Here is a 57,671-nt window from a genome sequence, read left to right as displayed (position 1 = left end):
ACGAAAAGGTCACTGCCCTGCGGGAGAAGCTGTAAAAGGCCCCTCCTGGTTTTCGTCAAGTCGACGAAAACCAGGAGGGATTTGTCAATTATTTAACAAAAATCTGGAAACAGGCCAATCCCCTCTTGACGGATGGGGGATTCTTCTGTATAATAACGACTGTCAGAGTTTGACAATAATTTAACAAAAGTAAACGTATACCTAAAGGAAAACCGCAAGAAACAGCATGAAATTCCCGTCAGACGGTTTGAAACGACACGGCAACTGTGATAAACTGGCTCTAATAGCATGGTACGCTTTGATACCGAATTTTTGAAAATGGAGGACAATCATGAAAGATCTGTATGTTGTCAACTGCTGCAGAACCGCAATTGGTTCCTTTGGCGGCGCATTGAAGAACACCCCTGCCGCCGACCTGGGCGCCATTGTGGTGAAGGAAGCCCTGAACCGCGCCGGCGTCAGCCCCGAGCAGGTGGACGAGGTGATGTTCGGCTGCATCCTGACTGCCGCCCAGGGACAGAACGTGGCCCGTCAGGTGGCCATCAAGGCCGGCGTCCCCTACAGCGTTCCCGCCTACACGGTGGGCATGGTCTGCGGCTCCGGCATGAAGTCCGTCATCGAGGGTGCCCGCTCCATCCTGGCCGGCGACTCCGACGTGGTGGTCTGCGGCGGTACCGAGAACATGAGCGCCGCTCCCTTTGCCTCCATGGACGCCCGCTGGGGCGCCCGCATGGGTGACAAGAAGCTGGTGGACACCATGATCAAGGACGGCCTGTGGGACGCTTACAACAACTATCACATGGGCACCACCGCTGAGAACATCTGCGACATTTGGGGCATCACCCGCCAGGAGCTGGACGAGTTTGCCGCCTCCTCCCAGCAGAAGACCGAGGCCGCCCAGAAGTCCGGCCGGTTTGATGATGAGATCGTCCCCGTCCCCGTGAAGGTCAAGAAGGAGATGGTGGACTTCAAGGTGGATGAGTTCCCCCGCGCCGGCGTCACCGCCGAGGGCATTGCCAAGCTGAAGGGCGCTTTCCCCATCGGCCCCGAGTCCCCCAATCCCCAGGTGGTCCACACCTTTGAGCCCACCGGCTTCCAGGAGTCCGGCGACAAGGGAACCCAGCGCGTCACCGCCGCCAACGCCTCCGGCATCAACGACGGCGCCGCCGCCATTGTGCTGGCCTCCGGCGAGGCTGTGAAGAAGTACGGCCTGAAGCCCATGGCCAAGCTGATTGGCTGGGGCCAGGGCGGCGTGGATCCCAAGATCATGGGCGTGGGCCCCGTACCCGCCTCCCGTCAGGCCATGGCCAAGGCCGGCGTGACCATCGAGGACATCGACCTGGTAGAGGCCAACGAGGCCTTTGCGGCCCAGTCCGTTGCCGTGGCCCGCGAGCTGCACTTTGACATGAGCAAGGTCAACGTCAACGGCGGCGCCATCTCCCTGGGCCACCCTGTGGGCGCCTCCGGCGCACGCATCATTGTCACGCTGCTCCACGAGATGCAGAAGCGTCCCGAGGCCAAAAAGGGCCTGGCCACGCTGTGCATCGGCGGCGGCATGGGTGTTGCCACGATTTTTGAGAAGTGCTGATTGATTTCCCTTCAGAAAAGAGGCGTCCGGCTTAAGCCGGACGCCTCTTTTTGCTGTAAGGGCACAGGAACGGTGCGGAGACGGGAAAATGGGGGCGACAATAGGCTGTGCCGCCCGTCCTGTCTTACACCTCAAACCGGCCGCGGATTAAGTGCTGTCCTTTCCAGACGGCCCGCTCTCCCTTGGCCACCACGCTCTCCACGGAGAAATCCTGGCCGTAGATTACGAAATCCGCGTCGGCTCCGGGAGCCACGGCACCTTTGATGCCGGCTTTGTCCAGCACACGCGCGGGGTTTGCGGTTACCAGGGCCAGAGCATCCTCCAGAGGCAGCACCTCCTCCTGTACCAGGGCCTGGATCAGCTGGTGGAGGCCATGGGGGGTGGAGTAGGTCAGGCCGACGCACTCGCCCTTCTCATTGAACCGAGGCTGGCTGCCGTAGCCGTCGCTGGAGACGGTGAGGCCGGAAAGGGGCATGCCCTGCTCCAGGCAGTAGCGGATGTGACCGGCCAGGGTGACGTTTTCCTCCATGGTGCCGCCGGCGGTGAAGTCCATGTTCCCGCCCATCTTTACCAGACGGACGCCGTCGTCCATCAATTCTTTGCCGCGGAAGTTCATGTGGGTGGGCAGGAAGGTCCTGGCGGGCACATCCGAGTGGTCCAGTGCGTAGAACACAGGGTCCAGACGGCCTTTGCCGCTGCCCATGTGCATGGTCAGCAGGCCGCAGCAGGGGGCCAGCAGCCCGGCCCTGCGGACCGCGGTGGCCAGTGCGATCAGGTCCTCGCCCTGGGGATTGGAACTGCGGTGATCGGATACGGCGATCTTGGCGCCGATGATCTCGGGGATGAGCACCATATCCCGCTCCACGCTGCCGGTGAGGGTGGTGGTGGGCCAGCCATAGGAGCCGGTGAGCATATAGCAGCTCAGCCCTTTCTCGGTCAATGCCCGGGTCTTGGCCAACAGGTTTTCCAGACTGCGGGAGACGCCGTCAGTCCCCAAAAGGCCCACCACGGTGGTGACGCCGCAGTCCAGCAAGGTGGCGATGGAGGCCTCCGGCGTCCGGGAGGCCGGGCCCTGCTCACCGCCGCCGCCGGTCACATGGACGTGGAGGTCGATATAGCCGGGCACCAATCGGTTCCCGCCCAGGTCAAAGCGCTCCACATCCGGGACATTGTCATATTCGGTGATGGAGTCGGCGATGCGCACGATGCGGCCGCCCTCCACCAGAATGTCTTTCTTTCCAAGGTGAGAGGGCGCGTAAACATCGGCATTTTGGAACAGTTTCAAGCTTATTTCCTCCTATTCAAATGTGCCTCTGGCCAGAAGCCGTCCTTGATGGAGCATAACGCGCCCGCGGGCGACCACGGTGGAGAGGGTAAGATCGGGATTGAGCAGCAGAAGGTCGGCGTCGGAGCCGGGGCGCAGCGCGCCTTTGGCCGGGTACAGGCCATTGGCCTCAGCCGCATTCCGGGTGCACACGCCAAGGGCCGTCTCCAGAGGGACGGCGTGCTCCGTGACGGCGGCACGCAGCTCCTCCAGCAAAGAGGACTGGGGAACCACCAGCAGCCGCTGGACACGGCCCTCCTCGTCGTGGACCGCCATGGAGCCGTTGCCGTCGGAGCTCATGGTCACATGGTTCATGGGCACGCCGCCTTCCAGGCACAGCCGGATGGCCGCGGCAGGGCCGACGCATCCTTCAAATCCGTCGCACGATCGGATACCGGAGGTCAGGTCGATATAGCCGCCCCGTTTGGCAAAGGCCATGCCCTCCTCCATCAGCCGGGCGGAGCGGTTGATGTGGGTGGGGATCAGGTGGCGGGCCGGGATCTCCGTCTCATCCAGAAGGCGGAAGAGCATGGACAGGCCCGCCTCGCCCACGCCCATGTGGAACTGCACCACGCCGGCCTTGCCGGAGAGCATGCCGCCCAGGCGCGCCTGGGTCACCAGCCGCTTGAGCTCGCTGAGAGTGGGCTGGGAGCTGCGGTGATCCGATAGGGCAATCTCGCCCACGCCTAACACCTTGTCGATGAGGATGATGTCCCGGCGGATGTCGCCGGTCATGGTGTGTACCGGCAGCTCGTAGGAGCCGGTGAGCATATAGGCGCTGATGCCCTCGGTCTCCAGGGCCCGGACCTTGGCCAGCAGGCTTTCGCTGTGGCGGGAGGTGCCGTCGGTGCCCAGTACGCCGATGAGCGTGGTGACACCGGAGCTCACGACGGTGGAAAGCTGCACCTCCGGGGTGCGGCTGTAGGGGCCTGCCTCCCCGCCGCCTCCGATGGCGTGGAGGTGCTGATCCACCAGGCCGGGGCAGGCGATGAGCCCGGAGGCGTCGATCTCCTCCGCCTTCAGGGCGGAGCAGCGGAGGTCAATGTGCTTCTCTATGGCCAAAATGGCGCCTTGGGCAATCAGCAGGTCCCGGACGCCGATGTGCTCAGGCGCATAGACGTCTGCGGAACGGATCAGGAGCATGGATCAGTCCTCCTTTGCCATTTCCTCCGGCGTCAGCTTCTTGATGCCGATGCCGGTGAAGCCGTAAAGGATGGCAAACAGGAATCCGATGTAGCACAGCACGGCCCAGGGCAGATAGTCCAGGGTCTCCACGCCCAAGGTGGCGGTCATATAGGCGCCCGCCGCGGACCAGGGGACAATGGGCACGACCACGGTGCCGGCATCCTCCAGGGTGCGGGAGAGGTTGACCGCGGCCAGGCCCCGCTTCTTGTAGGCGTCGCGGAACATCTCGCCGGGGATCAGGATGGACAGGTAGGAGTTGCCGGTGGTCAGGGCCATGGTCAGGCAGGCCACCACGGTGCTGGCAATCAGGCCGCCGGTGGACTTGACCACGCTCAGCAGGTTCTCCAACACCACATCCAGGCATCCGGCGCAGCTCATGATGCCGGCAAAGCAGAATGCACAGAAGACGAGCAGCGTGGTGGACATGATGCTGGTCATGCCGCCGCCGTTGATGAGGCGGGTGACTTCCCAGATGACGGCGGAGGGATCAAAGCCCTCCGCAGAGACCATGGAGACGTCGAAGCCGCCCACGGTGGAGGCAAGGATATTGGCCAGGGAGATATGCTGGAAGGCGAAGGCCATGACGCCCGCCACGGCGGAGGAGCCCAGCATAACGGGAATGGTGGGCAGCTTCAGCACAGACCCGGCCAGGATGATGACCGCGGGCAGCAGCAGGAGGATGTTCCAGCTGTACATGGTGTCCAGGGTGGTGAGCATGGTTTCCACGGTCTCGGGGTTGGGCACTGCGGCCACACCGGTGCCGGAGCCCACGATGGCGTAGACGAGCAGGGAGACCACGGTGGCGGGGATCGTGGTCCAGAGCATGTGCTTGATGTGGCTGTAGAGCTCACTGCCGGCGGCAATGGGCGCCAAGTTGGTGGTGTCGGAGAGGGGGGAGAGCTTATCGCCGAAGTAGGAGCCGGCGATGACGGCGCCGGCGGTGGCGGGCAGGGACACGTTCAGGCCGGAGGCAATGCCCATCAGGGCCACGCCCATGGTGCCGACAGAGCCCCAGGAGGTTCCGGTGACGATGGAGACCAGGGCGCAGATCAAAAACGCCGTGACCAGCAAAAACTTGGGATTGACGATCTGGATGCCATAGTAGATCATCATGGGGATGGTGCCGGAGGCTTTCCAGGTGCCGATGAGGGCGCCCACGGAAATCAGAATCAAAATGGCGGGCATGCCCTTGGCAATTTTATTGGAAATCTCGTTGAGCATCTCGTCCCAGGTGCAGCCCACCCGGACGGCGACCAGGGCGGCGATGGCTGCTACCACAATCAGCAGGGGCTCGGTTGCCCAGCCCTTCAAACCCTTGCCGTAAAACAGGATCGCCAGCATGGCGATGATGGGAATCAGTGCCTCCAATAAAGTCGGTTTCCGCTTCTGGCGGACTTTTTTCTCTTTCATGGCTAATCTCCTTTTCTCATTGATCTATCATCAGAGCTTGAGGCCGCATGCTCCATGCGGCGCCTTTCCTATTTAGCAAAATGCATGCCAAGTTGCAAATGGCCGAAAATCAGCAAGTTTGCGAAAGATTGTCTTGATTATTTTCGCTGGATATAGACAAACTTAGACAAAAAGTGATACTATCTTCTGGGAGGGATGCAGATGAAACTGCTGACGATTCTGCTGCGGGACCGCGGGACCGCCGTTCACACCGGAAAACAGCTGCGGGAGATGTTCGGCGAGGCAGCCAAAGTGAAGGTGGTGCTGGCAGGGCCCGCAGTAACTGAGGGCTCGGTGGACGGCGACCTGGTGGTGATTTCCCGCCGGATGGAGGAGCTGATCCGGTATGTCCGGCCCGGAACCCGGGTGATCGTGGCGGACCGGGCGGTGAACCCGGACCAGGTGCGGCAGCTGTTCGTGATCCCCGCCAACTCCGACGTGCTGGTGGTGAACACCACCCGGGAGCTGACGGAGGAGGCCATCGAGCAGCTGGAGCTCTACGAGGTGGAGGGGCTGCGTTACCATCCCTACTACCCGGGGATCCGGGATTACCGGAAAAACTGCCCGTACGCGATCACCTTCGGGGAGATGGATGCCGTACCGCCCGGGGAGTACCGCTCTGTGACGGACCTCCACAGCCGGGCGCTCAGCATGGAGGCCTGCGTCCTCATTGCCAAGGAGTTGGGGCTTTATGAGCAGCTGCGGGGAAAACTGGCAGCAGGAAACATCCGCCCGATGGTCCGGCTGACCCAGGATTTGGCGAAACTTCATTTCAAGTATGCCCATACTTCCGAAGATTTACAAAAAATCATCGGCCTGATGGAGGACGGCGTCCTGGTGCTGGACCAGCAGATGCGGCCAATCTTCATCAATCCCATGGCGGAGAAGATGATGGGGGCCGGGGCTGAGCGTCTGTCGGCCCTTGTGGAGCAGCTGCGCGCCCACAGCGCGGAACAGCACTTTTTTTACCGCGCCGGAAGCGACAGCTATTATGTGGAGCGGATCTCCTCCTCCAGCGGCCGGGAGCGGAACACCATCGTCATGCTGCGGGACGTAAGGAAGATTGAGCGCATTGAAAACAGCTATCGGCGGGCCCTGACGGAAAAGGGCCTGGTGGCGAGCTATGAGTTCAAAGACATCATCTATCGCTCGGCGGTCATGGAAGAGCTGATCCTGACCGCCCGGGAATTTGCCCGGGGGGAGTCCACTGTGTTCCTCCATGGGGAGTCGGGCAGCGGAAAAGAGCTGCTGGCCCAGGCCATCCACAACGCTTCCCCCAGGCGCAGCGGTGCGTTTGTGGCGGTGAACTTCGCCTCCATCTCCCTTTCGCTCAGCGAGTCAGAGCTGTTCGGCTACGCCGACGGTGCCTTTACCGGCGCCCGGCGGGGCGGCAGGAAGGGGCTCTTTGAGCTGGCCCACAAGGGCACGATCTTTCTGGATGAGATCGGCGACGCGCCGCTGGAGCTGCAAAAAAAGCTGCTCCGGGTCATTCAGGAGCGGAAGGTGCTCCCGGTGGGAGGGAGCAAGCTGATCCCCGTGGACGTGCGGATCATCGCCGCCAGCAACCAGGATATGGGAAAGCTGGTGGAGCGCCGGGAGTTCCGGGAGGACCTGTACTACAGGCTCAATGTGCTGCCGCTGTATCTGCCGCCCCTGCGGTGCAGGAGAGAGGATATCCTGCCCCTCTTCCGCCGCTTTCTGGAGGAGTTTCACGTGGATAGCCGGGAGCTTTCCAAGCAGGTCCGTTCGGAAATCGAGGGGTACCCCTGGCCGGGAAACGTGCGGGAGCTGCGCAATGTGGCGGAGTATGTCTCCAACTTTGCGCGCTTTGACCCCAATTGGCCGGACCGGCTCCACAGTGTGCTCCATCCGCCTGGCCACTCAGGCGGGGCGCGGGAACTGCAGGAAGAGCAGAGAACGCAGGAGCCGCGGGAGGAGTCGGACGACCCCCGGACCGTCCGGGCGGTGCTGGAGCTGCTGGACCGCCCGCCCTACCGGTTCTCCCGAAAGGAGCTGACCCTGGAGCTGGCTCGGGAGTATGGATTTGCACTCAGCGAGAGCCAGGTCAAGGGCCTGGTGGGCCGGCTGAAGGACCGGGGCCTTGTGAATGCGGTGACCGGCCGGGGCACCTTTTTGCAGACCGCCGGCCAGGAGCTGCTCCGCCGCTGGAGAACCCAGGCGGAATCGTTTTGAGGATCGCAGCGCGCCCTTACCCCTGCCCCTGGCGGCCGTTCCGGTTTGAAAAGGAAAGGCAAAATAGAAAAGGAGCGGCCAGAGGGCCGCTCCTTTTTTTGCATGTCCCGGGGGACAATCCAATATATTATAAGGTATCGCTGTCCCATGGCTCCCCAGAGCCGCCGCCGAGCGGATCGGCCCCGCCGAATCCCCGGCCCACGCCGCTGCTGGCCTTGGCCAGCTCAAAGTAGCCCAGGTTGGTGGTAATCAGGTAGGGGCGGACCCACAGGGCAACCAGTCCGGAGAGCACGCCGCAGATTACCGTCAGCACGGGCAGGGACAGAGGCAGCGCCACATCATTTAAGATCATGCTGTTGACCACGGTATAGGGCAGCGTCATCAAAAAGCCCCAGCCAATGAAGGAAAAATCCAGAGTCAGGAGGGACAGCTTATAGCCCATGGTTTGCCGCTTGCTCATGTTCAGGGCGTCAAAGGCACTGAGGGACGGGTCCTCGCAGAGGTTGTAGAAGGCGAAGCGGTAGCGGTACATGGCCACGATTCCGGGGAAGAAAAACAGCATGGACCACAGTGAAATGAAGACGCCCTCCAAAAGGAACAGCAGGATGATCTTCCCCACAAAGGAGAACCCGTCGAAAAGGGTGGAGAGTTCCATATGCACGCTGTGGCGCACGCCGAGGCAGTAGACGGTCAGCCCCATGCCCAGCACCAGCTCCACAAGATAGACGAAAATGGTGATGAAGGTGGGCAGCATCCCGGCGCCGGAGAGCACCGCCACGGCTCCGCCGGAGACCACGCTGTCCAGTGTGTCCAGCCCCAGGCAGATCGCAAGATACAGCGCCGTGATGGCGATGGGGGAGACGCTGGCTCCCTGCAGGACGGATTTGGCTTCCTCTTTCAGCCGGCGACGATCAATGTACATGAAAACCTCCTGTGCCCTCGGCGGGCAGATTTGTTTTTCGGCGGCGGCACGTTTCCGGCGCCGCGCAAACTGTGTCTGTTTCATGGTAGCGTACCACAGATCGTGGGAAATGGCAAGATGTCTTTCAAAAGGTAAAATTTGAAATCTTACCGGAAAAGTGGAGGAAGAAAACGGTTGTCTCCCTCCAAAAATGTGACAAAAGTTTCACGAATTCGTCAGGAAATCGCCGGAAACGTATGGACAACCACCTGAAATTGGTGTATGATTTAGCACAGTATGGGGCAGCGTGGCTGCCCAGGAGAAAAATGAGGTGAAGACAATGGCACAAGCTTTCTTTGGCGGCGTTCATCCCCACGACATGAAGGCCGCTACCAATGAAAAGGCCATCGAACAGCTGGCGCCGCCGGCAGAAGTGGTGATTCCCATGTCGATGCACTTTGGTGCACCGTGCACGCCGCTTGTCAAGGCTGGAGACCGCGTGAAGGTTGGCCAGAAGATCGGTGAGTTCCACGGTTTGGGCGCCCCGATCCATGCCAGCGTTTCCGGCACGGTCAAGGCTGTGGAGCCCCGTCCCTATTCCATGGGCGGCAACATCACGTCCGTAATCATCGAGAACGATTTCCAGGACGAGCTCAGCGAAGAGGTCCAGGCCCCGGCGGACCCGGAGGCCCTCAGCGTGGACGAGATGGTGGAGATCGTCAAGAACGCGGGCATCGTGGGCATGGGCGGCGCAACCTTCCCCACCCATGTCAAGATTTCCGGCGGCCTGGGCAAGGTGGATACCGTCATCATCAACGGCGCCGAGTGCGAGCCCTACATCACCGGCGACCACCGGGCCATGCTGGAGCGGCCGGAGGAGATCATCGGCGGCGCCACCTATCTGGCCAAGATGTTCGGCGTGGACAAGGTGGTCATCGGCGTGGAGGACAACAAGCAAAACGGCATCGACGCCATGAACAAAGTCATCGCGGAGAAAAAGGCCCCCGTGGTGGTGGAGCCCCTGCGCTGCCGCTATCCCCAGGGCGGTGAAAAACAGCTCTGCCAGGCCATCACCGGCAAGCAGGTGCCCCCTGGAGGGCTGCCCTCCAACATCGGCTGCGCCGTGTTCAACATCAACACCACCTGCGCCATCTACCGGGCCATCACCACCGGCATGCCCGTGGTGAGGAAGGTGGTCACCGTTTCCGGCTCCGGCGTGGTGGAGCCCAAGAACTTAGAGTGCCCCATCGGCACGCCGGTATCCAAGCTCTTTGACGCCTGCGGCGGGCTGAAGGACGGCACCTACAAGATCATCGCCGGCGGCCCCATGATGGGCATGGCCCAGTATACCGCGGACATCTCCGTGGCCAAGGGCACCGGCTCCGTCCTGGCCTTTTGCGAGGACGAGGAGCAGACCGTGGAGAACCCCCAGTGCATCCGCTGCGGCAAGTGCGTGGACGCCTGCCCGGTGCACCTGGAGCCCCTCTTTTTGTATCAGTACGCGGCCAAGGGCATGGTGGATGAGCTGAACGCGGCCAACATCATGGATTGCATGGAGTGCGGCGCCTGCGCCTACGTCTGCCCCGCCCGCATGCACCTGACCCACATGTTCAAAACCGGCAAGCAGCTGGTGAAGAACAAGGCGGCCGCCGAGCGTGCCGCCGCTGAGGCAGCCAAGAAGGCTGCGGAAGAGAAGAAGGAGGCGTAACAAATGACAGACTACAAAAATTTGAAGCTGATTGCGACTTCTTCTCCCCACATCCGCTCCGCTGAGAACACCAAGTCCATCATGCTGGATGTAATCATCGCCATGATCCCCGCCCTGGCCTTTGCCGTCTACAACTTCGGCTGGGGTGCGCTGACGCTGACCGTCATCAGCGTGATCGGCTGCATGTTCTGGGAGTGGGCCTACCGCAAGGTGCTGAAGAAGCCCCAGTCCATCGGCGACCTGTCCGCCGTGGTCACCGGCATGCTGCTGGCCTTCGTGTGCCCCCCCACCACCCCCTATTGGATGATCCTCATTGGGGACTTCTTCTCCATCGTGGTGGTCAAGCAGCTTTTCGGTGGCATCGGCAAAAACTTCATCAACCCCGCCCTGGCCGGCCGCGCCTTTTTGCTGGGCAGTTATGCCAGCGTCATGACCACCTGGATCGCCCCCGGCTCCAAGCTGGGTATTTTGGGCAGCACGGCAGATGCCGTGACCGCCGCCACCCCCATGAAGTATTTACACGGCGGTGATCTGGAGGGCCTGAAGGCCGCCGGGGTCAGCATCAACGACATGTTCATCGGCACCATCGGCGGCTCCCTTGGCGAGGTCTCCGCGCTGATGCTGCTGTTAGGCGGCGTGTACCTGATCATCCGCAAGGTCATCACCTATCACACCCCCGTGGCGTACATCGGCACCGTGGCCGTGCTGACCTATCTCTTCCCCAAGGGCGGCAGCGCCATGGAGTGGATGCTCTACAACATTTTGGGCGGCGGACTGATGTTGGGTGCCTTCTTTATGGCGACCGACTACGCCACCTCCCCTGTCACCCACAAGGGCCAGTTGATCTTCGGCATCGGCTGCGGACTGTTCACCGTGTTTATCCGTTATTTCGGCTCCTACAACGAAGGCGTCTGCTACTCCATTATGGTTATGAACCTGCTGGTGGCCCTGATTGACAAGAACGTCAAGCCCGCTCGTTTCGGCGTCGTAAAATCCGACAAGAAGAAGGAGGCGGCTGCAAAATGAGTGCGCAAGTCAAGGAAAAAGTGGATATGGACCCCAAGTACATCATTAAGCTGACCGTGACGCTTCTGGTCACCTGCATCATCGTGGCGGGCCTTCTGGGCTTGGTCAACAGCGTGACCGAGGGGCCCATCGAGCAGATCAACCTGGCAAAGACCAACGCGGCGCTGTCCTCTGTGTTCCAGAGCGCGTCCGCCCCTGAGTTCCCCAAGGTGGAGCTCACCGACGACATGGCCCAGGCGGTTGCCGCCACCGGCGCCACGCTGAAGGAGGCCTATGAGGCCAAGGACGGCGGCGCGCTGATCGGCCATGCCTTTAAGGTGGTGGCCTCCGGCTCCCAGGGCAACATTGAGATGGTGGTCGGCGTGGATACCGAGGGCGCCGTCACAGGCGTTTCCATTGTGGACCACTCCGAGACCTCCGGCATCGGCAGCAAGGTCATGGACAATGAAAACGGCGTCCTGGATCAGTTCGCCGGGAAAAATGCAGCGGACGGCCAGCTGGAAGTGGGCGTCAACGTGGACGCCATCTCCGGCGCCACCGTGTCCAGCAGGGGCGTCACCACCGGCATCAACGGCGCGCTGGCCGCGGCCGGCCGGATCGGCTGAGAAAGGGGAGTGGAATCATGAATTTTAAAAAGCAGTTCAAAGAGGGTCTGATTACCAACAACCCCGTTCTGGTCCAGGTCCTGGGCATGTGCTCCACCATGGCCATCACCACGTCCTTTATGAACGGCCTGGGCATGGGCGTCAGCGTGCTCATCATCCTGACGCTCTCCAACATCGTCATTTCCGCCATCCGCAAGGTGGTGCCAGACAAAATCCGCATCGCCATGTTCATCGTGGTCATCGCCGGATTCGTCACCTGCGTGGACCTGCTGCTCCAGGCCTTTTTGCCGGATGTGGCAAACTCCCTGGGTGTGTTCATCCCCCTGATCGTGGTGAACTGCATCATCCTGGGCCGCGCGGAGTCCTTTTCCTACAAAAACGGCGTGCTGGCCTCCGCGGTGGACGGCATCTGCCAGGGCATCGGCTACACTGCCGTGCTGATGATTATGAGCGTCGTCCGCGAGCTGTTGGGCGCCGGCACCTTCGGCGCCGGCCTGTTGGGGCCTGAGGCCAAGGGCATTCAAATCCTGCCCGCCCAGTTCCCCGCCGGGATGCTGACCATGCCTGTGGGCGGCTTCCTGGTGCTGGGCTGCCTGATCGCGGCCATGCAGTGGGCGCTTGCCAAGTCCAAAAAGAAGGAGGAAAGCAAGTAATGGAATGGGAAAAACTTCTTTCCATCACACTGGGAGCAATCCTGGTCAATAACTTTATCTTCTCCCAGTTCCTGGGTATCTGCCCGTTTTTGGGCGTGTCTAAGAAAGTGGACACCGCCGTGGGCATGGGCATCGCCGTGACCTTCGTCATGGGCCTTGCATCCGCCATCACCTGGGCGGTGAACCAGTTCATCCTGGTGCGCTTTGACCTGATGTATATGCAGACCGTGGCCTTTATCCTGGTCATTGCCGCCCTGGTGCAGTTCATTGAGATGTTTCTGCAAAAGTCCATGCCCGCGCTGTATACGGCCCTGGGCATCTATCTGCCCCTGATCACCACCAACTGCGCGGTGCTGGGCGTTGCTCTGCTGAACATCCAGAACAACTACACCTTCATTGAATCTGTGGTCTACGGCATCACCGGCGGCCTGGGCTTCCTGCTGGCCATCGTGCTCTTTGCCAGCATCCGGGAGCGGCTGGTGTTCGCAGACTATCCCAAGGCGTTCGAGGGCTTTCCCATCGCCCTGATCACCGCAGGTCTGATGGCCCTGGCATTCATGGGCTTCTCCGGCCTGAAGGTCTGGTAAGGAGGCGCGTGATGAATATTTTAGCTGCAATTTTGGTGCTCGGCATCCTGGGCGCCGTATTTGGCCTGGTTCTGGCCGTGGCCTCCAAGGTGTTTGAGGTGAAAAAGGACCCCCGTCTGGAGGAAATCCTTGGACACCTGGCGGGCGCCAACTGCGGCGGCTGCGGCTACCCCGGCTGTGCCGGCTGTGCCGCCGCCATTCTGGAGGGCAAGGCCCCTGTGACGGCCTGTGCCCCTGCCGGTGCGGATAACGCCGCGGCCATTGCCCAGATCATGGGCCAGGAGGCCCCCTCCGGGGAGCGCCAGGTGGCCTTTGTCCGCTGCAACGGCGGAACCAACGCCAAGAAGCGCTTTGAGTACCGCGGCGTGCAGGACTGCCTCTCCGCCACCAAGGTGGCCGGCGGCCCTCTGGAGTGCAATTTCGGCTGCCTGGGCTTTGGCTCCTGCGTGGCTGCCTGCCAGTTCGACGCCATGCACATCGGCCCGAACGGGGCTGCTGTGGTGGACAGCGACAAGTGCACGGGCTGCATGGCCTGCGCCGCCGCCTGCCCCCGGAAGCTGATCACCTCCGTTCCCGCCTCCAAGAAGGTCCATGTGGCCTGCGCCAACCAGGATAAGGGCAAGGCCGCCATGAGCGTCTGCTCCAACTCCTGCATCGGCTGCGGCCTGTGCCAGAAGGAGTGCAAATTCGGAGCCATCAACGTGGTGAACGGCGTGGCGGTCATCGATTACGACAAGTGCAAGGGCTGCAAGCTCTGCACCAAGGTCTGCCCCCGGGACGCCATACTGCCCATCGCCACTGCGGAGGAGAAGGAAAAGTACAAGGCCATCAAGAAGGCCCAGGCGGAAAAGGCTGCCGCGGCGGCAGCGCCTGCCGCCAAGTCCTGATCGTTTGCCTGAAAAGCACCCGGCTTACTGCCGGGTGCTTTTTTTATGTCCGGGGGGTTGCAATTTGATGGCGCTGAGCTATAATAGACTGCAACAAGGCAGAGTAGGAAAGCATGTGTAAGTCCTCAACAAGGACCAGTGCCGGTGAGACGGGGAGTTGTTCACCGGACGAAAAGACTTGATCTGCAGTATGCTTTCCGCATCCCGCTGCCGCATATGAGAGATGTGGTGGCGCCTTCCTCTGTGCGGTTTTCCGGATTCCGGACTGCCAAATTGACACAGAAGGAAGGTATTTTTATGCTCATTCGCGAAAAACATCTCTTTGCCTCGCCCCTGTCCAAGGGCTATTGGCCGGAGGCCGCTGTCAGCCTGAGGGACCTCAGGTGCATGCTGTTTGCGGCGCTGATGATTGCCGGGTGCATCGTGCTCTCCCGGTTTAAGATCCCCATGGGCGAAAACCTCAGCGTCAGCATCACGTTTTTGGCCCGGGCACTGTGCTCCCTGGTCTACGGGCCGTTGGGCTGCCTCGTGTTTGCCGCCGCCGAGGATACGCTGAGCTTTTTTGTCAGCTCCGGCGGCTACCCCTACTTCCCCGGCTATATGCTCACCACCATGATGGGCTGCTTCATCTACGCCCTGTTTTTCTACCGCGCCAAAATCACTGTGAAGCGCATCATCCTGGCCAAGGTGCTGACCAATATCCAGAACGTGCTGTTGGGCTCGCTCTGGAGCGCCATCCTTTACTCCAAGGGCTACCTCTATTACATGACTGCCAGCCTGGTGAAAAACATCCTGTATCTCCCCGTACAGATTCTCCTGATGGTCATGCTCTTCCAGCTGCTGCTGCCCGCCATGCAGCGCCAGCACCTGATCCCCACTCAGATGGAGGGGGACCGCATCCCCTGGTAAGCTGTAAGGCGCGCTGCCGCGATGAGCGGCAGCGCGCTTTTTCCCTTCGACCGAATCCGGCAAAAAGGGATCCGGGGGAAGAAGAGGAAAAGCGGTATTTTTTTGCCGAAAGAGCAGTTTACATAATGGTGTGGAAAACCATGTGGAAAATGTGCATAACTCCTGCTTGCAAAGTGTTACAAGAAATTACAGCTTGTTTATGTCACCTGTTTCTTCCTGCCGGTTCGGCACGAAAAGTGAAAAATCGGGAGGAAAGGCACAAAGGCAACCCTTGCCAGAGGGGGAAAAATACGTTATGATAAAGTAGATCAAATAGGAAGTGGCACAAAGCTGTGTGCCATGGATTTTGGAGGATATATGGGCAAAGCAAAAAGCTACGGCAATGAGAGCATCTCCTCACTGAAGGGGGCGGACCGGGTCAGAAAGCGCCCCGGCGTCATCTTTGGCTCCGATGGGCTGGAGGGATGCGAGCACGCCGTATTTGAGATCCTGTCCAACTCCATCGACGAGGCCCGGGAGGGCCACGGCAAGGTCATCACCGTTACCCGGTACGGCGACCATTCCGTGGAGGTGGAGGACTGCGGCCGGGGCTGCCCGGTGGACTGGAACCCCAAGGAGAACCGGTATAACTGGGAGCTGGTGTACTGCGAGCTGTACGCCGGCGGTAAATACAACAACAACGAAGGGGACAACTATGAGTATTCCCTCGGCCTGAACGGGCTGGGCGCATGTGCCACCCAGTATGCCTCCCGCTATATGGATGTCACCGTCTGGCGGGATGGGTTTGAGTACGCCCTGCACTTTGAGCGGGGCCAGATCGTGGGGGAGCTGTCCAAGACGCCGCTGAGCCGGAAAAAGACCGGCACGCGCCACCGGTGGCTGCCGGACCTGGACGTGTTCACGGACATCGACATCCCTGCGGAGTTTTTCACCGACGTTTTAAAGCGCCAGGCGGTAGTCAACGCCGGCATCACCTTCCGGTTCCGGAACGAGGTTGGCCCGGGGAAGTTTGAGACTTCGGAGTTCCTCTATGAAAACGGCATCAGCGACTACGTGGCGGAGCTGGCCGGAGAGGGCAGCCTCACCGCGCCGGTCTTCTGGCAGGCTGAGCGCCGGGGCTCCGACCGAGCGGACAAGCCGGAGTACAAGGTGAAGCTCAGCGTGGCCTGCTGCTTTTCCAACAAGGTGCATATCATCGAGCACTACCACAACTCCTCCTGGCTGGAGCACGGCGGCAGCCCGGAGAAGGCGGCCAAGTCCGCCTTTGTCAGCGCCATCGACGCCTATTTGAAGCAGAACGGGAAGTATCAGAAGAGCGAGTCCAAGGTCACCTGGGCCGACGTGGAGGACTGTTTGGTGCTGGTGTCCTCCAACTTCTCCACCGCCACCTCGTACGAAAACCAGACCAAAAAGGCCATCACCAACAAGTTCGTCCAGGAGGCCATGACCGACTTCCTGCGCAGCAACCTGGAGATCTACTTTATTGAAAACCGCTTTGACGCGGAAAAGATCGCCGAGCAGGTGCTCGTCAACAAGCGCAGCCGGGAGAGCGCGGAGAAGGCCCGGCTGAACATCAAAAAGAAACTCTCCGGCAGCATCGACATTGCCAACCGGGTGCAGAAATTTGTGGACTGCCGGTCCCGGGATGTGGACAAGCGGGAAATCTACATCGTGGAGGGCGACTCCGCCTTAGGCAGCGTCAAGCTCAGCCGGGACGCGGATTACCAAGGGATCATGCCGGTCCGGGGCAAAATCCTCAACTGCCTGAAGGCGGACTACGGCAAAATCTTCAAGAGTGAAATCATCACCGACCTGGTGAAGGTCCTTGGCTGCGGGGTGGAGGTACAGAACAAGCACGTCAAGGACATGGCCTCCTTTGACCTGGGAAACCTCCGGTGGAACAAGGTCATCATCTGCACGGATGGCGATGTGGACGGCTTCCAGATCCGGACGCTGATCCTGACCATGCTCTACCGCCTGACCCCCACGCTGATCCGGGAGGGCTATGTCTACATCGCGGAGACACCGCTTTTTGAGATCACCTGCGGAGACAAGACCTGGTTTGCCTACTCCGATCAGGAAAAGGTGGGCATCCTCAAGGAGCTGGAGGGCAAAAAGGTGAAGGTGGACCGGTCCAAGGGGCTGGGTGAGAACGACCCGGACATGATGTGGCTGACCACCATGAACCCGGAGACCAGGCGGCTGATCCGGGTGATGCCGGAGGATGTGGAGGAGACGGCCCGGGTGTTTGACCTGCTGTTGGGGGAAAACCTGCCTGGCAGAAAGGACCACATTGCCGAAAACGGGTACAAGTACCTGGAAATGGCGGATATCTCGTAGGGGTGCGTCCCTTAAAGTCCTGTCCCGGCGGCCGGAGGGAGAACCGGCGCTGGTTCATCCACAGGGAATATTGGCCGAACCGGCCTGAAAGAGAGGAACTGCATATGAAAAGGATCATTTCCGCATTGCTCTGCCTGCTTTTGACGCTTTCACTGACGCTGCCCGCTTACGGCTATGAGGACACGGACCCGCCCCAGTGGCAGGAATGGGGCTTCGACTCCCTGGAGGAGTGTGTGGAGTATTACTACGACGGCGACCTGGAGGCCTATTATGAGGACATCTCCTATGAGGTGGACTATGAAAACTGGAAAAAGGCCCATGCCGCCGAAATCCAGGCCTTTGACCCGGACAAGTACTGGGCCGAGGAATACTGGGCCGGAGACTATTACCAGAGCAAAGAGGACTACATGCTGGAAATGGGCTTCGAAAGCGAGGAGGAGTTCAACGAGTATCTGCTGGACGACTACCTCTGGGAATTGTGGTGGGCCGATGAGACGGCAAAAGAGGCTGCCGAAAGCAAGAAGGCCTTGGGCGGTGTGCCCGGCCAGTTGGGCGTGATGCTGGATGGCAGCTATTTGAAGTTCGACGCCCAGCCGGAGCTGAAGGACGGCCGGACCATGGTGCCCTGCCGCCAGGTGCTGGAGGCCCTGGGCGGAACCGTCTCCTATGAGGACGGCATGGCGGTCTGCCGGTTCAAGGATACCGTGGTCACCGCCGGGGGAAAGACGGTGGAGGGAGACGCGGCGCTCTATTTCAAGGCCGGCAGCGATGTGGTCACCGTCCGCACGGGCGGCCAGGAGCTGAAGGTGCAGATGGACGCCAAGTGCTACTATAAAAACGGCCGCACCTACATCCCCGTCCGCTTTTTCGCCCAGACCCTGGGCTGCGACGTATTTTACGACTCCCTTTTTGAAACGGCCGTTCTGCTGAACCGCCAGGCCCTGGTGGCGGAGGTGGACAGCAAGTTCACCGTGCTCAACCGGCTGCTGGAGTCCCTGGCACGCAACCCCTCAAAGAACTACAAGACCGTTGCCTCCCTTGGCGCGGACCTGACGCTGCTGGACTCCATCAACGGCAATAAGACCTACAACATGGACGCCTCCCTGGAGGTGGTTCAGAGCGCCGATGCCTTCAGCGTCACCGGCCGGCTGGATTTGGCCGCCCTGGGCAAACTGGAGGAGTTCGACCAGCTCTTCGCGGGCATGACCTCCGCCCAGCTCAGCAGCCTGAAGTCTGCGCTTGCCAATGTGAAGTTCAAACTGATCTACGACGGCAAGGAGGGCATGATGTACCTGAACCTGCCCCTGCTTGCCTACCTGCCGGAGACGGAGTACGCGGAGGACGACTGGGTCGCCATCCCCGCCCTGGGGCTGGATTTGAATGAGGGCGCCTCCAGTGTGGGCGGCCTGATCTACACCTCCGCCACAGGGCTCAGCGGTGCTGACGAGGGCGGTGTTTACTACAATGCGGTGTACCTCTATCAGGAGATCCAGGAGTATGCCGATGAGGCCGCCGTGCTGCTGGGCGACGGCTGCTTCCAGGGCGAGGGCGGCTACGATGTGCTCCACTACGGTATGGAAGACTATCAGGCCTACCTAAAGGAGACCTATGGCGAGGACGCGGACTACTACAATGAGTTTGACAAGCTCAACGCGGACCTGCGCATTGCACGGGACGGGGCGGCTACCTTCAAGGTGGAGATGCAGAGCCAGGATATGGGCTATTTCCTCCCGGTGATGCTGATTACCGCCGACGGCAAGGTGTCCTCCACCGGCGTCAACATGAACCTGGTGATGAAGATCAAAAACACCATGGACCTGGAGATCCGCTACACCGCGTCCACCAGCGAGACTCAGCAGGCCCCGGGCAAGCTGCCCGCCGACGCCAACGTCATCAACCCCTATGGCTACGACGAGGAGCCCCAGCCCGCAGAGGAGACCACCCTGTAAAGCGCTGCTCACGGAACGATTCCACAAGGCCCCGTCCGCTTCTGCGGACGGGGCCTTGATGCCGGAAACTCATACGGAAAAGGGATTGAGAAGCCTTTCGACAGCGTTTGTTGCCATTCCCGGGAAAAAATGATATAATACCCCAATATGTAATTTAAAAATCCGGATGTGCGACCGCAGTTCGGCTCAATCCAGAGGTACTCTATGAAGAAAAATGACAAAACCCCGAAAAAGACCTCCGTAGTCCCCTCCAATGTGCTGGGGCTCCAGGCGGCGGTGGTGGAACAGCCCATCACCGACACCCTGGAGGTCAACTACATGCCCTATGCCATGAGCGTCATCGTCTCCCGGGCCATCCCGGAGATCGACGGCTTCAAGCCCTCCCACCGAAAGCTGCTCTACACCATGTACAAGATGGGCCTGCTCACCGGCGGCCGCACCAAGTCCGCCAACATCGTGGGCCAGACCATGCGGCTAAATCCCCACGGCGACGCGGCCATCTATGAGACCATGGTGCGCCTTTCCAAGGGCTACGGCGCGCTGCTGGCACCTTTTGTGGACTCCAAGGGCAACTTCGGAAAGGTCTACTCCCGGGATATGTCCTACGCCGCCAGTCGGTATACGGAGGCAAAGCTCTCCGCCATCTGCGCGGAGCTCTTCCGGGACATTGACTCCGATACCGTGGATTTTGTGGACAACTACGACAACACCATGAAGGAGCCAGCCCTGCTGCCCACCACCTTCCCCAACATCTTGGTGTCCGCCAACTCCGGCATCGCCGTGGGCATGGCCTCCCAGTTCTGCGGCTTCAACCTGCGGGAGGTCTGTCAGACTGCCGTCGCCTACCTGAAAAATCCCGAGTGCACACTCTCTGATACCCTGCTGGCGCCGGACTTTCCCACCGGAGGCGAACTGATTTACAACGCAGCGGCCCTGGAGGAGATATACCGCACGGGCCGGGGAAGCGTCCGGGTCCGGGCCAAGTACCGCTATGTCAAAGAGGAGAACCTCATTGAGATTTATGAGATTCCCTACACCACCACCACGGAGGCGATCTTAGACAAGGTGGCAGAGCTCATCAAGGCGGGCAAGGCCAAGGAAATTGCCGACATGCGGGATGAGACGGACCTCTCCGGGCTGAAGCTGGCCATCGATCTGAAGCGGGGCGTGGACCCGGACAAGCTGATGGCCAAGCTTTTCAAGCTGACCACGCTCTCCGACAGCTGCAGCTGCAACTTCAACGTGCTCATCGCCGGACAGCCCAAGGTCCTCGGGGTCCGGGAAATTTTGGAGGAATGGACGGCCTGGCGCACCGAGTCCGTCCGGCGCCGGGTCTACTTTGTCCTGAACAAGAAAAAGGACAAGCTGCACCTGCTCAAGGGCCTCAAGCGCATCCTGCTGGACATTGACAAGGCCATCAAAATCATCCGGGAGACGGAGGAGGAGTCCGAGGTCATCCCCAACCTGATGATCGGATTCGGCATTGACCAGGTCCAGGCGGAGTATGTGGCGGAGATCAAGCTGCGCAACATCAACAAGGAGTATATCCTCAAGCGGGTGAAGGAGACCGAAGCCCTCCAGGAGGAGATCGAGGACCTGGAAAACCTGCTGGGGAGCCCTCAGCGGGTGAAAAAGGTCATCATCGACGAGCTTGCCGAGGTGGAGAAAAAGTACGGCGAGGACCGCCGGACCACCCTGGTCTACGGCGACGAGGTGGAGGAGTACACGGAGGAGGACGAGGTGGAGGACTATCCCGTCAACCTCTTCCTCTCCCGGGAGGGATACTTTAAAAAGATCACCCCCGCCTCGCTGCGCATGAGCAGCGAACAGAAGTTCAAGGACAGCGACGGGCTCAGCCGCCAGATGGAGTCCACCAACTGCGCGGAGATCATGTTTTTCACCGACCGCTGCCAGGTGTACAAGACCCGCCTGAGCGAGTTTGACGATGCGAAGGCCAGCGTCTTAGGCGACTACCTGCCCAGCAAACTGGGCATGGACGAGGGGGAGAACGTGGTGTACGCCTGCCTCCCCGGCGACTACTCCGGCCAGGTGCTGTTCTTCTTTGAAAACGGCAAGGCCGCCCGGGTGGAACTGAGCGCCTATCGCACCGCCTCCAACCGGCGGAAGCTCACCGGCGCGTATTCCGACAAGAGCCCGCTGGTGGCCGTCCGGGAGCTGAAGGAGGACTGTGAGGTGGTGCTCTACTCCTCGGAGCCCCGGGCACTGATGGTGTCCACCGCCCTGCTTGTGCCCAAGACCACCCGCTCCACCCAGGGCGTGGCGGTGATGAAGCTCAAGCCCAAGTACCGCCTGGAGCGGGTGGCTGCGCCGGAGGAGACCCATATCGTCAACCACAGCCGCTACCGGGTGCGCCAGATTCCGGCGGCCGGGGCGCTGCTCCGGGAGGAAGACCAGGAGGAACAGCAGCTGGAGCTGCTGTAAAAAGGAAAGGGGATGCACAGGATGTTTGATAAAGTGAGTGAGGCGCTGAAAAGCAGAGGCTTTGCGGTGAGCCGGTTTGGTACGGCGGCTGAGGCGGCGGAGTACCTGAACCGATCCATCGACAACAAGACGGTGGGTTTCGGCGGGTCTGTCACGCTGCAGGAGATGGGCCTTTACGAGACCTTGGGCAGCCATAACCAGGTGGTTTGGCACTGGCAGGGCGGGCCGGAGCTGCGCAGGGAGGCCATGACCACCCAGGTGTATTTGACCTCCGTCAACGGCTTGGCGGAGACCGGGGAGCTCATCAACATCGACGGCAGCGGAAACCGGGTGGCCGGGTCGTTGTTTGGCCACGAGAAGGTCTATCTGGTGGTGGGGCGGAACAAGATCGCCCCTACATATGAGGAGGCGCTGTGGCGGGCGCGGAACATCGCCGCGCCGAAGAACGCCCAGCGCCTGGGGGCCAAGACGCCTTGCGCCGCAAAGGGCGACCGGTGCTACGACTGTGCCAGCCCCGGCCGGATCTGCCGGACGCTGGTGGTGCTGTGGGAACCCATGACCGGCATGGAGACCGAGGTCGTGCTGGTGGATGAGGAGTTAGGCTATTGATCTGCTGCTGAAGAAAGCAAGGGAGGGACAGCCGTGAAGACACGGGGGATGCTGGTGCTGACAGCACTTTGCCTGCTGCTGGGCGGCTGCTCCCTTCTGGAGCGGGACTTTAGCTCTGTGGAGCCCCATAACAGCCGGTACTGGGAGAGCGAGGCCGACACGCTGCGGGCGGAGAACTATCAGGACCTGGTGAACGATTTGCTGCTGTTGGTGGGCCAGCACACGGAGAACGCCGTCATCCGCCTCTATGACTATGAGGATGACATGACCGTGTCCGAGGCCCTGGAGCAGGCCTCCAGCGAGGTCCAGCAGGAGACGCCCATGGGTGCCTATGCGGTGGAGTACATCACTTCCGCCAGCCAGGCCCAGCGGGGTTACTATGAGATCACCGTGTCGGTGCGCTACCGCCGCACGGCCGAGCAGATTCAGTCGGTGGTCAACGCCACCAGCACGGAGGCACTGCCGGAACTCTTAAACGCCGCTCTCCAGGAGGGCAAGACGGAGCTGGCGGTGCGGATCGGCTATTTCAACGGCGAGCAGGCCACAGTGGAGCGGATGCTCTCCGAACTGCGATCCCAGCAGGGGCTGAGCGAGGAGGCCCCGCCCTGGGGCGCCTATTACTATCCCAGCGAGACGGACGTGGGGCTGATCGAGTTCGTGCTGGACGGCTCTTTTGCGCCGGAAGAGGGGATTCCGTCTGTAAATACCGAAGAAGTGACCGATGAAATTGAAAATCCATCTTGACAAATTGAGAAACGTCTGCTAAAATCATTTTTGCTGTGCGGGCGTAGCTCATCTGGTAGAGCGCCACCTTGCCAAGGTGGAGGTAGCGAGTTCGAGCCTCGTCGCCCGCTCCAAAAATTTGGGAGCGTTGCAGAATGTAAAGGTTCTGCAACGCTCCTTTTTGTCCCCGGCACAAGTTGAGGCGGTGCGGCCCCGCCCGGGAAAACATGTTTACTTTTGCCATCACCACAAGTATAATGGATATATTGTTTTCTCAGGGGGGATAGAGAGATGTTGGACAATATCCTGGCCTTTTTGCCGGTGGCCTTTTTGATCGTCTATGCGGTGCGCACCAAAAAGATGGCGGAGGCCATGGTGCTGGCTGCTCTGCTGGCCATGGTGCTGCTCCACAGGACGGATTTTCTCAGCGGGACCATCGGAGATCTGTATGATGCCCTGGCAGACCCCTCCTATCATTTTGTCCTGCTGATTATGATGGGCTTTGGAGGGATGATCACCTTGCTGCAAAAGTCCGGGGCCCTGCTGGGCTTTCGGGACAAGCTCCTCAAAGTGGCCGCAGGACCCAAGCGCACCATGGCCCTGGCCTGGGCCATGGCCCTACTGCTGTTCGTGGACGAGTATCTCAATGCCCTGACGGTGTCCTTCTCCGTCCGGGATCTCGCCGACCGGCACCGCATCCCCCGGGAGCATCTGGCCTTCCAGGCCCAGGGGATGGCCTGCAGTCTGTGCCTGGTGATCCCCTTCTCCAGCTGGACGGCCTTCATCGTGGGGCTGATGTCCGAGCAGGGCATGGACTTCGGGGACTATCTCGCCGCGATCCCCTATATGTTCTTCCCCCTGCTGATGATCCTGGTGTGCCTGCTGCTGGGGATGGGGCTGTTCCCCAAGGTGGGCCAGCTGAAGCGGGCTTATGAGCGGGTGGAGGGCGGCGGCCCCGTCCTGGTGGAAGGGGAGAGCGGGCCTGCCCTGGTGGACCTGGCCCCCCAGGGGGAGGTTGAGAAGTCCTCCGCGCTGAACGCGGTGATCCCTCTGGTGACCCTGGTGGTGGGCGTGCTGATCTGCGACAAGGACATGATCCACGGCCTGGTCCTGGCCCTTTTGGCCCAGCTGGTGATGTATGTGGGTCAGCGCCTCATGAGCATCGATGCTTTTTTCGAGTGCTTCTTTGAAGGGGCAAAGTCCATGACGCCCCTGGCCATCGTGGTGTGTTTCAGCTTCGTCCTCAGCCAGGCCAACCGGGAGCTGGGCCTGTTCGACCTGCTGATCCAGGGGGCGCAGTATGCCCTGCCCCCAGTCCTGGTGCCTGTGGTGGCCTTCGTGACAGTGGGGCTGACCACTTTTGCCGTGGGGGGCTGCTGGGTGGTGATGACGGTGGCTATCCCGGTCTTCCTCCCCATTGCCCTGGCGGTGGGGGCCTCCGCCACTGTGGTGGTGGCCGCAGTGATGAGCGGGATTTGTCTGGGCTATTGCCTGTGCTTCTATGCCGATGCGGTATTCATGACCATGACGGGTACCGGCGTACCCAACATGGACATCATCCGGACCATGATGCCCTATGCCCTTGGCCTGTCCGCTGTGACGATTCTGGGATATCTGCTGTGCGGCCTGCTGGGGCTGGGGTAGGGCGAGACTGGGAAGAATGACCTGTAAAACGATCTCCAAGGGCACCTTTCTGGCCTGGCGGGCCGCTCGCCCCCGTGGAGCGGAAGGGGCCATGAGCACCCCCGATGTTTCGTGCCCATTTTGGCGGTCTTGACATTTTTCGCCCAATGTATTAAACTATATGACGCTCACTCGGAGGGCGACCCATTCTTTAGAAATGGCAAGCTGGATAAGGTGACGGGCTGAAATGCCTGTTTCCCTGTCCGGCTTTTTTATGTTTCAGGGGGGAACTGAGATGGACTTGCTGCATGGACCTGTGAAAACTCTTTATTTCAAGTATCTGAGCGCCGCCTTCGGCAGCGCGCTCATCAGCTCCATTTACGGCATTGTGGATATGGCTATGGTGGGGCAGTACCAGGGCCCTGAGGGTACGGCGGCCCTGGCCGTTGTGGCTCCGGTCTGGAATATCGTCTACAGCCTGGGCCTGCTGACGGGCATCGGGGGCTCCGTCCTGTTCAGCACGGCCCGGGGCAAAAACAGCCAGGGGCGGGAGAATGAATACTTCACCACGGCCGTGATTGCCACGCTGTTTTTCGCCCTCCTCAGCTGGGTGGCAATCGCCGGCTTTGAAACCCGGCTGCTGCGCCTGTTCGGCGCGGAGGAGACGCTGCTGCCTCTGGCCCGGGAGTATCTTCTGCCCATTCAATTCGTTGTGCCGGTCTTCCTGTTCAGCCAGCTGCTGGCCGCCTTTTTGAGGAACGACAACCATCCGGGGCTGGCCACGGGCGCCACCCTGGCCGGAGGGCTCTTCAATGTGGCGGGGGACTACTTTTTTGTGTTTACCATGGATTTGGGTATCCTGGGCGCGGGGCTGGCCACAGCCATGGGGGCTGTGATCACAGTGCTGGTGATGCTGACCCATTTCCTGTCCCCAAGGAACACGCTGAAGCTGGTCAGGCCCGGGCGCCTGGGCGTAAAATTCAAACAAGTCCTGGTGACGGGCTTCTCCACCTTCTTCATCGACGTGGCCATGGGAATCCTCACCACCTTTTTCAACCGGCAGATCATGAGGTATTTGGGCACAGACGAGCTGGCGGTCTACGGCGTGATTGTCAACATCAGCACCGTTGTCCAATGCTGCGCCTACAGTGTGGGACAGGCTGCCCAGCCCCTTTTCTCCATCAACTTTGGGGCAGGACAGTGGGACCGGATTAAAAAGACGCTGCGCTATGCCCTGTGGTCCACCTGCTTTTTCAGCGCCGCGTGGACAGCTGTGATTTCTGCGTTTCCCAATGGGTTTATCCGCATCTTTATGGCGCCCACAGAGGACATCTTCCGCATTGCTCCATACATCCTGAGAAGCTACGGATTGTCCTTCCTGCTCCTGCCGCTGAACATTTTCTCCACCTATTACTTTCAGTCGCTGATGAAGCCCATGGCCTCCTTTGCGGTCAGCGTGGCCCGGGGGCTGGTGGTGAGCGGGGCGCTGATCTATGCGCTGCCTTGGCTCCTTGGCCCTGGGGCCGTCTGGTTTGCCATGCCCATCACTGAGCTGGTGGTGGCCGTGGGTGTGGTTTTTCTGATGGCCAGATACACCAGGGGGCTGTCGGGGGCGGAGGGGTTGAACCCTTAGGCTTATGCACCGTGTGAACGGATTCTAAAAAGGGAGTGTGCGGATTCGCACACTCCCTTACTTGTCCGCCGCTCAGCGCCAGGAGACCTGCAAAGCGTTGCGGGGCACAGTGCGGTGCCAGGTCACCGCCGGATAGCCGACGCACAGGATGGCGCAGAGCTGGCACTCATCCGACAGCCCCAGATAGCGCTGGAGCTCCGGCGACGCCGCCACGGCGCGCTCACCGTATCCCAAGTACAAAGCGCCAAGCCCCATGGCGTGGGCCATCAGTTCAATGGAACAGGCCGCAATGCCTCCGTTGAGCTGCCGGCCCGAGAGAATGAAAATGAGATGGCTGCACCCATAGGTCAGGGTGTCCACCCCGGTTTGGCGGTACTGGCGGCAGCGCTCCTCCAACTCCTGGTCGCCGATGGTCCGGGCATGGGCCAACAGGCCCTCCCAGAGCTTATCCAGCACCATGTCCTTCTCCTGATGCACCACCACGTAGCGCACGTCCTGGTTGTTGCAGGCGGTGGGGCTGTAGCGCCCGGCCTGAAGCAGCTGGACGATCGCATCCTGGGGGACGGACCGGTTCTGGAACTTCCGGGTGCTGCGGCGAAAGCGGATCATATTCAATAGACGCTCCGGCTCCACGTCAAAGGTTTTGGGGTCGTACTCCCGGACCGATCCCATGTCGCACTGGGGCATGGAGATGGCGCCCTGGGGGCAGACGGCCAGGCAGTGCCCACAGTCGCAGCAGTTCTGGTTGAGAAAGGCGGGTCCCTCCGCTGACATGGAGATTTCATGGAACTCGCAGATGCCGGCGCACAAGCCGCATTCAATACAAAGGCCGCGGTCAATCTGGATCATACTAACATCCTCCTTTTCTTGAAGTCATTATAGCTGCTTTGAACTGAAGGCGCAATGCGATCAATCATTTGCGCTCACAGGATTTTTATGCTATTGTGACTGTATCAAGTTATAAGAGGGAGGATTTTGCTGTGTCTGAAGTTTTGATTCTTTCCCAGGAGACGATTGGCCGGGTGCTCACCATGTCCGATGCCATCCGCGGCGTGGAGGAGGCCTACTGCCAGAAATCCACCGGAGCCGGCAGCCTCTTTCCGCTGGTGTGCCATGTGTTTGAGCCGGAACGTGCGGATTTGGACATCAAGTCAGGCCACCTGGCCAAAAGCGGCATCTACGGCCTGAAGCTGGTGTCCTGGTTCGGCGACAATGAGGCAAAGGGCCTGCCGGCCCTGTTCGGCACCACCCTGCTGTTCGACGATTCCACCGGTGCGCCGGTGGCGCTGCTGAACGCCGGGGCGGTCACCGGGATGCGCACCGGAGCGGCGGGCGCCGTGGGGGCAAAGTACCTGGCCCGGAAAGAGTCCCGGCGGATGCTGATGGTGGGTGCGGGGGCCCAGGCTCCCTATCAGATCGCGGCCATGCTGCTGGCCATGCCGGGCATCGACGCAGTGGAGCTGTGCAGCCCCCGCAGCCCGTCCAGGGCCGCGGACCGCCTCCGTGCCATCCGTCAGGCGGTGGAGGGGCTTTTAGGCGGCGGGCGGACGGCCCCCTATACCATTGCGGCGGCGGAGGACTTGGCGGAGGCCGTGGGCCGCAGCGACGTGATTGTCACCGCCACGCCGTCCCACCAGCCCCTGATCCGCCGGGAGTGGGTAAGGCCAGGCACCCACTTCAGCTGTGTGGGCGCGGATATGGCCGGCAAGCAGGAACTGGACGGAGCCATCCTCAGTAACGCCCGGATTTTCGTGGACGACCTGGCCCAGGCAATTTCCGTGGGCGAGTGTGAACTGGCCATCCGCCAGGGCTTTCTGGCTCCGGAGGAGATTGTGGGCGAGATCGGGGCGCTCATTGACGGCGCCCTTCCCGGCCGGGCCGACGAGGAGGAGATCACGGTCTTTGACTCTTCCGGGATCGCACTTCAGGACCTGGTGGTGTCCAAGGTGGCGGTGGACAGGGCGAAGGAGCGGGGCCTCGGCATCACAGCGGAGCTGTAGAGAAAATTGGAAGGCAGGAAAAAGACATGAAGATCGACGCATTTCAGGTGGAGCAGTGGCTGACCGCCTACGAGACAAAGGTAAAGTACAACATCACCAAAACCAGCGCCGTGCCGGTGACACTGGAGGGGCTGTTTCAGATGATGGGGGAGGATTTGGAGGCCTTCTGGCGGGATTTTTCCCGGCGGAAGCTGTCCTATGGGGACATCGAGGGAAACCCGGATTTCCTGCGCGGCGTGTGCGGGCTCTACCGCACCCTCTCCCCAAAGCACATCATCCCCACCCACGGCACCTCCGGGGCCAACCATCTGCTGATCTCCGCCGTTGTGGAGCCAGGAGACCATGTGATCTCCGTCAAGCCCACCTATCAGCAGCTCTATTCCATCCCGGCCTCCCTTGGAGCCAAGGTGGACATCCTCCACCTGCGCAGGGAGAACAACTACCTGCCGGACCTTTGTGAGCTGCGGTCCATGGTGACGGAGAAAACCAAGCTGATCTGCATCAACAACCCGGACAACCCCACTGGGTCCCTGATGGACAACGCCATGCTCCGGGAGGTGGTTGAGATCGCCCGCTCCTGCGGCGCGTACCTGCTCAGCGACGAGGTGTATCTGCCCATGCGGCCCAAGGGCGTGGAAATCGACTGCATCGCCGACCTCTATGAAAAGGGCGCCAGCACCTGCAGCATGTCCAAAGCATACTCCCTGGCCGGGCTGCGCATCGGCTGGATTGCCACAAAAAATGAAGAGCTGCTGAAGGCCTGCGCCTCCCACCGGGAATATACGCTCATCAGCTGCGGCCTCTTTGACGAGGCGGTAGCGGCGCTGGCTCTCAGTCATGTGGACAAGCTGCTGGAGAAAAATTTAGAGCTGATCGCAAAAAACCTGCCGGTCGTGGACCGCTGGGTGGCGAACGAGCCCCACATCTCCTACCTCTATCCCCAGGCGGGCACTACGGCGCTGCTGCACTACGACATGGACATCGACTCGTTCACTTTCTGCCGCCGGCTGATGGAGGAGACGGGAACCTTTATGGTGCCCGGTGACTGCTTCGACGAGCCCAAGTCCCTTCGTCTGGGATTTGCCATTGATCCGGAGGTTTTGCAGGCCGGGTTGGCAGAGCTTCATGGATTCTTGACACAATTTTAACAAAACCAGCGCAATTCTTTGCAATTTTACACAAAATTGAAAGATTGGTCTGCGCAAAAATGTCATATTTGACAATTATTATGACAACATGTGGAACATATTGTCAATAAATTTTTATAATGAGCCACAATTGATATTACGTATTTTGATTGGTTACGGTTAGATTATCTAAAATGAATAAGTAAGTTTGAGGGACTTTGACCAAAAGACATAAAATTTTATTATGTGCGGTTTTTGGCACCAGGTTTGCTTGTTATTGATGGAAGACAATGGTAAGCCTGTTGTGGCCGGCAGTTGTTTGTGTGTACAATTTTTCCGGTAAAAGCGGGCCGTGGTTTGGCCGGCTGCGCTGTTTTCGGAAGGTTGTAATAAAAAACTCTATTACAGGAGGGAAAACAAATGTCAGACAAGAAAGAGAAACCGGCAAAGAAACCGCGGGAAAAGCGCAAAGCAACACTGGCCGAGGCCGTCATCCTGATTCTGCTGCTGTTCGCCACGTTCGGCGCCGGCGCGGTATTCGGGCTGAACTATGTGCCTTTGATGATTATGGTGGGAGGCTTTGCGGCCTTTGTGGGCTGGCGCTGCGGCTACAGCTGGAAGGAGATGGAGGAAGCTGTCGCGCAGCGCGTGAGAAGCTCCTTCTCCGTCCTGGTCATGCTGTTGGCCATCGGCTTCATGCTGGCGGGGCTGATGTTCTCCGGTGTCATCCCCATGTTCATTTACTACGGCCTGAACATCGTATCTCCCCAGTGGATCGCCCTGTGCGGCTTTTTGCTGTGCTGTGTGTTCTCTGTAGCCACCGGCACCTCCAACGGCTCCGCCTCCACAGCAGGCATGGCCATTATGATCATGGCCATGGCCATGGAAAATGTGAACTTGGGCCTGGTGGCCGGCGCCTGCTACGCCGGTTCCCAGTTCGGCGACAAACTGTCCCCGCTGTCCGATACCACGGTCCTCTCTTCCCTGACCTCCGGTGTCGACATCTTTGACCACATTGCCAACCAGGCCAGAGCTGTGGTTCCCGCGGCCCTGATCACCGTGGTGATCTATGTGATCATCGGCCTCACCAGCCACACCACCGGCTCCACCTCCAGCGCCGAGACCGCGGCCATGCTGAGCGATATTGCGAGCCTCTTTAAATTCAGCTGGGTTTTGATCCTGCCCATCGTGTTTATCCTCTGGGGCTCCCTCACCGGCAAGCCCTCCTCGCTGGTGCTCTTTGGAGCCGGCGCAATCGGCCTGATCATCGGTGTGGTCTATCAGGGCTTCAGCCTGGTGGACGGCATCAACGCCCTCTACAACGGGTTCAATACCAACATCTGCCTGGCGGCCCATCCGGAGGTCAACATTGAGGCATTGAGCAGTTCCACATTGACGCTCTTGGAGCGCGGCGGCATTGTCGATATGAACAAGACCTTTGTGGCCTCCATCTTCTGCTTCTATTTTGCGGGCATCGCGGAGCTGTGCGGCTGCCTCGAGGTGCTGCTCAACACCGCAGGTGTGTTCATCAAGGGGCCTGGCTCCCTGGTGCTCACCACCGGCATCATGGTCGTCGTCCTCATCATGGTGGGCGGCAGCTCCACTGTGGCCCTGCTCCTGGGCGGCAGCATGTTCAAGGAGAAATACGACGAAATGGGCGTCAACCGCGTCAACCTCTCCGCCACGCTGGAACACTTCGGGACAGGCTGTTCGGGCTTCTTCCCATGGACGTCGTCGGGCATGCTTTACTTAGCTGTGCTGTTCCAGGACAGCACCCTCACCTTCCTGCGCTATTCCTTCTTTAGCTGGATCGTCTGGATCCTTGCGCTGTTCTATGCCTTCACCGGGGTCTGGTTCCGCAAGACTCCCACCAAGAAGCAGCTTGCCGCCATGGAGCTTGAAAAGGCCAACGCGGAACTTTGATCAAGGAGAGCAAACATGTATTCTGATATTCACATTCACACCTCATTTTCCAGTGACTCCAACACGCCCATAGAAGACCAGGTGGAGCGCGCCATACGCCGGGGCATGAAGCAGATCTGCATCACGGACCATCAGGACTACGACTACCCACCCTGGCACAGCATTTATCTGCTGTCCGAAACCGGGGATGTGGACAGTTACCTGAACAAGCTCCAGGAGGTCCAGGCAGCCTATGCCGACCGGATCGAAATGCTGATCGGCATTGAGTTCGGGCTCCAGCCCCACCTGGTGGAGCGGCACAATCGGGAGTATGGCCAGTATCCATTTGACTATGTCATTGGTTCCACCCACTGCTTCAGCGGGCGGGACACGGAGGACCAGACCCTGTATGAGGGGCGGTCCAAGGAGGAGGCTGTCCGGGAGTACTTCCAGACGGAGCTCAATAACATCACACTGACGGATGGATTTGATTCCATTGGGCACCTGGACTTTGTCCTGCGGGATATTCCCGGGAAGAACGAAGGCTTCACGTACAGCCAATACGGGGATATTTTGGATGAGCTGCTGAAGACGGCCATCCGGAAGAACAAGGCCCTGGAGCTGAACACAAAATCCCTGGTCGTCGGCATGCGGGACTCCAGCCCCGGCGCCGAGGTATTCAAGCGCTACCGGGAGTTAGGCGGAGAACTGGTGACCCTTGGCTCTGACGCGCACTTCCCGGAGCGGATCGGAGCGTGCTTTGATATTGCCGGTGAGATTTTGAAGGATGCGGGATTCAAGTACTACTGCATCTATAAAAAACACCAGCCCGTGTTCCTTCCGCTTTAAAAACAGCCCGCGGCAGACATGTCTGCCGCGGGCCTTTTTTCTGCCCAACTGCCGAATCAATCAAAATCCCTCTGCATGCATTACAGTATTGCGCCGGAGAAAAACTGCTTTCAAGCCGCTGCATTTGGCTCTTTCATTTACAGGGATTCGTGCAAATGGGGGGCAACTGTGCTATCATAAAAACAAATCCGTTCTTCCAGTTTGCGGAAAGGGGCCGCCCACATCCTGACAAGCGGTTTGGGCAGCCGCCGATTGGATTGCGAAGACCAAAATTACTTCAGGAGGGAACGCGATGAGTCAGACATTTTTGGAGCAGACCATGCTTGGAATGACTTGGGAAGAGGTGGAGGAGGCCGCCCGGCGGCGGTCGGTTGTGCTGCTTCCAGTAGGCGTGGTGGAGGCCCATGGGCCGCACCTCCCCTTGGGTACCGACATCTATACGTCCGTTATCCAGGCCTTTGCGGTCATGGAGGACTGGAGGCAGGCGGGCATTCCTTCCCTGGTGGCGCCGCCGTTCTACTGGGGCGGCATCCAGGCGCTGACCCGCCAGTTCCCAGGCTCCTTTACGGCCAGCCGGGAGGCCATCGTCCGCTCGGTAAAGGAGATTTTGGAGAGCCTCAGCAGAGCGGGCTTTGAGCGGGTCGTATTCTTCAACGTACATGGCGACAACTTTCACCAGGAGGCCATGATGGAGGCCATCCAGTCGGCCAATCAGGAGCTTCCCCTTAAGGCTTACTGGCCGGTTTATGAGAGCGAGCTCTCCCGCAGAGGGCTCCGGGGCGATGAGAGCTTTGCTATTGTGCTGCAGTTTGAGGAAAAGGACTTTTATACGGCTCAGCGGGAGGAAGCGGATGAGTTCGACGTCCACGCCGGGGCCTTTGAGACAGCCGCCATGCGGGAGCTGATTCCAGACCTGGTGCGCGAGGCACCGATCCCTTCCCTGAAGCCCACGCGGCTCCAGGGAGAACAGATCGGGAAGTGGCGGACGGGAAGCCGGGAGGACCGGGATTTGATTCCCAAGGGCTACTGCGGCGACCCGGCGGGCAGCGCGTACCTCCGCTACGACGCGGAGCGGCACCACGCCTGCCTTGCCAGGGCCCTTTCACGTGCCCTGAATCTGCCTGGCGGGGATCAGCCCTGATGGAATAGCGGCTGAGCAGCCAAAGAAAAAAAGAACCAGTCCAAAGACTGGTTCTTTTTTGGTGGACGATACAGGACTCGAACCTGTGACCCCCTGCACGTCAAGCAGGTGCTCTAGCCAGCTGAGCTAATCGTCCGAAGCGAACGAATATATGTTACCGTATAGAATGGAATTTGTCAACGGTTTTCTTGTAAAAATTCGAAAAAATTGCTATACTGATCAAAAGATCAAAGCAGGAGGTTACTATGGAGAAGATTGCATTGGTTACCGGTTCCGCCCGGGGCATAGGACGGCAGACCGCCGCCCGTCTTGCCCAAAGCGGATGGGCGGTGTGCATCAATTATCTGGTTCACCGGGAAGAGGCGGAGGCCCTGGCATTGGAACTGAAGGACAAGGGCTGCCGTGTGATGGTGGAGCAGGCCGATGTGGCCAGCCGGGCGGACGTGGACCGGATGGTCCGCGCGGTGGAGCAGGAATTTGGACCGGTTTCGCTGCTGGTGAACAACGCGGGCGTGGCTGGGCAGATGCTGTTTCAGGATGTAACGGAAGAGCAGTGGAACCGCTATTTCGGCGTAAACCTCAACGGGGCCTTTCACACCATCCAGGCGGTGCTTCCCAACATGATCCACGAAAAGGAGGGATGCATCATCAACACCTCCTCCATCTGGGGCCAGCGGGGCGCCTCCTGCGAGGTGGTCTACTCCGCTACAAAGGCCGCCGTCATCGGCCTGACCCGTTCCCTTGCCATGGAGTTGGGCCCCTCCCACATCCGGGTCAACTGCGTGGCGCCCGGCGTCATCGACACGGACATGCTGTCTGTGCTGCCGGAGGAGACCCGCCGGGACCTGGCCGCACAAACTCCCCTGGGCCGCCTGGGCACGCCGGCGGATATCGCCGGTTTGGTGGCCTTCCTGGCCTCCGATGAAGCGTCCTTTATCACGGGACAGGTCATCACCGCCGACGGCGGATTTATTGTATAATCATATAGAGAGAGGATATCCATGATCAAAACCATTTTATTCGACCTGGACGGCACGCTGCTGCCCATGGACCAGGACCTGTTTACCAAGGCGTACTTCAAGCGGCTGGCCGTCAAGCTGGCACCTCACGGCTATGAGCCGAACGCGCTGATCGACGGAATCTGGGCCGGCACCGCGGCCATGGTGCGAAACGACGGGAGCTGCACCAATGAGGAGGCCTTTTGGAAGTGCTTCCGCGGCATTTTTGGGGAGAGGGTTCTAAGGGATTACCCACTATTTGACGAGTATTACCGCCGGGAATTCCAGCAGGTGGCGGAGGTCTGCGGCTTCAACCCGGAGGCCAAGCGGACGGTGGAGGAGCTGAAGGGCCGGGGCTATCGCCTTGTGCTGGCAACCAACCCCATCTTCCCATCCGTGGCCACGGAGAGCAGGATCCGGTGGGCAGGTTTGGAGCCGCAGGACTTTGCGCTCTACACCACCTATGAAAATACAGGCTACTGCAAGCCCAACCCGGCCTACTACCGGGACATTGCGGAGAGGCTACGCTGTGAGCCCGGAGAGTGCCTGATGGTGGGAAATGACGTGGAGGAGGATATGGTGGCCCGCGCGGTGGGGATGGAGGTCTTCCTGCTGACCGACTGCCTCATCAACAAACAAGGAGCGGATCTGTCCGCCTACCCCCACGGCGGATTTGACGAGCTGCGCCGGTACATGGTAGAAAGCTCCCGTTAGAACGTTTGAAAAAAGAGTGCGCCGTATGATTACGGCGCACTCTTTTTGGTTCCTTTAGTCCAGTCCCGGCAGGGGGCAGGCGTGTATCATAACGCGTCCGAAACAGACCAGGGTCCGGCCGCTGCTTGCGGTCAGCACAACGTCTGCGTCGGAGCGGCGGCGGTTGAGGGAAAATAGGTATACAATCCCCAGCCGCTCGTCCCGGCAATACTGCTTGCACAGCATGTCGCCATCCACGCAGAAGATGCCGATGTCTCCGTTGGAAATGGGGTCCCGGTTGATATAGACCACCGAGCCGTCCGCAATCTGGGGCGTCATGGAGTCACCCTGGATCCGGATGGCGTACTCCGCGCCCTTAGGGACCTCCTCCGTCACCGGGATCAGATCATAGTCCTCCCCAAAGACGGGCGCCGCATAGCCGGCGGCGGCAGGGCTGCAATACAGCGGGATCTGACGCAGCTCCGGCTCCGGCTGTTCCTGCTCCAGCTCATCCCGATAGACACACAGGGCACTGACCACAGACTGGACCGTCCGGCGGCCCACCTGGGGGAGGCTCCTGTATTTTTCCAGCAGGGTGCGTTCGGCGTGGGTAAATCCCGTTTCCGGAGCGGAAAAGCTGTCCTGAAAGAGATAGTTGGCGTCCACATGCAAGCTGTCAAACAGCTTCAGCATGACCTCTTCCTTTGGAAAGCTGACTCCGGTCTCGTAATTTCCGATGGCAGAGCGGGATACGCCTAAGAGCTCGGCTAACCCGTCTCGGGACATCTGCAGCGCTTCCCGCCGGGCCCGCAGCCGTTCACCAAAATTCATGCAAATCCTCCCCTCCTTGTGTAGCCATTGTTATCTTAACCTGAAAAGGTAACGTTGTCAATTCCGTAAAACAAGATTCTTGTAAAATGGGATTGACAACACAGGACAAGTGTGGTATGCTTACAGTATAAACAAGATTCTTGTTATTATGCATCAAACAAAACACTTTATCTGGTTAAACATGCAGAAAAGTCCAAAAAAGTCCGCTGCACCGACGGGCACAGCGGACTTTGGTGGGGGAAGGTGGATTCGAACCACCGAAGGCGAAGCCAGCAGATTTACAGTCTGTCCCCTTTGGCCACTCGGGAATTCCCCCATATTCAAAATACTGGAGCTGGTGGACGGATTCGAACCCCCGACCTGCTGATTACAAATCAGCTGCTCTACCAGCTGAGCTACACCAGCATTTCCAACAGCATGGATTATCTTAACAGAAACTGACGGTTTTGTCAATACGATTTTTTCAGATTTGGAGGGGTTAATTTGCGGTATCCGCGCTATGCCCTGCGATGCGGCGGCCCGGTCTGCAGCCGTTGCGGCCGGGAGATCGGCGGCGGGGAACAGTATTGGTACATCAACGGCGGTAAAATTTGCGAGGACTGCTTTCCTGGCTTTGCCAGGGAGGTGTTTTCTCCGTTCCGCCTGGTTCGGGGAGGGGAGAAGAGGATATGACGCTTTTGGAACTGTCCGTATCCTACCGGGACAGTGAGGCAGCCATCCGAGCGCGCATCCGGGAGCTGCGGGTGCAGCTGGTGCAGGAAGAGGATCCGGAGGAATGCTGGCGGCTGAAGCGGCGCATCACGGACCTGATGCCGCTGCTGCAGGAGGCCAGGGATCTGGCGCTGCTGACGGCGCATTACTACGATAGGAGCTACTATCGAAATGAAAAGTACACCCTATGATTCCAGGGCCGGCGGGATTGCCGGCGATATGAGCGTGTGGCTGCGCAGCGTGCAGGAGGACAATGAAGAACAGCTGAGCCGCCTGCGCCGGAACCTCCGCCGGGCCAGGGAGCAGGAGCTGACGCCCAGGCAGCGGCAGATGCTGGCCATGTACTACGACGAGGGAAAGACCATGCCGGAGATTGCGGCGGAGCTGGGGGTGGTGACCTCCACGGTTTCCCGGACCATCTGCCGGGCCAAAAAGCGGCTGTACCGCTGCCTGCGATACGGGCTTTGAACTGCAGCGTCTGCAAATTACAGATTTCCCTTGACTTTCTGGAAAGTTCCCATATAATTCGCATTAGAACGTTCCAGAGAAGAGGTGACTCCGCCTTGGCTTATCGTGCAATGCACAATCGCTGGCTGCGTCTCGTGGTGGCCCTTTGCGGCGCAGTCGTGGCATCGCTTGCGGTCAATATTTTTATCGTGCCCCATGGATTTTATACAGGCGGCCTATTGGGGCTGTGCCAGGTGATCCGGACGCTGCTGCAGGAGGGCTTAGGCGTTTCACTGTCCGGCGGCGACCTGGCCGGCATCCTCTATTTCCTGGCCAACATCCCCATTTTGCTCCTGGCTTTCAAGAGCCTTGGCAAGGAGATGGCGGTGAATACCCTGATCTGCACCCTGGCCTACTCCCTCTTCTACGCGGTCATTCCGGTGCCGGAGACCCCGGTGATCTACGATAAGCTGACCTCCTGCCTGCTGGGCGGCATCTTGGGCGGCGTGGGCAACGGCATCGTGCTGACCTGCGGCTATTCCGGCGGCGGGCTGGATGTGGTGGGGCTGTACCTCTCCAAGAAGCGGGGCTTTACCGTGGGCAAGTTCAACCTGACCTTTAACTTTTTCCTCTATGGGGCATGTCTTATGCTGTTCCGGCCCACCATCGTGATTTACTCAGTGATTTATAACTTCTTCTCCGCCATGGTGCTGGATCGGATGCACCAGCAGAACATCACCGTTCAGGTGCTGATTTTCACCAAGGATGAGCACCCGGAGCTGCCCCAGTTTATTATGGAGCGCATGGGCAGGGGCGTGACCTATTGGGAGGGCCACGGCGGCTATACGGGGGACGAGATCCGGGTGCTGTGTGTGTGCCTTTCCAAGTATGAGATCGAGGACTTGCGCCACGCGGTGCATGAGATTGACCCCCACGCCTTTTTCATCATCAACCAGGGCGTGACGGTGGACGGAAATTTCGTCAAAAAACTCAATGGATGAAATAGAGGAGGATGCCGTCAGGCATCCTCCTCTATTTCATAGGGACAGGGCTTTTTGCTTGGGGAAAAGCGCCGGGGCTTTTTCCAAACCGAGGGCGCCAGCAGCATCAGCACAGGGAAAATCTCCAGTCGGCCCACCAGCATGTCAAAGGAGAGCAGGAGCTTTCCGAGGTCGGAAAAGCCGGAGTAGTTCCCCATGGGCCCCACCAGGGAGAGGCCGGGACCGATGTTGTTGATGCAGGCGGTCACGGCGGTGAAGGTGGTGATCAGGTCAAAATGCTCCAGGGACAAAAGGAGGATCGACAGGGCAAAAATACCCATGTAGATGGAGAAGAACACATAAGTACCACGCAGGGTCTTTTCGTCCAGGGGCTTGCCCTCAAAACGGACGGTGGTGACGGCGTGGGGGTGGAGCATCCGCTGCAGGTCCCGGTAGGAGGATTTGCAGAGAATGACAATCCGGGCCACCTTGATGCCGCCGCCGGTGGAGCCCGCCGAGGCGCCGATGAACATCAGGATCACCAGGATGGTTTTGGAAAAAGAGGGCCACTGCTCGAAGTCCGCCGTGGCGTAGCCTGTGGTGGTGATGATGGACGACACCTGGAAGAAGGCATAGCGCAGGCACTGGAGGAAGGTGTCGTAAAAACGCAGCAGATTGACCGCAATCATCATCACCGAGGCGAAGACGATTCCAAGATAGACCTTCAGCTCCTCGGAGCGGAACACCTCCTGGAAGCGGCGCAGCAGCAGGAAGTAGTACAGGTTGAAGTTTACGCCGAAAAGCAGCATAAACGTGCCGATGACCACATCGAAGTAGGCGTTGTCGTAGGCGCCCACGCTGAGGTTGCGGTTGGAGAAGCCGCCGGTGCCCGCCGAGCCGAAGGAGTGGATCAGCGAATCAAACAGGGACATGCCTCCTGCGAGCAGAAGGAGAACCTCGATCAGCGTCAGCACAATGTAGATGCCATAGAGGATTTTGGCGGTGTTGCCCAGGCGGCTCACCAGCTTGCCCACAGAGGGACCGGGCACCTCCGCCCGCAGCAGATGGACGCTGCGGCCTCCGGCCAGCGGTAAAATGGCCATCACAAAGACCAGCACGCCCATGCCGCCCACCCAGTGGGTGAAGCTGCGCCAAAAGAGGATTCCGTGCTCCAGGGACTCGACCTCCGTCAGGATGCTGGCGCCGGTGGTGGTGAAGCCGGAAACAGTCTCGAAAAAGCAGTCCACATAGCTGGAAAAGGAGCCGCAGAGATAAAAGGGCAGCGCGCCGAACAGGGACATCACCAGCCAGGAAAGAGCCACGATCACGAGGCCCTCTTTGGCGTAGATGGCGGTATTTTTCGGTGTGCGGATACCCAGCGCCGCGCCGCACAGTGCCGAAAGCACAATGGGGAGGCAGAAGGCAAACACGGCGCTCTCGCCGTAGGCCAACGTCACCACGAGGGGGAGGAGCATCAACGCCGACTCCACCAGTAAAATGCGGCCAAGAATAAAGCCGACCATTCTGTAATTCACGTCTGCCTCCTTATTTTTTCAGGATGTCTGAAAGATCGCGGAGGGAAGTGTGGGTGGTCACAACGATGACGCTGTCGCCGCAGTGCAGGCTGTCCTGGCCGGAGGGGATGATGATCTTGCCGTTGGACCGGGCAATGCCGGCCACCAGCAGGTCATTTTTCAAATTCAGGTCCTTAAAGGGAACGCCCACCAGGGGGGAGCCCTTGGGGACACCGAATTCCAGCGCCTCTACCCGGTCGCCCACGATGCGGTGCAGCGTCTTCACATGGGAGGCCATGCCGTTCTGCATGGCCCGGACATAGCGCAGGATCAGCTCCGAGGTGATGCCGCCGGCGGAGACGATGCTGTCGGTCATGCTGCCGGAGGCCACCAGGTCCACAAAGGACTGGCGGTTGACCTTGGCCACCACCTTGCCCACGCCCTGCTTGGAGGCGTACATGGCCATGATGATATTAGCCTCGTCCAACCCGGTGAGGGAGACGAAGGCGTCGCTCTGGCTCACACCCTCTTCGTGCAGAAGTTCTGCATCGGTGCCGTCGCCCTGGATCAGCAGGGCCTGGGGCAGGCGCTCGCTCATGGCCACGCACTTTTGCTCGTCGGAGTCGATGATCTTGACGGACATGCCGGTGCTGCAAAGCTCAGAGGCCAGGTAATAACAGATTTTGCTGGCGCCCACGATCATGACGGCCCGGGCCTGGGCCCGGAACACGCCGAGGTGGCGGAAGCAGGCCTCCAGCTCCTGGGGCGAGGCGGTGACATAGATCTTGTCGCCGGTCTGCAGCAGGAATTCGCCGGAGGGGATGAACACCTCGTTTCCGCGGGCCACGGCGCAGATCAGCACCTTTGCCCGGGTGTTCTCATAGAGGTCGGTAAGGCGCACGCCGGACAGGGAGGACTGCTCTCCGATGCGGTACTCCACGAGTTCGATGCGGCCCTTGGAGAAGGTGTCCACCTTCAGGGCGGAGGGAAAACGCAGCACCCGGGAAATTTCCCGGGCGGTGGCCTTTTCCGGATTGATGACCATGGACAGCCCCAGCTCTTCACGCATAAAGCGCAGCTGTTTTTCGTACTCGGGGTTGCGGACCCGGGCGATGGTGTGGCGCACACCCAGTTTTTTGGCCACCAGGCAGGCGAGGATGTTCACCTCGTCACCGGAGGTAGTGGCAATGAGCAGGTCCGCACCTTCGGAGCCGGCCTCCTGCTGTACGCTGTAGCTGGCGCCGTTGCCGCACACGCCCATCACATCGCACACGTTGACAAGCTCGGAGATGACATCCGGGTTCTGGTCGATGATGGTGACGTCGTGGTTCTCCGCCGCCAGCTTTTTGGTCAATATGGAGCCGACCTTTCCTACGCCGGCAATGATAATTTTCATGACGAACTCCCCTGTATGTGAATAAAGTATGAAGAAGAGACGACCCAATTGTAGCACGCGGATTTGGAAAGCACAACAGCTTTCCGCGGGATTGTGACAAATCGGAAGAAAAAGCCGACTTTTTTCTCCTTGCAACAACTTGAGGCATATGATACGATCTAAAAAATCAATTGCTTTTTATAGATTGACGCGCCGGAGCTGCGCGGGGCATGCTGTGGGACAAGCCGGCCACGCTATCAATACAGGCCAATTTGAGCTTGCGTTTTGCTCCATGCACCTGTACAATACAGTTTAAAACTGCGCGGAGCCTGTCGCTCTTTCTCGCCCGGAAAGTGGAGGGGTTCAAGCGCACAGGGGGGATTCATATGAAGCTTCTTTTTCGCCAGCGGTTTTTTTCCTGGTTTGACAGCTACGACATCTACGATGAACAGGGGCGGGTGGTCTTCACCGTGGAGGGGCAGCTGGCCTGGGGGCACTGCCTGCATGTGCTGGACGGGATTGGGACCCATGTCGGCACGGTGCGGGAGCGGGTGCTCACGCTGCTGCCCAAATTTGAGCTCTATCTGGGTGAAACCTATGTGGGATGTATTGAAAAGGAATTTTCCCTGTTCCATCCAAGGTTTGACATCGACTGCAAAGGCTGGCAGATCGACGGGGACTTCATGGAGTGGGACTACGCCATCACCGATTCCGGAGGCCGGGAGGTGGCCCGGATTTCCAAAGAACTTTTTCACCTGACGGATACATATGTGATCGATGTTGCCGACACGCAGGACATGCTGTGTGTGCTGATGGTGGTTCTGGCCATCGATGCGGAAAAATGCTCCAGAAACTGAATCATGAAGAGAGAAAGCATAAAAGCGCTGACAGACCAGGGATCTGTCAACGCTTTTATGCATAGAGGGGCTTGAAGAAAAATTTGGAGGAGACAAGATCAGTTGTGGAACTGCTCCGCGCTGGCCAAGTCGCCCAGGATGTAGGCATAGTCGCCGGGGTGGACCTTGGTGGCATAGCCGCGCATGTTCAAAAAGACGGTCTGCTCGCAGGGAGCCACGATCTCCTCGATGACTTCCAGGGTGAGGGGGCTGAGGATCTGGGCCAGCAGCGTACCCTGGGGCACGGTCTTGTTCAGGTGGTCAAAGCCCACCGCGGGGACAAACAAACCACCGTTCTTGGGACGGAGCAGAGGGCGTTTTTTGATGAGGTACTGGGTCTTGGGGACGATGGGATCGCCGGGATACATGCCCATCTTGCGCATGACGTTGAACACGCCCTGGGCGGAGAGGGCAATCTGGTCGAAGGGCAGATCGGTGCCCGCGCCGATCTCGGCAACAATGGAGGGCTTGCCCAGGCCGATCATGTAGTCGGTCAGCGTGCCGGTGTACTTGGCGGCGGGGCCGGCAGGCGCGCCGTTGTAGTACATCTCCAGTCCATAGGCCAGGCCCAACTCCAGGATGCGGTCGGACAGCTCGCCCTCCGCCTTCTTCATCAGGATGTAGTTGATGGCCGTGCCATAGGAGCCGCCGTGCCAGTCAATGAGCATGTCGGCCTCGGAGCAGATGGAGCAGACCACATCGGCCAGCTGATCGGTGAACCAGCCCTTGGGGCTGCCGGGGAAGTTGCGGTTGAGGTTGTTCATATCCACCGGGGTGTTGCGGGAATCCCACTCAAAGGCGATGGGGTTGGCGCAGGGCACGGCGATGATGGTGCCGCAGAGTTCGTTGACGTCGGCGGTCTCCAGTACGCGCTTGATGACCTGCATGCCGGTATAGGCGTCGCCGTGAGAGACGGCGTTGAGGAAGATTTTTGGGCCGGGCTTCATGCCGTTGAGCACATGCACCGGCACCTCCAGACGGTATCCGCTGGCCATAGTGGTAACCGGCAGTGTAATATATGCACGCTCGCCGCTGCCTAACTTTTTCCCTAAAACGACGGTTTCTGCCATTTTTGATGTTCCTCCTAAATCTGAATTTTGGGACAAAGGGGACATGGGGCCGAAAGACCGGAAAAAGAATAGTCCTCCGGTCGATGGAATTCTATCAGGCATTTTTTGGCGTGTCAATACGCCCAAGGAGCCCAAGGGAGGGGGCAATAACCGCTCTTTATATATAATAGTATAAATGAACCTGCCACTGTCAGGCGGCCTGGAAAGGGAGCGCCCATGCTGGGCGGCGGAGCCCTGGATTGGGGCGCAAAGCATGTCAATTCAGGAAAAAGCAGAAGCTGTCACGGGGCGACAGGAGGGAAATCCTGCACAGTTTCCTGCGGGGTGGAGGCGGATGCTTATGGGAAAAGCACCAAACGATTGGCTTTTTCAGGCGTTTGATCGCAAATGGACCGAAATTTGGCTCAATTGGAGAAAGAAGTGAGCAATTTGTCTTAAAATTCACAGCCAACATATAAAATCATTGTATGAATCAATAAAAAAAGAGTATTGGACAGAAGAAGCAAATCCCCTTAAACTTAGGATAAATTCAATCACAATATGGGACGCTTTTAAAATCAGCCGGCCCCCGGGGCCACGGGGCCGGTGAAAACAAAAGCTGTTCGGCAGAGGAAAGAGGGATGCTGGCAGGGCTGATCGGAGTGGAGAGGGGTCCGCTATCCGTTTCTTGCACAGAGTGAAAAAAAGCTGCAATCGCAGGCCCGATGAGGCCGCAGGTAATTTGTTTGGTTCACTGCCGCCCCGGTGGTAAGAGAAGGATGTGAAAGTATGGGTAGATACGTAGTCAAGAGATGTTTCCACGCATTGATCGTATTATTTTTAGTGGCCACGACCGTGTTCTTCATCATGCGTGTCGTGGGAGATCCCGCAACACTGATGTTGGACGCCAACGCAACCGTAGAAGAGTATGAACAGCTGAAGGAAAACCTGGGGCTGAACGATCCGCTGCCGGTACAGTATGTGAACTTCCTGAAAGACATGGTCACGCTGGACTTGGGTAACTCTTACCGGTACAAGCGCCCGGTTATTGATATGATCGGTGAGGCGCTGCCGCATACGCTGGAGCTGGTGGGGCTCTCGATGCTGGTGGCCATCCCGCTGGCGATGATGGTGGGTATCATTGCCGCAGTCAAAAGAAACTCGTGGCTGGATAACCTGCTGACCGCGCTGACGATCACAGGCCGCTCCATGCCCACCTTCTGGTTGGGCCTATTACTGATGTACTTATTTGCGGTGGTGCTCAAATGGCTGCCGCCATCCGGCTCGGGAGGATTCAAATACCTGATCCTGCCAGCCATAACCTTGTCCATGGGCCTTGCCACCAGTACGGTCCGCCTGACGCGAAACTCCATGCTTTCGGTGATCCGGCAGGACTACATGACCACTGCCAAAGCCAAGGGCGTTTCGCCCACGCAGCTGCTTGTGGGCCATGGTCTGCGCAACAGCCTGGTGGGTGTGATCACCATGATCGCTCTGCAGGTGGGCAACCTGTTGGGCGGCTCCATCGTGGTGGAGACGGTGTTCTCCTATCCCGGCATCGGCCGTGTGCTGGTGACCGGCATCCTGGTGTACGACTATCCTGTTGTGCAGGCGAGCATCGTAATAATGGCGGCCCTGTTCGTGGGGATTAACCTGGTGGTTGACCTTCTCTATACCGTCATCGACCCGCGCATCAGCGTGCAGTAAGGGGAGGGCTGAAAATGAAAAAGAAATTGAAGAATTTCTGGGAGCTCTACAAAGAAGCCGGCCTCTTGGCCAAGATCGGCATGGTAGTAATTGTGCTGTGGGTCATCGTGGCCATCTGCGCGCCGCTGCTGGCTCCCTACAACCCCACAAAAGTGGATGTGGCAAACAGCTTCATTCCGCCCTCGTTCAGCGAAGGCGGGTCCAGCGCCCACTTGCTGGGCACCGATGAGGTGGGCCGGGATATCCTCAGCCGGCTGATTTACGGTTCCCGTATCTCTTTGATTGTTGCGATCGTGGCCGGTGTTTTGTCCATGGTCATCGGCACCACCATCGGTTTGGTGGCCGGTTATTTTGGCGGCAAGGTGGACACGGTCTGCATGCGTATCGTGGACGTGATGCTGGCCTTCCCGTTCATGTTCATGGCCCTTTGCTTCATGGTGGCCCTGGGCTCAGGTTTGGGAAACATCATTTTGGTGTTAGGCATTACAGGCTGGGTCCCGTATGCGAGAACCGTGCGTGCGGAGGTATTGTCCATCCGCAAGCGGGAATTTATCATCTCCTCTGAAATCGTGGGCTGCAGCAAGTGGCGGGTCATCCGCACCCATGTGCTGCCCAATGTCATCGACTCCGCCATCGTGATCACCACGATGCAGATGGCCAACACCATCCTCTCTGAGGCGGCGCTGACCTTCCTGGGCATGGGCCTGCCGGCCTCCATCCCCTCCTGGGGACAGATGATCTCCTCGGGCCGGTCCTACATCTATACCTCCTGGTGGCTGACGATGATCCCCGGCATTGCCATCTTCCTGGTCAGCCTGTCCATCAACTTTGTGGGAGACTGGATCCGCGACGCCCGCGACCCCAGACTGCGCGGCAGCAAGTAAGCCTTTTGAGGCAATAGAACTGGAGGAATGGAACCGTGGAAAAGGCAGATTGGCTGGAAGAAGTCTATTCCCATATCAATGCAGCCTTTGAATCCGAGCACCTGCCCAAAATTCTGGACCTGGTCCGTCAGCCCAGTGTGGCCGGGACCGGAGAGGGGATTGACGAGTGCGCGGAAAAGGTGATGGAGCTCTTGCGCTCCGTGGGGTGTGTGGATGTCCACCTGGAGCAGTATGTGAAAAGCCCTGTGGTGGTGGGCAGGCTGAACGCCGATGTGGAGAACGCACCCGGAATCCTCATGTACGGCATGTACGACGTACAGCCGCCTGAGCCCTACGACGAGTGGATTGTCCCGCCCTATGAGGGTGCCCGCATCGACTTTGAGAACTACGGGGAGTGCATCGTGGCCCGCGGAATCATGAACTCCAAGGGCCCGCTGGTGTGCTTCCTCAACGCGGTGGACTCCATCCGGAAAACGCTGGGCTATATGCCGGTAAACGTCCTCTTTGTAGTGGAGGGCGAGGAGGAGCTGGGCAGTGAGAGCATGATCCCCTTTGTAGAGGCCCACAAGGAGGAGATTGCCAAGCTGGACGGCGTATTCCTCAACGGCGCCCGTCAGGATGAACAGGGCCGCCCGGCCGTACTGCTGGGCAACAAGGGCACGCTGTATTTGGACCTGGAGGTCACGGGCGGCGAATGGGGCGGTCCCCAGAAGATCGACCTGCACAGCATGAACGCCGCCTGGGTGGGAAGTCCGGCCTGGCGGCTGGTCAACGCCCTGTCCACCATGCGCCAGGGGGACGACATCCTCATTGAGGGATTTTACGATGACCTGAAGCCCCTGTCCGAGGCGGATGAACAGCTGACACGGCGCTTTGCCTCTGTCTTTGATGAGGAGATGTTCCTGAATGAGCGGCTCTACGCCTCCCGGTTCCTCCACGATATGCATGGGGAAGAGGCGGTCCGTAAACTGATGTGGACGCCCACGCTGAACATCGACGGCATCTGGGGCGGGTATACCGGCCCGGCTACCAAGACGGTGATCCCCTATAAGGTGCAGGCCAAGGTGGACGTCCGGCTGGTTCCCCCGCTGACCGCCGACATGATGCTGGAAAAGATCAAAAAGCATCTTAACAAGCACGGCTATGACGACGTGAAGATCACGGTCCGTCAGAGTTCCCCCTGGTCCAAGAGCGACCCTGAGGCGCTGGCCTGCCGTGCGGCGCTGATGGCTCTGGACAACAGCGGCTATGACCAAGGCTATGCATGGCCCATTTTCCCCGGCACCGGCCCAGCCTATCTCTTTACCCAGCGCTGCGGTGTACCCTTTGTCTCTTACGGGCTGGGGCAGGGCGGCAGGATCCACGCGCCCAATGAATACCACACGGTCAAAGGGCTGCGGGAAAATGAGATGTCCTGCGCCGCGTACCTCTACTACTTGACCAAACTGGCCCATGAGGCCGGACAGTGAGATTTGATGAAAAGAAAGTCCCCGGCCCTTGCTTCTATGAGGGGTGGAAGCGAGTGAAAATATAAGATCAAGGAGTGTGGAAACATGAAAAGAACAGCGAAGTCCTTATTTACCCTGCTGATGGCGGGCATCATGGTCTTTGGGCTTGTAGCCTGCGGAGGAAACGGCGGCAGCGCTTCCGGTTCCGGCAGCGCCTCTGGCTCCGGCAGCGGCGAAACCAGCAAGAACTTTGAGGTGATTGTTGCAGCTTCTGCTGAGCCTGAATCTCTGGATCCCCAGTTGTCCGGCGCGGCCGCCGGCGGCAACATGAGCTACAATATCTTTGATTTCCTGGTTCGTATGAGCCCCGATGGTAAAGAGGTGCTTCCCTCTCTGGCGACCTCTTGGGAGCAGACGGATGACAACACCTGGCGCTTCAAACTGAGAGAAGGCGTCACCTTCACCAACGGCGAGCCCTTCAACGCCGAATGTGTGACCTATACCCTGGATCGTATCTTTGAGCCCGATTCCGGCCGCACCACTTATAACCTGAAGGTGCTGGATTCCTGGACCGCCGTGGACGAGTATACCGTTGACCTGCACACCGCAGAGCCCTGCAACGATATGCCCACCCGTCTCTATGATATGGCGATCCTGCCTGCCAAGTACTGCGAGGAAGCGGGAGCCGACGGCTTCGGCACCCAGCCCGTGGGCTGCGGTCCCTATAAGCTGAGCAAGTGGGCCACCAACGACTACATTGAGCTGGTCGCTAACGAAGACTACTGGGATGGCGCTCCCGACTGCAAGAAGATGACTTTCCGCACCATCCCCGAGATCTCCACCCGTCTTGCCGAGCTGATGGCCGGCAGCGTGGACATCGTTCTGGACCTGAACCCCGACTACATTGAGACTGTCAACGGCTATGAGGGCTACACTGCTGTGTCCGCCCTGAGCAAGCGCGTCGCCTATATCGGCATCGACACCCTCAATGCCGACAGCCCCAAGGAGCTGCAGGACGTCCGCGTCCGTCAGGCGCTGAACTATGCCATTGACCGCGATACCATCATCGAGAGCGTCTATATGGGCAATGCTGAGAAGCTGGCCACCATCTGGCGTCCCGACTACGTGGGCTACGATGAGAAGACCTCCGGCCCCGAGGGTGCATATCCCTATGATCCCGCCAAGGCCAAGGATCTGCTGGCAGAAGCCGGCTATGCCGATGGCTTTACCCTGGATCTGTACTACACGCCTCAGATGTTCCTCAAGTGCGAGGAGACCTGCTTGGCCATTGCCGGCTATCTGGAGGACATCGGCCTGACCGTCAATGTCACCGAGGTGGAGTACAACGCCCTGCGTGCCCAGCTGATCAATGGCCAGGATGCCCACGCTGTGAAGGGTATTTACGGCTGGAACTGGGGCTCCAAGCCTCAGACTCCCGACGGACATCTGGCCGGCGCCATTGAGACCGGCGGTATCACCAGCTACTACAGCAACAGCGAGGTCGACGCCCTGATCGCTCAGCTGCGCGCCGTTCCCGAGGACGAGCGCGCCGGTGTGGCCCAGCAGCTCCAGGCCAAACTCTATGAGGACTGCCCCTACATCTTCCTGTGGCAGCAGGTTGATATCTATGGCATCAGCGAGAAGCTCGACTGGACTCCTCGTCTGGATCAGTATGTCCTGGGCAAGGATATGACTGCCAAGTAAACAAAAAAAACAACTTTTCCGGTCCGGAGGGGCATTTGCCCCTCCGTGCCGGAATCAGGGACGCAGGGATGAGCTGCGGGACTCAAAACACCCATGTCGGAGGAGTAATATGGACACTTTACTGGATGTACAGAACCTAAAGGTACAGTTTAATACGCCCAGGGGTGTTGTAACTGCCGTTGATGAGATCACATTTAAGATCAACAAAGGGGAAACGCTTTGCGTTGTTGGCGAATCCGGCTGCGGGAAAAGCGCATCAGCCCTGTCGATCCTCCATCTTTTGGCGGACAACGGAATTGCAGGCGGAAATGTCTGGTTCAAGGACAAAGACCTGCTGACCTTACCCCCTCATGAAATGCGGAAAATCCGCGGCAGGGAGATTTCGATGATTTTCCAGGAGCCCATGACCTCTTTGAACCCGGTTCACCAGGTCGGCAAGCAGATTGGAGAGGCATACAAAATCCATGCCAAGGACGATAAGAAAGAGGCTTGGGCCAAGGCGGTGGAAATGCTGAAGCTGGTCGGCGTGCCCGATCCGGAGCGGATTGCAAAGTGCTATCCCCACCAGCTCTCCGGCGGTATGCGCCAGCGCGTCATGATCGCCATGGCCATGGCCTGCGATCCGGAGCTGCTGATTGCGGACGAGCCCACCACCGCGCTGGATGTGACCATCCAGGCCCAGATCCTGCAGATCATCAAGGACCTGCAGGCAAAAAAGGGCATGGCCGTCATGTTCATCACCCACGATCTTGGCGTTGTGGCGGAGATCGCGGACTACATCGTGGTCATGTATGCCGGAAAGATCGTGGAGGAAGGGACTCCCCAGGAGATCTTCTACCATCCCAAGCACCCCTACACCGAAGGTTTGCTCCGCTGTATTCCCCGTGTGGATATGGATAAAGACCGCCTGGACATCATTCGCGGCAACGTGCCCAACCCGGAGAATTTCCCGGAGGGCTGCCGGTTCCATAACCGCTGTGTATACTGCCAGGACAAATGTAAGGTAGAGATGCCAAAGCTCCGCAAGCTGGATGGCGGCAAGTATGCCTGCTATTTCACGCCGGAGGAGCGGGCGGAAAGGAGCAAAGAAAATGGCTGATCGGGAGCCCTTGCTCGAAATTCGGGATTTAAAAACTTATTTCCCCTTCAATACCGGCTTTGGCAAGGATAAAAAGGGAAATGTCCACGCGGTGGACGGCGTCTCCCTGGACGTCTACCCCAAAGAGACGCTGGGCTTGGTCGGCGAGTCCGGCTGCGGAAAGAGCACCCTGGCACGCAGCGTCATCCGGATTGAGAATGTCACCGAGGGAAGCATTAAATTTATGGGGCAGGACATCACGCATCTGAGTAAAGATCAGCTGCGCCCCATCCGCAAGAACATTCAGATTATTTTTCAGGACCCCTACTCCTCCCTGGACCCCCGCATGCCGGTGGGAAAAATTGTGGAGGAGCCCATGCTGGTCAACGGCGTCACAGACCCGGAGGAGCGCCGCCAGCGGGCCATCGATATGCTGGCCAAGGTGGGATTGCGGGAGTATGTCTACGACCGTTATGCCCATGAGTTCTCCGGCGGCCAGCGCCAGCGCATCAGCATCGCCCGTTCCCTGATCCTGATGCCCAAGCTGGTGCTGTGCGACGAGGCGGTCTCCGCGCTGGACGTGTCGATTCAGTCCCAGATTCTGAACCTGCTCAACGATTTGCAGGAGGAGCTGAACCTGACCTACATCTTCATCTCCCATGCCATGAATGTGATCCGTCACGTCTCCAAACGCGTGGGCGTGATGTATTTGGGCAAGATTGTGGAGCTGGCCCCCACCCAGGAACTGTTTGAGAATCCGCAGCACCCCTACACCAAGGCGCTGCTGTCGGCCATCCCTGTGCCGGACCCCGGCAAGGCGCAAAACCGCATTGTTCTGGAAGGAGACCTGCCCAGCCCCAAGAATCCGCCGAATGGCTGCCGCTTCCATACGCGCTGTCCTTACCGGAAAGAGATCTGCGAGCAGGAGGAGCCCGAATATCGGGAGGTTTGCCCGGGGCACTTTGCCGCATGCCACTTCTGCGAGCAGCTGCAAAAATAGAAATTGATACACCGGACAGGAAGCATGGAAGCAGGCCCTGTCCGGTGTTTTTGCGTGCCTGAGGGAACCGTAAGCGGACCGCGGGAAGGCCTGCGGTCCAAATGATGAAAGGAGCAACCCATGAATGATGTAAGCCACGTTTCCCTGTCCAGTCCCCTGATCCCTCCGCTGGAGGAATTTGAGAGCCGCCAGAAGAAGTTGGACGCGGCGCTGAACGGCGCGGAGGCCATGCTGGTCTTCTCCGCCCGCTCCATCTTCTATCTCACCGGCTGCGCCCTGAGCCAGACGGAGCGTCCGGTGGTCCTGATCCACATCCCGGGGAAGGAGAACATCCTTTTTGTCCCCCGCATGGAGCGGGAGCATGTGGAGCAGACGGTCAAAGGCTGCCGGGCGGTGTGCTACACCGAGTACCCGGACGAAGTCCACCCCATGGAGCGTCTGCGCCAGCTGCTGGAGGAGCTGCATCTGACCAGCGCCTTTGTGGCGGCGGACGCGGGCGGCTATTCCAGCGCCTGGGGCTACCGGGGGCCGGCCCTCAGCGAACTGTGCCCGGAGATGAAGCTGACGCTTTTCCCACACCTGGTGCCGGAACTGCGCAAGATCAAGTCGCCCTTTGAGCTGATGCTGATGCGGGAGAGCTCCAAGTGGAGCAACCTGGCCCACGTGCTGCTGAAGGAGTACAGCAAGCCCGGCCTGGGAGAGATCGAAATCTGCCTGCGGGCCTCCTCGGAGACCGCCTCCGCCATGCTCAAGGCCTTTGGGCCCCACTACCGCATGAGCGGCATGGACAAAGACGGTGTCCGGGCAGTGTTCCGGGGCCAGGTGGGCAAAAACGCCGCGCTTCCCCACGCGGTGGTCATCAACGCCAAGCTGAAAGAGGGCGACGGCCTGGTAACGGGCACCAACGCCTACATCCAGGGCTATTTTACAGAGATGGAGCGGGTGCTCTTTGTGGGTGAGCCCTCGCCGGAGCAGCTGCGATACTACAACCTGGCCCTGGAGGCCCAGAAAACCGCCTTCAGCGTCATCAAGCCCGGCGTTCGGTGCAGCGAGGTGGACCGGGAGATGCGCCGGTTCTACCGGGAAAACGGCCTGCAGGACTGCTGGCGCCATCATACCGGCCATGCCATCGGCACTGAAGGCCACGAAATCCCGTTCTTTGACATCGGGGACGATACGGTGCTCCAGCCGGGAATGTGCATGACCGTGGAGCCAGGCCTCTATGTGGAGGGGCTGGGCGGCTTCCGCGTCTCGGACACGCTGCACATCACGGAGACCGGGGTGGAGCAGCTGACCTACTTCCCCAAGGACCTGGAGGAAATCATCTGTTCCTGAGAAGATATCGTGTCGGGACAGCGTGGTTCAATTTGGCTTTGCAATGGGAAGGGAAACCCGCTATAATAGAAAGGAAGCAGACAAGGCCGACAGCTGTAGAGGAAACTTTGCACGTGGGAGGAAGAAACCATGACGTTACAACAGATCACCTATTTTTGTGCCATTTGTGAAGAGATGCATTACACCAAGGCTGCCAGCAAGATGCATGTCTCGCAGCCCTGCCTCAGCTATGCCATCGGGGAGTTGGAGCGGGAGATGGGGGTCAAGCTGTTTTCCAAAAAGGGGAAGCAGTTCTGCCGCACAGAGTATGGAGAGCTGTTCTATCCTTACGCCAAGCGGGTCCTTTCCGACCTTGCCGACGGCGTTGCCGCGGTGCGTGACAAAAAAGACGCCCAGGCGGAGCAGATCAACGTGGGATACCTTTTCTCCGTCAGTTTGGACTTCCTGCCGCCGGTGATTGAACTTTATTACAACTACTTAGGGCACCACGACCAGCCCATCAACTTTGTGCCTTGTGTCATCGATGATATGATGGAACGCATCAACACCAGGGAGATCGATGTGGCCTTTGCCGCAGGGCCCTTCCGCAACAACATCGACACGCCCCTGGTGATGTATCCCGTCTATGAGCAGGAACTCTACCTGCTGGTGCCCAAGACCCACCGCCTGGCAAAGCGGACCAGCGTCAAGTTCGACGAGATCAAGGACGAGAACTATGTGGCCATCAACCCGGAGAAGGGGCTCCGGCGGCAGACGGACGAATACTTCAAAAGCATGAACGTGAGCCCCAAGATCGTGTTTTCCGTCAACAATACGGAGGCGCTGATCTCCTATGTGGAGGCGGGAGTGGGCGTGACCATCTCCCCCCGCCTGCCCACGCTGAGCCTGGACAAAATCTCGCTGCTGCGGATCAGCGACTATCCGGTCAAGCGCAGCGTGTGCATGCTCTACAGCACGGAGCGGGCTTACAACAGCGCCGCCAAGCAGTTTATCTCCTTTGTGGAGGAGTCCGCGCCCCTCAATTTTGAGAAGCACTGAGATGAAAGAGCAGGTCCTGCGCCTTGGGCGCAGGACCTGCTTCTGCAAAAGAATACGCCCTGCCAAAAAAGGCAGGGCGTGTTCTTTTTATGGGGTGGATGGAGTTTATTCGTTTTCAAAGACTTTGGCAGTCTTGCGCTCACCCATGATGTAGGCATAGCCGCCGGGGTTGACCACGCTCATCCAGCCGCGCATCATCAGGAAGACGGTCTCCTCGCAGGGAGCGTACATCTGCTCGACAACCTGCAGCGTCAGGGGGTTGCGGATGGTGGCCATCAGGGTGCCCTTGGGAACCACCTTGTTCAGCAATTCCATGCCGCACTCCGGATAGAACATACCACCGTTGCGGGGGCGCATCAGAGGACGCTCCTGCAGGAAGTACTGCTTCTTGGGCAGGATGGGCTTGCCGGGATATGCGCCGATGTATTTGAGGACGTTGAACACACCCTGGACGGAGAGGGCGTTCTGGTCAAAGGCCAAAGGCATGCCGTGGCCCTGCTCCGCAATGATGGCGGGCTTGCCCAGGCTCAGCATATAATCGGTCAGGCTGCCGGCATAGGAGTTCAGCGCACCGGCGGGCTTACCGCCGTACATGTACTCCAGGCCGAAGGCCTTGCCCATCTGGACGCCTTCGTCCACGAAATCGCCGCCGTTGAGCTTCAGCAGGACATAGTTGATGGCCATGCCGAACTCACCGCCGTGCCAGTCGATCAGATAATCGGCGTCGTCGCACAGGGGGGAGATGGTGGCGGCCAGCTGCTCAGTGAACCAGCCCTTGGGGTTGCCGGGATAGGTGCGGTTCATGTTGTAGGAGTCCAAGGGGGTATTTCTGCGGTTCCACTCAAATGCGACAGGGTTCTGGCAGGGAACGGCAATGATGGTGCCGCTGAGCTGGTCAATGTCCACGCTCTCCAGTACCTGACGGATGACCTCCAGGCCAGTGGGGGCATCGCCGTGGGACAGAGCGGTGAGCATCAGCTTGGGGCCGGGCTTGACGCCGTTGACGACATGGACGGGAATCTCCATCATGGAGCCGTTGGCCATGTAGCTGACAGGCAGGGTGAAGTAAGCGCGGGTTCCGCCAGCAACTTTGTGGCCCTGGATTGTTACCTCAGACATTGTGACAACCTCCTAAAATTTTTTAAACTTTCCAAACAGGCGGCGCTGCCGCCTAAACGCGCATAGGGAATCAGATCTTCAGCAGCTTCTTGGCGGTCTCGCACAGGATCTTGTTCTTGATCTCGTCGGAGACATCCATGTCAAGGATGGGCTGCAGGTTCTCCTTGAAGCGCGCGGTGTTGAGCGCATTGGCGTCGGAACCGTACAGCAGGCGGTCGTTGGTGCGCATCTGGGCCAGCGTGGCGGGGCCGATCTGGGGGAAGAGGGTCATCCAGCGGGCCATGGTGCCGCAGGTGTCCATGTAAACGTTGGGGTTCTTGGCCACGATGACCGGGTCCCAGGTGAAGGGGTTGCCGTGGGCAATGATGAACTTGCACTTGGGATAGCGGATGGCCAGATCATCAATGATGGAGGAGTCGCTCAGCGCCATGCGGGCACCCTGGGTGTAGATGCCGCCGGTGTGGATGAGGATGGGCACGTCATATTCGATGCACACCTCGATGCAGGGCGCGATCCGGGGATCGGCCATGGAGAAGTTCTGGATGGGAGGATGCAGCTTGAGGCCCTTGAAGCCGTACTTGTCCAAAGCGGCCCTTAACTCGTCGGCAGCGCCCAGCTCGGTGGGCACAACGCAGGCAAAGCCCATCAGACGGTCGGGATGCTCCTTGCACAACTGGCCGACAAACTCATTGTCAGAGAGGCCCAGCGTGCCGCCGGGGACAATGGGATGTACAACGGAGATGTCGATGTTGTTCTCATCCATGCCCCGCAGGAAGTTGTCTACGGTTCCCTTGTCTTTCCGGATGTGTACGTGAAAGTCAATAATCATAGTTTATACCTCCTCAAAATTTTGTTGGCACCGGCCTTTTTTTCATGCCTCCACTTGCTGAAAATTACCTGCAATTTCCAGACATATGTAAGAATGCAGAGGAAAAATGCCGGATATATGTGGAAAATTCTTTCGATTCTCTGCTACCTAAAAAATACTCCTATTTCCATGACAAGTCCAATACAGAAATTATATTTAATCATATAAAAGCTTTATGAAAGCGCAGAAAAATACAAAAAATCAGGCAGTCTCGTGAAGACTGCCTGATTTTTACTGAGCGGGCCGCTGAGCGGACCTGCCTACATGGGAGGCGATGAAGTCCGGCACCTGGTCATAGGGAATGCCCAGGGCCGCGGACAGCTCTCCGTGAAGCAGGCGCTCCGCCTGACGCATGTATTTTTCATCCACAATACCCAGGCGGTGCTTTTGCTGCTCCGCCTCCTGCCGCTTTGCATAAATGGACATCGTCAGCTCCATCAGTTCGCGGCAGTCGCTGGTCTGGACAATGGACTGGTAATGCTGAGCCAATTGCTGCAGGGTCCTTCCGTGGCAGGCCTGCACATGGAGGGAGGGAATCAGGGCCACCAGCCGCTCCGCCTCCTCCCGGGAGATCACCGGGCGTATGGGCACTTTTTCACTGTCCACAGGCGCGTAGATCACGCCGTCCTGATACAGGGGGCGCAGGAAATAGTAAAGCTTGGTGACGCCCTTCAGATCCGGCGTACCGGTCCCCTCTACCCGGCATACACCGGTGGTACCATACACAACCAGTTGTCCCGTCTCATACATGACCGTTCCTCCTTATAAAATAGAGACGTGCGGCTTTAACAATCGGACTTACGTTTGTCAAAACCGCACGTTGTATAGTTTAGTATACCACATTTTTTGCAAAATGTGCAATAAAGTTTTCAAAAAGGCAAATAATTGGTTAGTTTCCCATAAGATTGGAAGGAGAAAGCGGAATATTTGGTGAAACGCCAATGCATATCCGATTGTAAAACCCACGATGGACTTTGCCGGCGGCGCGGGACAAAGGAAAACGAGGGAGGTCGAACGCTGCCTATTTTCGTCGACTTGATCAAATTGGAAGGAGAAAATCAAACAGTTTGCATAATAATTTAATTATAAAATAAAAACAATTGAAATAATAATATTATTATGATATTATGCGCAATAGAGAAATAAAAAGAAATTCAATGCTCCCGGGGCTGCAGAGGATACAGCAGGCCATGGCCGCCTAAGAATTCCTCCACTTGAAGCATATAGGATTTGGCTTCTTCCGGGTGACGCTGGGCGCAGCCGGTGAGGATGGTGCTGATCAGCACAAAGCCGCCGGCCAGGGAGGGTGCGTTGTTGTAAGATTCCACCGCGCAGATAAAGGAGTAATCCGAGTGGGCGGCGACAGGACTGAGCATGGTGTCGGCAAAGGCCACATGGGGAACGCCTTTTTTGGCTGCAGCCTCTGCGATGATCACCGCATCCGACATATACCGGGAAAAAGAGATGGAGATCAGCAGGTCTTTGGGTGTCATACGACAGGCCAGTTCATAGTAATCCCCAGCCTCCGGCGTGATGGGATAGGTCCGGTAGCCCAATTGGCCCAGGGAGAGAGAGAGAAACCTGGCCAGGATGGAGGAGGAACGGAACCCCATGATGTAGATGTTTTCCGCCTGGTCCAGGGAGTTGAGAAGCCGGTCGTAATTCTGCCGGTTCAGGGAATTCTCCAAGGTGTTTTTGATGTTCCCGATCTCAGAGTGGTACACCTTGGAATACACGTCCTGATCCTCGATTTCGGTGAGGTGCTGCTCCAGGCGGTCGTGCCAGTTGGACTGGGTCTGCACATACTCTGTAACCGTGCGCTTAAAGTCTCCAAACCCGGAAAAACCCAACTGCATGCAGTGCTTGATGATTGTGGTGTCGCTGACGCCGATTTCCTTGGCCATGGAGGTCACGGACAAAAAAGGGATATCCTGATAATGGCCCACAATATACTCAGCCACTGCCTTCTGAGCCTGGGGCAGGGTGCTGTACGAACTCTGTATGGTTTTAAGCAGCTGCTGCATAGTCTTTCCTCCCGTATGGCAGAATGTTCCTAATTTCAGTATAGCGAAAGTTAGGGTACAAAAAAAGTGGCAATTCTACAAAAACAACAGCCTGTGCGTTCTTCTTTTTTTACCCTATTGGTAATAATATTATTATCTTATCATAAAAAGATAATAATATTGTGAATATATGGTTAAGTTTTCCGGCGGGAGGCCCGCTTTGATATAGAGAGACAAAACATTAAGGAGGAAAATCATGAGTCAGACAGTCATCATCATTCTCGCAATTCTCATTACCCTGGCACTTACTTATGGACTCAGCATGGTGCTGACCCGGAAAAAGGAAAAGGACCAGAGCGTCAGTGTAGACGACTGGGAAGTCGGCGGGCGTGAACTTCCCCTGTACGTGGTGGTGGGCACCCAGTTTGCCACCGCCATGGGCGGCGGCATCCTGGTGGGCCAGGTGGGCAACGGATTCAGCAACGGCTTTTCCGTCATGCTCTACGGCATCCTCTGCCAGCTGTCCTTTGTCATTTTGATGTTCATCGCCAAGTGGCTGCGCGATCACCAGTTTGCCACCGTGCCGGAGATCCTGCTGCACTACACAGGCCCCAGCAAAGTGGTGCGTATTCTGGCCGGC

Annotated in this window: 51 protein-coding genes, 4 tRNA genes and 1 riboswitch (2 of these 56 cut by a window edge); of the genes, 39 read left to right on the top strand and 16 right to left on the bottom strand. The window is 58.9% G+C overall.

Annotated elements, in window-relative coordinates; all coding sequences use genetic code 11:
• Positions 1-35, top strand: partial view of a hypothetical protein gene (locus H8790_RS11055; protein ID WP_187332553.1) — the 3' end only. 937 nt of this gene lie to the left of the window's left edge; the window shows 35 of its 972 coding nt (coding positions 938-972); the start codon falls outside the window, past its left edge; it ends in the stop codon at positions 33-35.
• A 296-nt stretch (positions 36-331) separates the two neighbouring features.
• A complete protein-coding gene (locus H8790_RS11050) occupies positions 332-1,588 on the top strand; it encodes an acetyl-CoA C-acetyltransferase (RefSeq protein ID WP_187332552.1) in 1,257 nt (418 codons plus the stop codon).
• Between the two features lie 124 nt (positions 1,589-1,712).
• Here the strand turns inward: H8790_RS11050 and iadA (H8790_RS11045) are convergent, their stop codons facing one another.
• The 3 genes from iadA (H8790_RS11045) to nhaC are packed head-to-tail and all read right to left on the bottom strand — an operon-like array spanning position 1,713 to position 5,507.
• Positions 1,713-2,873: a beta-aspartyl-peptidase gene (iadA, locus tag H8790_RS11045; protein WP_187332551.1), complete on the bottom strand. Its 1,161-nt coding sequence runs from the start codon at positions 2,871-2,873 to the stop codon at positions 1,713-1,715.
• Positions 2,874-2,885: 12 nt separating this feature from the next.
• Positions 2,886-4,055, bottom strand: a complete 1,170-nt coding sequence (gene iadA, locus H8790_RS11040) for a beta-aspartyl-peptidase (RefSeq protein WP_187332550.1) — start codon at positions 4,053-4,055, stop codon at positions 2,886-2,888.
• A 3-nt stretch (positions 4,056-4,058) separates the two neighbouring features.
• Positions 4,059-5,507 (bottom strand): Na+/H+ antiporter NhaC, encoded by a 1,449-nt coding sequence (nhaC, locus tag H8790_RS11035; RefSeq protein ID WP_187332549.1) that lies wholly within the window; start codon positions 5,505-5,507, stop codon positions 4,059-4,061.
• 201 nt (positions 5,508-5,708) lie between these two features.
• On the opposite strand from nhaC, the gene H8790_RS11030 reads away from it, so the two are divergent.
• Entirely contained in the window at positions 5,709-7,739 is a 2,031-nt protein-coding gene (locus H8790_RS11030) for a sigma-54 interaction domain-containing protein (protein WP_187332548.1), read from the top strand.
• Between the two features lie 127 nt (positions 7,740-7,866).
• Here the strand turns inward: H8790_RS11030 and H8790_RS11025 are convergent, their stop codons facing one another.
• A complete protein-coding gene (locus H8790_RS11025) occupies positions 7,867-8,661 on the bottom strand; it encodes a DUF975 family protein (protein WP_187332547.1) in 795 nt (264 codons plus the stop codon).
• Positions 8,662-8,980: 319 nt separating this feature from the next.
• Between H8790_RS11025 and rsxC the strand changes: the two genes are divergently transcribed.
• From rsxC to H8790_RS10950, 15 genes are all read left to right on the top strand, one after another.
• Positions 8,981-10,348: an electron transport complex subunit RsxC gene (gene rsxC, locus H8790_RS11020; RefSeq protein ID WP_187334296.1), complete on the top strand. Its 1,368-nt coding sequence runs from the start codon at positions 8,981-8,983 to the stop codon at positions 10,346-10,348.
• Positions 10,349-10,351: 3 nt separating this feature from the next.
• Complete coding sequence (locus H8790_RS11015) at positions 10,352-11,374, top strand: RnfABCDGE type electron transport complex subunit D (protein ID WP_187332546.1); 1,023 nt, start codon at positions 10,352-10,354, stop codon at positions 11,372-11,374.
• On the top strand, positions 11,371-11,979 hold the full coding sequence (locus tag H8790_RS11010) for an RnfABCDGE type electron transport complex subunit G (RefSeq protein ID WP_187332545.1): 609 nt from the start codon (positions 11,371-11,373) through the stop codon (positions 11,977-11,979). The genes H8790_RS11015 and H8790_RS11010 overlap by 4 nt, the downstream gene beginning before the upstream one ends.
• A 17-nt stretch (positions 11,980-11,996) precedes the next feature.
• Complete coding sequence (rsxE, locus tag H8790_RS11005; protein WP_187332544.1) at positions 11,997-12,632, top strand: electron transport complex subunit RsxE; 636 nt, start codon at positions 11,997-11,999, stop codon at positions 12,630-12,632.
• Positions 12,632-13,219, top strand: a complete 588-nt coding sequence (rsxA, locus tag H8790_RS11000; protein WP_187332543.1) for an electron transport complex subunit RsxA — start codon at positions 12,632-12,634, stop codon at positions 13,217-13,219. The genes rsxE and rsxA overlap by 1 nt, the downstream gene beginning before the upstream one ends.
• Positions 13,220-13,230: 11 nt before the next feature.
• Complete coding sequence (locus tag H8790_RS10995) at positions 13,231-14,106, top strand: RnfABCDGE type electron transport complex subunit B (protein WP_187332542.1); 876 nt, start codon at positions 13,231-13,233, stop codon at positions 14,104-14,106.
• Between the two features lie 97 nt (positions 14,107-14,203).
• Positions 14,204-14,318: riboswitch (THF riboswitch) on the top strand.
• Between the two features lie 85 nt (positions 14,319-14,403).
• On the top strand, positions 14,404-15,015 hold the full coding sequence (locus tag H8790_RS10990; protein WP_187332541.1) for a folate family ECF transporter S component: 612 nt from the start codon (positions 14,404-14,406) through the stop codon (positions 15,013-15,015).
• Positions 15,016-15,372: 357 nt separating this feature from the next.
• Entirely contained in the window at positions 15,373-17,355 is a 1,983-nt protein-coding gene (locus tag H8790_RS10985) for a DNA gyrase/topoisomerase IV subunit B (RefSeq protein WP_187332540.1), read from the top strand.
• Between the two features lie 104 nt (positions 17,356-17,459).
• A complete protein-coding gene (locus H8790_RS10980) occupies positions 17,460-19,304 on the top strand; it encodes a copper amine oxidase N-terminal domain-containing protein (RefSeq protein WP_187332539.1) in 1,845 nt (614 codons plus the stop codon).
• 204 nt (positions 19,305-19,508) lie between these two features.
• On the top strand, positions 19,509-21,746 hold the full coding sequence (locus H8790_RS10975; RefSeq protein WP_187332538.1) for a DNA gyrase/topoisomerase IV subunit A: 2,238 nt from the start codon (positions 19,509-19,511) through the stop codon (positions 21,744-21,746).
• A gap of 21 nt (positions 21,747-21,767) precedes the next feature.
• Positions 21,768-22,355 carry a lactate utilization protein gene (locus H8790_RS10970; RefSeq protein ID WP_187332537.1) on the top strand — a complete coding sequence of 196 codons (588 nt, stop codon included), beginning with the start codon at positions 21,768-21,770 and terminating at the stop codon, positions 22,353-22,355.
• A 33-nt stretch (positions 22,356-22,388) separates the two neighbouring features.
• On the top strand, positions 22,389-23,099 hold the full coding sequence (locus H8790_RS10965) for a hypothetical protein (protein WP_187332536.1): 711 nt from the start codon (positions 22,389-22,391) through the stop codon (positions 23,097-23,099).
• 37 nt (positions 23,100-23,136) lie between these two features.
• A tRNA-Gly gene (locus H8790_RS10960) sits at positions 23,137-23,212 on the top strand.
• A gap of 157 nt (positions 23,213-23,369) precedes the next feature.
• Complete coding sequence (locus tag H8790_RS10955; protein ID WP_187332535.1) at positions 23,370-24,722, top strand: Na+/H+ antiporter NhaC family protein; 1,353 nt, start codon at positions 23,370-23,372, stop codon at positions 24,720-24,722.
• Positions 24,723-24,996: 274 nt separating this feature from the next.
• Positions 24,997-26,334 carry an MATE family efflux transporter gene (locus H8790_RS10950; protein ID WP_187332534.1) on the top strand — a complete coding sequence of 446 codons (1,338 nt, stop codon included), beginning with the start codon at positions 24,997-24,999 and terminating at the stop codon, positions 26,332-26,334.
• 72 nt (positions 26,335-26,406) lie between these two features.
• On the opposite strand, the gene H8790_RS10945 is transcribed toward H8790_RS10950, so the two are convergent.
• Positions 26,407-27,183, bottom strand: coding sequence for a nitroreductase family protein (locus tag H8790_RS10945; RefSeq protein WP_187332533.1), 777 nt, complete (start codon positions 27,181-27,183; stop codon positions 26,407-26,409).
• A gap of 131 nt (positions 27,184-27,314) precedes the next feature.
• Here H8790_RS10945 and H8790_RS10940 point away from each other — a divergent pair, with 131 nt between their 5' ends.
• From H8790_RS10940 to H8790_RS10920, 5 genes are all read left to right on the top strand, one after another.
• A complete protein-coding gene (locus tag H8790_RS10940) occupies positions 27,315-28,334 on the top strand; it encodes an ornithine cyclodeaminase family protein (protein ID WP_187332532.1) in 1,020 nt (339 codons plus the stop codon).
• 26 nt (positions 28,335-28,360) lie between these two features.
• Positions 28,361-29,482, top strand: a complete 1,122-nt coding sequence (locus H8790_RS10935) for an aminotransferase (protein WP_187332531.1) — start codon at positions 28,361-28,363, stop codon at positions 29,480-29,482.
• A gap of 399 nt (positions 29,483-29,881) precedes the next feature.
• Positions 29,882-31,384, top strand: a complete 1,503-nt coding sequence (locus tag H8790_RS10930) for a Na+/H+ antiporter NhaC family protein (protein WP_187332530.1) — start codon at positions 29,882-29,884, stop codon at positions 31,382-31,384.
• Between the two features lie 15 nt (positions 31,385-31,399).
• Complete coding sequence (locus H8790_RS10925; RefSeq protein WP_187332529.1) at positions 31,400-32,212, top strand: histidinol-phosphatase HisJ family protein; 813 nt, start codon at positions 31,400-31,402, stop codon at positions 32,210-32,212.
• Positions 32,213-32,504: 292 nt separating this feature from the next.
• Positions 32,505-33,353 carry a creatininase family protein gene (locus tag H8790_RS10920; RefSeq protein WP_187332528.1) on the top strand — a complete coding sequence of 283 codons (849 nt, stop codon included), beginning with the start codon at positions 32,505-32,507 and terminating at the stop codon, positions 33,351-33,353.
• A gap of 59 nt (positions 33,354-33,412) precedes the next feature.
• Here the strand turns inward: H8790_RS10920 and H8790_RS10915 are convergent.
• Positions 33,413-33,489: transfer RNA gene (locus tag H8790_RS10915), tRNA-Val, on the bottom strand.
• A 109-nt stretch (positions 33,490-33,598) separates the two neighbouring features.
• Between H8790_RS10915 and ymfI the strand changes: the two genes are divergently transcribed.
• Together ymfI and H8790_RS10905 are read left to right on the top strand one after the other, a co-directional pair.
• Positions 33,599-34,333: an elongation factor P 5-aminopentanone reductase gene (ymfI, locus tag H8790_RS10910; protein ID WP_187332527.1), complete on the top strand. Its 735-nt coding sequence runs from the start codon at positions 33,599-33,601 to the stop codon at positions 34,331-34,333.
• A gap of 21 nt (positions 34,334-34,354) precedes the next feature.
• Entirely contained in the window at positions 34,355-35,065 is a 711-nt protein-coding gene (locus H8790_RS10905; RefSeq protein WP_187332526.1) for an HAD family hydrolase, read from the top strand.
• A gap of 54 nt (positions 35,066-35,119) precedes the next feature.
• Here the strand turns inward: H8790_RS10905 and H8790_RS10900 are convergent, their stop codons facing one another.
• The 3 genes from H8790_RS10900 to H8790_RS10890 form a co-directional block, all read right to left on the bottom strand.
• Complete coding sequence (locus H8790_RS10900) at positions 35,120-35,875, bottom strand: XRE family transcriptional regulator (protein ID WP_187332525.1); 756 nt, start codon at positions 35,873-35,875, stop codon at positions 35,120-35,122.
• A 231-nt stretch (positions 35,876-36,106) separates the two neighbouring features.
• Positions 36,107-36,191 (bottom strand) — tRNA-Tyr (locus H8790_RS10895).
• A 13-nt stretch (positions 36,192-36,204) separates the two neighbouring features.
• Positions 36,205-36,280 (bottom strand) — tRNA-Thr (locus tag H8790_RS10890).
• Positions 36,281-36,358: 78 nt separating this feature from the next.
• Here H8790_RS10890 and H8790_RS10885 point away from each other — a divergent pair.
• From H8790_RS10885 to H8790_RS10870, 4 genes are all read left to right on the top strand, one after another.
• Positions 36,359-36,547, top strand: a complete 189-nt coding sequence (locus H8790_RS10885) for a hypothetical protein (protein WP_187334325.1) — start codon at positions 36,359-36,361, stop codon at positions 36,545-36,547.
• Positions 36,544-36,777, top strand: a complete 234-nt coding sequence (locus tag H8790_RS10880) for a hypothetical protein (RefSeq protein WP_243208493.1) — start codon at positions 36,544-36,546, stop codon at positions 36,775-36,777. The genes H8790_RS10885 and H8790_RS10880 overlap by 4 nt, the downstream gene beginning before the upstream one ends.
• Positions 36,758-37,054 carry a sigma-70 family RNA polymerase sigma factor gene (locus tag H8790_RS10875; RefSeq protein ID WP_187332524.1) on the top strand — a complete coding sequence of 99 codons (297 nt, stop codon included), beginning with the start codon at positions 36,758-36,760 and terminating at the stop codon, positions 37,052-37,054. Before H8790_RS10880 ends, H8790_RS10875 begins: the two co-directional genes overlap by 20 nt.
• A 95-nt stretch (positions 37,055-37,149) precedes the next feature.
• On the top strand, positions 37,150-38,034 hold the full coding sequence (locus tag H8790_RS10870; protein WP_187332523.1) for a YitT family protein: 885 nt from the start codon (positions 37,150-37,152) through the stop codon (positions 38,032-38,034).
• A gap of 17 nt (positions 38,035-38,051) precedes the next feature.
• Here the strand turns inward: H8790_RS10870 and H8790_RS10865 are convergent, their stop codons facing one another.
• Both H8790_RS10865 and trkA read right to left on the bottom strand, forming a co-directional pair.
• Positions 38,052-39,548 (bottom strand): TrkH family potassium uptake protein, encoded by a 1,497-nt coding sequence (locus tag H8790_RS10865; RefSeq protein WP_187332522.1) that lies wholly within the window; start codon positions 39,546-39,548, stop codon positions 38,052-38,054.
• 10 nt (positions 39,549-39,558) lie between these two features.
• Entirely contained in the window at positions 39,559-40,923 is a 1,365-nt protein-coding gene (gene trkA / locus H8790_RS10860; protein WP_187332521.1) for a Trk system potassium transporter TrkA, read from the bottom strand.
• Between the two features lie 365 nt (positions 40,924-41,288).
• On the opposite strand from trkA, the gene H8790_RS10855 reads away from it, so the two are divergent.
• The gene (locus H8790_RS10855; RefSeq protein ID WP_187332520.1) at positions 41,289-41,759 is read left to right on the top strand and encodes an LURP-one-related/scramblase family protein; all 471 of its coding nucleotides are present in this window, start codon (positions 41,289-41,291) and stop codon (positions 41,757-41,759) included.
• Positions 41,760-41,857: 98 nt separating this feature from the next.
• Here the strand turns inward: H8790_RS10855 and H8790_RS10850 are convergent, their stop codons facing one another.
• Entirely contained in the window at positions 41,858-42,868 is a 1,011-nt protein-coding gene (locus H8790_RS10850; RefSeq protein ID WP_187332519.1) for a succinylglutamate desuccinylase/aspartoacylase family protein, read from the bottom strand.
• 768 nt (positions 42,869-43,636) lie between these two features.
• Between H8790_RS10850 and H8790_RS10845 the strand changes: the two genes are divergently transcribed.
• From H8790_RS10845 to H8790_RS10810, 8 genes are all read left to right on the top strand, one after another.
• Positions 43,637-44,554 (top strand): ABC transporter permease, encoded by a 918-nt coding sequence (locus tag H8790_RS10845; RefSeq protein ID WP_187332518.1) that lies wholly within the window; start codon positions 43,637-43,639, stop codon positions 44,552-44,554.
• Positions 44,555-44,568: 14 nt separating this feature from the next.
• Complete coding sequence (locus H8790_RS10840) at positions 44,569-45,438, top strand: ABC transporter permease (protein WP_187332517.1); 870 nt, start codon at positions 44,569-44,571, stop codon at positions 45,436-45,438.
• Positions 45,439-45,473: 35 nt separating this feature from the next.
• The gene (locus H8790_RS10835; RefSeq protein ID WP_187332516.1) at positions 45,474-46,907 is read left to right on the top strand and encodes a M20/M25/M40 family metallo-hydrolase; all 1,434 of its coding nucleotides are present in this window, start codon (positions 45,474-45,476) and stop codon (positions 46,905-46,907) included.
• Positions 46,908-46,991: 84 nt separating this feature from the next.
• Positions 46,992-48,590 (top strand): ABC transporter substrate-binding protein, encoded by a 1,599-nt coding sequence (locus H8790_RS10830; RefSeq protein ID WP_187332515.1) that lies wholly within the window; start codon positions 46,992-46,994, stop codon positions 48,588-48,590.
• Positions 48,591-48,699: 109 nt separating this feature from the next.
• Positions 48,700-49,689, top strand: coding sequence for an ABC transporter ATP-binding protein (locus H8790_RS10825; RefSeq protein ID WP_187332514.1), 990 nt, complete (start codon positions 48,700-48,702; stop codon positions 49,687-49,689).
• Entirely contained in the window at positions 49,682-50,668 is a 987-nt protein-coding gene (locus tag H8790_RS10820; protein WP_187332513.1) for an ABC transporter ATP-binding protein, read from the top strand. Before H8790_RS10825 ends, H8790_RS10820 begins: the two co-directional genes overlap by 8 nt.
• Positions 50,669-50,788: 120 nt before the next feature.
• Positions 50,789-52,003 (top strand): M24 family metallopeptidase, encoded by a 1,215-nt coding sequence (locus H8790_RS10815; protein WP_187332512.1) that lies wholly within the window; start codon positions 50,789-50,791, stop codon positions 52,001-52,003.
• Between the two features lie 129 nt (positions 52,004-52,132).
• The gene (locus H8790_RS10810; protein ID WP_187332511.1) at positions 52,133-53,041 is read left to right on the top strand and encodes a LysR family transcriptional regulator; all 909 of its coding nucleotides are present in this window, start codon (positions 52,133-52,135) and stop codon (positions 53,039-53,041) included.
• A 105-nt stretch (positions 53,042-53,146) separates the two neighbouring features.
• Here the strand turns inward: H8790_RS10810 and H8790_RS10805 are convergent, their stop codons facing one another.
• The 4 genes from H8790_RS10805 to H8790_RS10790 all read right to left on the bottom strand — a co-directional run bounded on the left by H8790_RS10805 (position 53,147) and on the right by H8790_RS10790 (position 57,052).
• A complete protein-coding gene (locus H8790_RS10805) occupies positions 53,147-54,160 on the bottom strand; it encodes a succinylglutamate desuccinylase/aspartoacylase family protein (protein WP_187332510.1) in 1,014 nt (337 codons plus the stop codon).
• A gap of 70 nt (positions 54,161-54,230) precedes the next feature.
• Positions 54,231-54,989 carry an amidohydrolase family protein gene (locus H8790_RS10800; RefSeq protein WP_187332509.1) on the bottom strand — a complete coding sequence of 253 codons (759 nt, stop codon included), beginning with the start codon at positions 54,987-54,989 and terminating at the stop codon, positions 54,231-54,233.
• A 270-nt stretch (positions 54,990-55,259) separates the two neighbouring features.
• Positions 55,260-55,778 (bottom strand): CarD family transcriptional regulator, encoded by a 519-nt coding sequence (locus H8790_RS10795; RefSeq protein ID WP_187332508.1) that lies wholly within the window; start codon positions 55,776-55,778, stop codon positions 55,260-55,262.
• 404 nt (positions 55,779-56,182) lie between these two features.
• On the bottom strand, positions 56,183-57,052 hold the full coding sequence (locus H8790_RS10790) for a MurR/RpiR family transcriptional regulator (RefSeq protein WP_187332507.1): 870 nt from the start codon (positions 57,050-57,052) through the stop codon (positions 56,183-56,185).
• Positions 57,053-57,287: 235 nt separating this feature from the next.
• Between H8790_RS10790 and H8790_RS10785 the strand changes: the two genes are divergently transcribed.
• On the top strand, positions 57,288-57,671 hold the beginning of the coding sequence (locus tag H8790_RS10785) for a sodium:solute symporter family protein (protein WP_187332506.1). It continues 1,032 nt past the right edge of the window; only the first 384 of its 1,416 coding nucleotides appear in the window; it begins with the start codon at positions 57,288-57,290; its stop codon lies beyond the right edge, outside the window.

This window comes from Oscillibacter hominis (genome assembly GCF_014334055.1).
In the GTDB taxonomy this organism is placed as follows: Bacteria; Bacillota; Clostridia; order Oscillospirales; family Oscillospiraceae; genus Oscillibacter; species Oscillibacter hominis.
This window is presented reverse-complemented; position numbering and strand designations above follow the sequence as displayed.

Coding starts and splice junctions, on each gene's coding strand:
- H8790_RS11050 (WP_187332552.1), top strand. CDS start 332: ATGAAAGATCTGTATGTTGTCAACTGCTGCAGAACCGCAATTGGTTCC.
- iadA (WP_187332550.1), bottom strand. CDS start 4,055: ATGCTCCTGATCCGTTCCGCAGACGTCTATGCGCCTGAGCACATCGGC.
- nhaC (WP_187332549.1), bottom strand. CDS start 5,507: ATGAAAGAGAAAAAAGTCCGCCAGAAGCGGAAACCGACTTTATTGGAG.
- H8790_RS11030 (WP_187332548.1), top strand. CDS start 5,709: ATGAAACTGCTGACGATTCTGCTGCGGGACCGCGGGACCGCCGTTCAC.
- H8790_RS11025 (WP_187332547.1), bottom strand. CDS start 8,661: ATGTACATTGATCGTCGCCGGCTGAAAGAGGAAGCCAAATCCGTCCTG.
- rsxC (WP_187334296.1), top strand. CDS start 8,981: ATGGCACAAGCTTTCTTTGGCGGCGTTCATCCCCACGACATGAAGGCC.
- H8790_RS11015 (WP_187332546.1), top strand. CDS start 10,352: ATGACAGACTACAAAAATTTGAAGCTGATTGCGACTTCTTCTCCCCAC.
- H8790_RS11010 (WP_187332545.1), top strand. CDS start 11,371: ATGAGTGCGCAAGTCAAGGAAAAAGTGGATATGGACCCCAAGTACATC.
- rsxE (WP_187332544.1), top strand. CDS start 11,997: ATGAATTTTAAAAAGCAGTTCAAAGAGGGTCTGATTACCAACAACCCC.
- rsxA (WP_187332543.1), top strand. CDS start 12,632: ATGGAATGGGAAAAACTTCTTTCCATCACACTGGGAGCAATCCTGGTC.
- H8790_RS10995 (WP_187332542.1), top strand. CDS start 13,231: ATGAATATTTTAGCTGCAATTTTGGTGCTCGGCATCCTGGGCGCCGTA.
- H8790_RS10990 (WP_187332541.1), top strand. CDS start 14,404: ATGCTCATTCGCGAAAAACATCTCTTTGCCTCGCCCCTGTCCAAGGGC.
- H8790_RS10985 (WP_187332540.1), top strand. CDS start 15,373: ATGGGCAAAGCAAAAAGCTACGGCAATGAGAGCATCTCCTCACTGAAG.
- H8790_RS10980 (WP_187332539.1), top strand. CDS start 17,460: ATGAAAAGGATCATTTCCGCATTGCTCTGCCTGCTTTTGACGCTTTCA.
- H8790_RS10975 (WP_187332538.1), top strand. CDS start 19,509: ATGAAGAAAAATGACAAAACCCCGAAAAAGACCTCCGTAGTCCCCTCC.
- H8790_RS10970 (WP_187332537.1), top strand. CDS start 21,768: ATGTTTGATAAAGTGAGTGAGGCGCTGAAAAGCAGAGGCTTTGCGGTG.
- H8790_RS10955 (WP_187332535.1), top strand. CDS start 23,370: ATGTTGGACAATATCCTGGCCTTTTTGCCGGTGGCCTTTTTGATCGTC.
- H8790_RS10950 (WP_187332534.1), top strand. CDS start 24,997: ATGGACTTGCTGCATGGACCTGTGAAAACTCTTTATTTCAAGTATCTG.
- H8790_RS10945 (WP_187332533.1), bottom strand. CDS start 27,183: ATGATCCAGATTGACCGCGGCCTTTGTATTGAATGCGGCTTGTGCGCC.
- H8790_RS10935 (WP_187332531.1), top strand. CDS start 28,361: ATGAAGATCGACGCATTTCAGGTGGAGCAGTGGCTGACCGCCTACGAG.
- H8790_RS10930 (WP_187332530.1), top strand. CDS start 29,882: ATGTCAGACAAGAAAGAGAAACCGGCAAAGAAACCGCGGGAAAAGCGC.
- H8790_RS10925 (WP_187332529.1), top strand. CDS start 31,400: ATGTATTCTGATATTCACATTCACACCTCATTTTCCAGTGACTCCAAC.
- H8790_RS10920 (WP_187332528.1), top strand. CDS start 32,505: ATGAGTCAGACATTTTTGGAGCAGACCATGCTTGGAATGACTTGGGAA.
- ymfI (WP_187332527.1), top strand. CDS start 33,599: ATGGAGAAGATTGCATTGGTTACCGGTTCCGCCCGGGGCATAGGACGG.
- H8790_RS10905 (WP_187332526.1), top strand. CDS start 34,355: ATGATCAAAACCATTTTATTCGACCTGGACGGCACGCTGCTGCCCATG.
- H8790_RS10900 (WP_187332525.1), bottom strand. CDS start 35,875: ATGAATTTTGGTGAACGGCTGCGGGCCCGGCGGGAAGCGCTGCAGATG.
- H8790_RS10880 (WP_243208493.1), top strand. CDS start 36,544: ATGACGCTTTTGGAACTGTCCGTATCCTACCGGGACAGTGAGGCAGCC.
- H8790_RS10875 (WP_187332524.1), top strand. CDS start 36,758: ATGAAAAGTACACCCTATGATTCCAGGGCCGGCGGGATTGCCGGCGAT.
- trkA (WP_187332521.1), bottom strand. CDS start 40,923: ATGAAAATTATCATTGCCGGCGTAGGAAAGGTCGGCTCCATATTGACC.
- H8790_RS10855 (WP_187332520.1), top strand. CDS start 41,289: ATGAAGCTTCTTTTTCGCCAGCGGTTTTTTTCCTGGTTTGACAGCTAC.
- H8790_RS10850 (WP_187332519.1), bottom strand. CDS start 42,868: ATGGCAGAAACCGTCGTTTTAGGGAAAAAGTTAGGCAGCGGCGAGCGT.
- H8790_RS10845 (WP_187332518.1), top strand. CDS start 43,637: ATGGGTAGATACGTAGTCAAGAGATGTTTCCACGCATTGATCGTATTA.
- H8790_RS10840 (WP_187332517.1), top strand. CDS start 44,569: ATGAAAAAGAAATTGAAGAATTTCTGGGAGCTCTACAAAGAAGCCGGC.
- H8790_RS10830 (WP_187332515.1), top strand. CDS start 46,992: ATGAAAAGAACAGCGAAGTCCTTATTTACCCTGCTGATGGCGGGCATC.
- H8790_RS10825 (WP_187332514.1), top strand. CDS start 48,700: ATGGACACTTTACTGGATGTACAGAACCTAAAGGTACAGTTTAATACG.
- H8790_RS10820 (WP_187332513.1), top strand. CDS start 49,682: ATGGCTGATCGGGAGCCCTTGCTCGAAATTCGGGATTTAAAAACTTAT.
- H8790_RS10815 (WP_187332512.1), top strand. CDS start 50,789: ATGAATGATGTAAGCCACGTTTCCCTGTCCAGTCCCCTGATCCCTCCG.
- H8790_RS10810 (WP_187332511.1), top strand. CDS start 52,133: ATGACGTTACAACAGATCACCTATTTTTGTGCCATTTGTGAAGAGATG.
- H8790_RS10805 (WP_187332510.1), bottom strand. CDS start 54,160: ATGTCTGAGGTAACAATCCAGGGCCACAAAGTTGCTGGCGGAACCCGC.
- H8790_RS10800 (WP_187332509.1), bottom strand. CDS start 54,989: ATGATTATTGACTTTCACGTACACATCCGGAAAGACAAGGGAACCGTA.
- H8790_RS10795 (WP_187332508.1), bottom strand. CDS start 55,778: ATGTATGAGACGGGACAACTGGTTGTGTATGGTACCACCGGTGTATGC.
- H8790_RS10790 (WP_187332507.1), bottom strand. CDS start 57,052: ATGCAGCAGCTGCTTAAAACCATACAGAGTTCGTACAGCACCCTGCCC.